Source organism: Pseudomonas marginalis (assembly GCF_008692035.1).
Classification (GTDB): domain Bacteria; phylum Pseudomonadota; class Gammaproteobacteria; order Pseudomonadales; family Pseudomonadaceae; genus Aquipseudomonas; species Aquipseudomonas marginalis.
On sequence record NZ_VTFG01000002.1, the window covers coordinates 2054296 to 2111755 of the forward strand.

A 57460-nucleotide genomic window follows, 5' to 3' on the forward strand; every position below is an offset into this window, starting at 1 on the left:
GTCGAGCAGTTCGAAAAAAGCCTGATCGCCGCCGAACTGACCCGCCCCCACAGCTCCATGCGCAGCCTCGCAGAAGCCCTCGGCGTACCGCGCAAGACCCTGCACGACAAACTGCGCAAGCACGGCCTGAACTTCGCCAACCCAAGCACTGACGACGAATGATCCTGCCCACCCACCAAGAGGCCGCCATGAGCCGCGACAGCCGTTACCTGGAATCCATCCTCCACCACGACATCCCCCTGACCCGCGAAATGGGCCTCAAGGTACTCGACTGGCAAGACGGGCAACTGCGACTGCATCTGCCCCTGCACGCCAATATCAACCACAAGAGCACCATGTTCGGCGGCAGCCTCTACTGCGGCGCGGTGCTGGCGGGTTGGGGCTGGATGCACCTGCAACTGCGCGAGGAAGGGATTGAAGACGGGCATATCGTGATTCAGGAAGGGCAGATCAGTTATCCGCTGCCGGTGACGCACGACGCGACCGCCATTTGCGCGGCACCGGAGGAGAAGGTGTGGAAGCGTTTTTTGGCGACCTACAGGCGCTATGGCCGGGCGCGGCTGGCGTTGGACACCTGGATCGTGAATGAGGGCAGTGAAGAGCGGGCCGTTACGTTTACCGGCCAATACGTCTTGCACCGCTAGAAGCCAATACACAAAAAAAATGTGGGAGGGGGCTTGCTCCCTCCCACATTCAGATCGGCTGAGGTATTAAGAGCGGGCCAAGGTCAGCAACCGCTCACGCCACGCCGCCTTCGCCGGCAACGCCAGGAAAAACGGATTCAGCAACGACGCCCGCGCCGGATAGCTGAACGGCTCGCCACTCAACTCCAGCACCTCGCCGCCCGCCCCTTCCAATACACCCTGGGCCGCCGCCGTATCCCACTGCGAAGTCGGCGCCAGCCGCGGGTAGCAATCGGCACTGCCCTCGGCCAACAGGCAGAATTTCAACGAGCTGCCGATATTCGCCAGCTTCAACTCCCCCAACCCTTCGCTCAAACCGTCCAGCAGGCGCTCTTGCTCGGGGCTGGTATGCCGGCGGCTGGCGACCACGGTGAACGCCTCACCCACTGCCGGCGCCTCGCGCACCTGGATCTGCCTGGGCGCTTCGTTCACGTCGGAACGCCACGCCCCCAGGCCGGCACCACCGAAGTAGCAACGGCCACTGGTGGGCATGGACACCACGCCGAACACCACGCGCCCCTGTTCGATCAGGGCAATATTGACGGTGAATTCTTCGCTGCCGGCGATAAATTCCTTGGTGCCATCCAGCGGGTCCACCAGCCACCAGCGCTGCCAGCCGGCACGTACGCTCTGGTCGATGTCAGCGTCTTCTTCGGACAGCACCGGGATGCTCGGGTCCAATGCGGTAAGGCCCGCAAGAATCAGATGGTGGGCGGCCAGGTCGGCCGCCGTGACCGGCGAATCATCGGCCTTGGAGGTCACCGCCACATCGGCGCGCCAGTACGGCAGGATCACTTCACCCGCCTGGCGGGCCAGTTCGATCACAGGGGCGATAAACGGGTGGCCTAAAAACAGTTCGCTCATGGGGTAAACGCTCCACGCTGAATCAACAAATCTCGTACCAGGTACAACGCCGCCAGGGCGCGGCCTTCGCTGAATTGCTCGTTTTGCGCAAGCTGCGACAGCTCGCGCAGGTTGACCCTGTCCACACGCATCGGCTCGGGCTCATCACCTTCCAGGCGTTCTTCATAGAGTTCGGTGGCGAGCACCACCTGGATTTTCTGGCTCATGTAGCCAGGGGATAACGACAGCTCGGTAATGTGTTCCAACTGCCGTGCGCCGTAGCCGGCTTCTTCCTTGAGTTCCCGGTCTGCCGCCGCCAGCACGTCTTCGCCGGGTTCGATCAGGCCCTTGGGCAACGACAGCTCATACTCATCGGTACCGCCGCAGTACTCTTCAACCAGCAACGCATGATCTTCGTCGATCATCGCCACGATCATCACTGCGCCGTAGCCGGCACCGCGGCCCACCAGGCGCTCGTAGGTCCGTTCAACGCCATTGGAAAAGCGCAATTGCACTTCCTCCACGCGGAACAAACGGCTACTGGCGACTATTTCGCGGGCGAGGACGGTGGGTTTCTGGCGCATAAGCGGCTCCTTGGCGTGATCGGGTTACTATACCGTGGCTTTTCCGATTGTCTGTGTCGGATATCTTTACTTACATGAGACCGCACCATGCCCTCTTTGCCCTGGCACGCCATCGACACCGTCCTGCTGGACATGGACGGCACCCTGCTCGACCTGCATTACGACAACCATTTCTGGATGGAACACCTGCCCCAGCGTTACGCCGAACTGCACGGGGTGAGCCGGGCCATGGCCGAGATGGAGTTGCAGCCTCTGTTCGAGCGTAACGCCGGACAGTTGCAATGGTATTGCCTGGATTTCTGGAGTGCGGAGCTGAACATCCCGGTGCGCGAACTCAAGCTGGAAACCGCCCACCTGATCGCCCTGCGCCCGGATGCCGACACCTTCCTGGCGGCGATCAAACGGGCAGGCAAGCGCGTGATCCTGATCACCAACGCCCATCGTGATTCGCTGTCGTTGAAATTGGAGCGCATTGAACTGGCGCCGTATTTCGAGCGACTGATCAGCTCCCACGACTACGGCTTCGCCAAGGAAAACCCGCAGTTCTGGGATGCCTTGCAGGCTGACATCCAGTTCGATCCGGCTCGCAGCCTGTTTATCGATGACACCCTGCCGATCCTGCGCAGTGCCCAGGCATTTGGCGTGGGGCATTTGCTGGCGGTGAAAGAACCGGACAGCAAAAAGGGGCCAAAGGACACGGCTGAATTTGCAGCAGTCGGTGACTACCGCGATCTCATTGTCGGGCTCTGAACCCTGTGGGAGGGAGCAAGCCCCCTCCCACCTTTTCGCCCGTGTATTACTCAGGAATACGCAGTGTCTGCCCTGGGTAAATCTTGTCCGGATGGGACAACAGCGGCTTGTTGGCCTCGAAGATCTTGTTGTACAGGTTGGCGTTACCGTACACCGTCAGGGAGATCGCGCTGAGGGTGTCACCCTTTTTCACCACGACGAAACGGGCGGCGGCAACTGCCGGGCCGGTTACGGTGATCTGGTCATCCACACTGGCCACGCCTTGAATGTTACCCAGCGCCAGCAGAATCTTCTCTTTCTCTTCCTGGGTGGCGACTTCACCGGTCACGGTCACTTTGTCGCCATCCACCGTGGTCTGCACATTCGGATTCCCCAGACCCACCTTCGCTACGTGTTCCTTCAACTGCTCACTCGCGTTGGCATTACCCGGCGTCAACAGGTCGACAATCTTTTCGCCGGCTTCTTTGATAAAGCTGAAAATGCTCATAGTGCGCTCTCCTTGGTAGTTGATTTCCAGATGCCCAAGACTAGACCAGTCCGGCAGACTTGGGTTCCAGCCCGACCAAAGACGCAAACGCGCTAGAATCCCCCCGCCATTGGAATAAGCCCTGGAGCGAAGATGGACATCAAGCAGCTGAAATTCCTCATCGCCCTCGACGAGACCCGTCACTTCGGCCAGGCCGCGGCGCGTTGCCACATCACCCAGCCAACCCTTTCGATGCGCCTGCGCAACCTTGAAGAAGAGCTGGACTTGCCGCTGGTCAATCGCGGCCAGCGCTTCGAAGGGTTCACCGCCCCCGGCGAGCGCGTGCTGGCCTGGGCACGCACGGTGCTGGCGGCCTATGACGGTTTGCAGGCCGAAGCCGCCGCCTGCCGTGGCAACCTGGTGGGTACGTTGCGCCTGGGTGTGGTGCCGTTGTCGAGCTTTGATCCGCTGGCGTTGATGCAACAACTGCACAAGGAGCATCCGAGCCTGCGCTTTGAGCTGTCGGCCCTCAGTTCCGAGCAGATCCTCGAACAGTTGGCGAGCAATCGCCTGGACCTGGGCGTGTCCTACCTCGACCGCCTGGACAACGAGCGCTTCGACTCCCTGGCCCTCGGCGAAACCCGCATGGGCCTGCTCTACGACCAGCGCTATTTCAGTTTTGGCGACAAGCCGCTGAGCTGGGAGGCATTGATCGAACTGCCCCTGGGCATGCTCACCAGTGGCATGCACTTCCGTCAGTCCATCGACCACAACTTCCACAGCCGGGGCCTGCACCCGCAGCCGCTGTTACAAACCGACGCCGTCCATCAGTTGTTACAAGCGGTGCATGGCGGACTCTGCTGCGCCGTCATGCCGTTGGACGGCGGCCTGGACGCCCTCACCGAACATTTGCGCCTGCAACCCATCGAAGACGCCCACACCCTGGCGCGCCTGGGCCTGATCATGCGGCGCAGCGCGCCGCGTTCGGCATTGGCAGAGGCGTGTTTCGCGCTGTTTCAGAAATCGCAAACAGAGTCTTGATCGACGTCATCTATCGGTAGATCAGTACTGGCAATTAGACGCGACGCTTTGTCGCGCCTAGTCTAAACACTGATCAATCCGCCGGTGGTACTGCCCCATGAACGCCAAGCGCCCAGTCTGCGCGGCGCCTGCTCCGGAAACGTCCGCGCCCGTCGCCAGCCAGAGCTACCAGTTTTGCAACCTCGAGCACACTGAAGTCGCCAGCACCGCCTTGGCCGAAGAAGTGGCGTTGGCGATTGCCTATAACGACATCAGCCAGGCCGTCATGCTGGTCACGCCCACGGACCTGGAAGACTTTATTGTCGGGTTCAGCATCGGCAGCGGCATTATCGCCGACGTCAGCGATATTTATGATCTCAAACTCAGCGGTTCGGGTTCGGCCCAATACGCTCAGGTGCAGATCTCCAGCCGTGCGTTCTGGAACCTCAAGCAGCAGCGCCGCCAGCTGGCAGGCACCAGCGGCTGCGGCCTGTGCGGAGTGGAAGCGGTGGAACAGGCCCTGCCGGACCTTCAAGTGCTGCCCGGCGCGCCCTTGCCGCCTGCCGAATGGCTCGACGGCCTGCGCCAGCGCATCAGTGCGTTCCAGCCTTTGGGCCAGTACAGCGGCGCTGTGCATGCGGCCGTGTTCATGGATAACCAGGGCGAATTGCTGATGGGCCGTGAAGACATCGGCCGGCACAACGCCCTCGACAAGTTGATCGGTGCGCTGATCCGCCAACGGGTCCCCACCGACGGAGGGCTGGCGATTGTCACCAGCCGTTGCAGCCTCGAATTGATCCAGAAAGTCCTGCGCGCGGGCATCCAGACCCTGGTCAGCCTGTCGTCGCCCACCGGCCTGGCCCTGCAATGGGCCCGCCGGCATCACCTCAATCTCATCCACCTGCCGCAGAAAAGTGCGCCGCGGGTCTACAGCCCTGCGATGGAGAACCAGCCGTGAGCAATCATCATCAAGCCGACCAAACCCCAACCCCGCGCTACAAGCCTTACAAGGGCCCGGCTGGCGGCTGGGGCGCGCTGATCAGCGTGGCACAGGCGTGGCTGACCAGCGACAACGCGCTGAAAAACCTGCGCATGATGCTCAAGACCAACCAGAACGGCGGCTTCGACTGCCCGGGCTGCGCCTGGGGCGACTCGCCGGAAAGCGGCATGGTCAAGTTCTGCGAGAACGGCGCCAAGGCGGTCAACTGGGAAGCCACCAAGCGCCGCGTTGACGCAGCGTTTTTCGCCAAGCACAGCGTCACCGCGCTGCTGGAGCAAAGCGACTATTGGCTCGAGTACCAGGGCCGCCTGACCGAGCCGATGCGCTACGACGCCGAAACCGACCGCTACACCCCCATCAGTTGGGAAGCGGCCTTCGACCTGGTCGGCAAGCACCTCAACGCCCTGCCCAGCCCGGACATGGCCGAGTTCTACACCTCGGGCCGTGCCAGTAACGAAGCGGCGTACCTGTACCAGCTGTTTGTGCGCGCCTACGGCACCAACAACTTCCCGGATTGCTCGAACATGTGCCACGAGGCCAGCGGCGTGGCCCTGGCCCAGAGCGTGGGGGTCGGCAAAGGCACCGTGACTTTTGATGACTTCGAACATGCCGATGCGATATTCGTCTGGGGCCAGAACCCCGGCACCAACCACCCGCGCATGCTCGAACCGCTGCGTGAAGCGGTCAAACGCGGTGCCCAGGTGGTGTGCATCAACCCCCTCAAGGAGCGCGGCCTGGAGCGCTTCCAGCATCCGCAGCATCCGCTGGAAATGCTCACCAACGGCGACAAGCCGACCAACACCGCGTACTTCCGCCCGGCCCTGGGTGGCGACATGGCCATCCTGCGCGGCATGGCCAAGTTCCTGCTGCTGTGGGAGCGCCAGGCTCAGGCCGAAGGCAAGGAAGCCGTGTTCGATCACGACTTTCTCAATGAACACACGGCCAACGTGCTGGATTACCTGGGCCAGATCGACGACACCTCCTGGGATGAAATCGTCGAACAGTCCGGCCTGACCCTGGTCGAGATCGAGCAAGCGGCGCGCATGTACGCCAAGGGCAAGAACGTGATCATGTGCTGGGCGATGGGTATCACCCAGCACCGCCACTCGGTGCCGACCATCCAGGAAATCGCCAACCTGATGCTGCTGCGCGGCAACATCGGCCGCCCCGGCGCCGGCCTGTGCCCGGTGCGTGGCCACAGCAACGTGCAGGGCGACCGCACCATGGGCATCAACGAACGCCCACCGGTGGCGTTCCTCGACGCCCTGGAGCGGCGCTTCCAGTTCCAGGTGCCGCGCACCAACGGGCACAACGTGGTGGAAGCAATCCACGCCATGCTTGAAGGTCGCTCCAAGGTGTTTATCGGCCTGGGGGGCAACTTCGCCCAAGCCACCCCGGACAGCCCGCGCACCTTCGAAGCACTGCGCAATTGCGACCTGACCGTGCAGATCAGCACCAAGCTCAACCGCAGCCACCTGATGCACGGCAAAGACGCGCTGATCCTGCCGTGCCTGGGCCGCACCGACATCGACATCCAGGCCGAAGGTCCGCAAGCGGTGACGGTGGAAGACTCGTTCAGCATGGTCCATGACTCCAACGGCCAACTGCAGCCGCTGTCGAAGTTGATGAAATCGGAACCGGCCATCCTCGCCGGCATCGCCGCCGCAACCCTGGGCAGCAAACCGGTGGACTGGAACTGGTTGGTGGCCGATTACAGCCGCATCCGCGACCTGATCGCCGACACCATCCCAGGCTTCAAGGACTTCAACGAACGCCTGAAACACCCCGGTGGTTTCTACCTGGGCAACTCTGCCGGTGCTCGGCGCTGGAACACGCCTTCGGGCCGTGCCAACTTCCGCCCGAACATTCTGCCCAAGGACCTGATCCACGAGCGCACCCACGCCACGGGCCACGTGCCGGACCTGATCATGCAATCGATGCGCTCCCACGATCAGTACAACACCACCATTTATGGCCTGGACGACCGCTATCGCGGGGTCAAAGGCCAGCGTGACGTGCTGTTCGTCAACGAAGCCGACATCATCCGCCTGGGCTTCAAGCCGGGGCAGAAAGCCGACATCGTGTCGTTGTGGGAAGACGGCCGCGAGCGTCGTGTGAAGGGCTTCACCTTGCTGGCGTTTGATATTCCGGCGGGGCAGGCTGCGGCTTACTACCCGGAAGTGAACCCGTTGGTGCCGCTGGAAAGCACCGGGGATGGCAGCCATACACCGACGTCGAAGTTCGTGGCGATACGTTTGGAAGCTGCCAGTGACAATGGGCTGATCATGGCGCGTTCGGCCTGACTGATCATTTCGGGCACAAAAAAGGCCGCTTTTGCATAAAAGCGGCCGTTCCGAAGTAGCTAAAGACTCGCAAAAACTACTTAAGTTCCCGAGCTAAAACAGTAACTTAGAGAATTGTGTACAACTCGTGTTACTGGTCGGATTTCTATTGTAACCATGTCAATACAGCCTCAGGATCGCGCCGTCATCCTCTTGAGGTCTCTCTATGAAGTTCTCCTCGATTCTCTTGTTGTCCCTTGGCCTGGTCAGTGGCGCAGCCATGGCCGGTGGCACCACCGAAGCCGGTGTGGGCGGCGCATTGGGCGGGGTTCTAGGCTCGGTTGTCGGCCAGCAGTTGGGCGGCAACACCGGTTCGACCATCGGCGCGGCCCTGGGCGGCGCAGGCGGTAGTGCGGTCGGCGCCGACAAGCGCAGCCGCGGCGAAGCAGCCATTGGCGGCGCACTGGGCGCAGCCGGCGGCAACGTGGTGGGCCGCAGTGTCGGCGGCAGCACCGGGGCACTGATCGGTTCAGCGGCCGGCGGTGGCGCGGGCGGTGCGCTGGGCAACTACATGGGCAACAAGAGCGATGACGATGATCGTCGTAGTCGTGATAGCCGCCGTTATGACCGCGACGACCATCGCGGCCGCGGCCATGCCTACGGGCATCGCAAGAACAAGCATCACTACCGTCACCGCTAAGCGCTAAAGAACACTGCAAAATCAATGTGGGAGGGGGCTTGCCCCTCCCACATTGGGTTCCGTGGTGCCTGCAACGCCGAAGTCAGACAACCAACCGCTGCAACGCCTCGCGCAACATCCCCGGAATCGTCACCGGCTGGTTCGTCCCCCGATCCACGAACACATGCACAAAGCGCCCCGCCGCACAGGCCTCCTCTTCGCCTGCCTTGAATACCGCCAACTCGTACTGCACGGAGCTGTTGCCCAGCTTGCCCACCCGCAGGCCGATGTCCAGGCGGTCGGGAAAGGCAATCGACGCGAAGTAATCGCACGCCGAACTCACCACAAACCCCACCACCTCACCGTCATCAATATCCAACCCACCCTGTTCGATCAGGTAGGTATTCACCGCCGTGTCGAAGAAGCTGTAGTAGGTGACATTGTTCACATGGCCGTACACATCGTTGTCGTGCCAACGCGTGATGATCGGCTGGAAGTGACGGTAATCGGCGCGTTGCGGCATCGAGTCAGGCATGGGCAGGTCTCATGAAAGTAGGGTTACAGGTCACTCAAGTGGGCCTGGGCCCACTCACGCACGTCGGCGTAGGGGTAGTCTTCCAGCGCTGCGAAACCGGGAATGCCCCGCGCCTTCAACTTGGTAAACAACGGCACGCTGATACCCCCCAGGAACCGTGTCAGCCGCTCAGCGCCCGGCAACTGTCCGGTGTGCTCATGATGCCTGTGGATAAAATCACCGCACAGCCCCATGAAGTTTTTATCCACAAGTGGCGGCAGGCTCGGCGGCGCCGGCAAATGCGCGACGTGACCGTGGCACACGGAGCAGTGCCCGCAGCGCTGCGGTGCATTTTCATCACCAAAGTAACGCGCCAGGCGCTGCCCCAGGCAATGTTCGGTGGCGAACAGATCGAGCATGGCGTGAATCCGCGCCACTTCCGTCACCTCGTGCTGCTTGAAGCCTGTGTATAACTCGGCGCTCAACACCTGTGGATCAAACTCGGTATCCAGCAGGCTGTAGACCTCCGTCATCTGCTTGCTTTCCAACTCGATCAGGCCTTGTTCCTGGAAGTAATCCAAGGCCTTCACCACCCGACTGCGTTCGGCATTGTGTTGCTGGTAAAGCGCATCGAAATCCACGGTCGCCCAGGTTTTCGCACGCTTGCACACCTGGATGATCGCCGCGACAAACTGCTGGCGCTCGCCGGAAAAACGCGTAAGCAGAGCCTCGGGCTCGACCAGGTACTTGAAGCGGTATTCGGCATAAAACGCATAGCGCGGCGCGATCACGCCCTTGAGCTCCAATTGCACCAACAGTGTCTTCAGTGGCAGTTCGCGGATGTTGCTGTGGTCCGACAGCGACCTCAGCAGGAACTCCCACTGCCCTTCACTGCGCGCGGCCTGCAACTCTTCCAGCACCCGCCGAATACCGTCCTGCTCCGGCGTATCGCCATACACGAAGTTTTCCAGCACATTGAGGCTGTCGCGGTTGGCCAGCACCAGGCAGTCCGAGGGCTGCCCATCACGCCCCGCACGGCCGATTTCCTGGCTGTAGTTCTCGATGGATTTGGGCAGGTCAAAATGCACCACATTGCGGATATCGCTCTTGTCGATGCCCATGCCAAACGCGATGGTAGCGACGATGCAATTGGAGCGCCCGCCCATGAAGCGCTGCTGGATGCCCTCACGCCTGTCGTGGGGCAAGCCGGCGTGATACGCCTCGGCCTGGATACCGTTGCGGTTCAGATGCTCGGCAATCTGCTCGGCGGTTTTCTGCAAGGTGACGTAGACGATGCTGGGCTGGCTGGCCCGCTCGCTCATCCACTGCACCAGGCGACGACGCTTGTCCGCACCGGCGACCGGCTCCACCAACAGGTTGAGGTTGGGCCGGTAGAAGCCCGTGGTGACCACGTCGTCCGGCGCAATGGCGAACTTGGCCTGCATGTCGGCAATCACCTTGGGCGTGGCCGTAGCCGTCAGCAGCAGCGCTTGTGGGATCTTGAACTGGCGCTGGTAGTCCGGCAGCTTCAAATAATCCGGGCGGAAGTTGTGGCCCCACTCGGAAATACAGTGCGCCTCATCCACCACCAGCAGCGAGATCTGCACACTTTGCAGGAAGTGGCGAAAACGCTCGTTCTTCAAGCGCTCCACGGAAATCATCAGGATTTTCAGCTCGCCCGACCGCGCGCGTGCCATCACGTCATTGGCGTCCTCGCGGCTTTGCGCCGAATCGATACTGCCCGCCGAAATACCGTGGCGTTGCAGGAAGCCCAACTGGTCCTGCATCAACGCCAACAACGGCGACACCACCAGCGTCAGGTGTGGCAGCAACACCGCCGACAGTTGGTAACACAGGGACTTGCCCGATCCCGTAGGAAAAATGGCCGCAGCCGAACGACCTGCCAGTACGGCGCTGACCGTTTCTTCCTGGCCCGGACGAAACTGTGGATAACCAAAGACCTGCTGGAGGGTGTCGTGCATAGGCTGTCACTCCATTGACCGCTGAAGGTGGCTTAAAAACGTAGCCCAGCACGTTCAGCGAATCGAGAAAGGTCGCATGGAAAAAAGAGACAGGATGATACACAGGGTGGGGGACGGCCTAGGGCCGAATCGGGAATAAACTGAGGAGGTTGCAGGAAAGACACAGATCCAAATGTGGGAGGGGGCTTGCCCCCGATGGCAATGGATCAGTTACCAATAACTGACTGACCCACTGCTATCGGGAGCAAACCCCCTCCCACATTTTCAGACCTGCGCTACAGCTGAATCAGCGGTTCTGCACCCGCTCAATCGCCGTGTCATACACCGGGTTGGCCTTCTGCTCCTTGGCCAACTGGTAGTGACGCAATGCATCCGGGAACTGCCCCGCCGCTTCGTAGATCCGCGCAATGTTGTAATAGGCACCTGCACGCACGGTGGCAGCATTGGCACCAGTGGCGAGGGCGATAGCCTTGCGATTGGCCCAGATCGACTCGGCAGTGTTGCCGGCTTTCTGATACGCCAGGCCGAGGTTGCCGTAGGCCTTGCCGAAGCCATTGTCCAGCTCGATAGCCTGGCGGAACAGGTCGATGGCCTGGTCCAGCTTGCCGGCCTGGTAGGCCGCTTCACCCTGCAGGTTCAGACGCTTCGCATCTGTTTGTACGGAAGAACTGACGGTGACGGCGGTGACCGCCACGCTGTCATCCAGCAGCGGTTTGACTTCGTTCAGCACATTCGCCGCATTCACGGTCACGCCACTGAAAGTGTTGATGTCCTGGAAGTCGCCGCTGCCGGTCATGCGGAACACCGTCCACAGGTTGCCGCTGCGGTTCTTGGGCACGTAGTAGGTACGCACCAGCGATTGGCCCATGTACACGAACACCTTGGCTTCGCTGTCGGATAACTGGCGCGAGCCTGGGTTGCCGCCATTGCTGTAGTCATGCACGGCATAAACGTAGCTTTCGCCGTAGTGTTTTTTCTGCAGGGTGATGGTTTCCGGGCCGTAGCTGTCGGTGTCATCCACATCCAACTCGGCATCGGTACCCTTCTGGTTCTCGAAGTAGATGTTATTGCCGGGGAAAATCATGTGGGAGTCGAGGTCACTCGGCGTCTTGCCCCACGTCAGCACCACACGCAGGCCATCGAGGTTTTCCATCACCGGGCTGATGGCGTAGGTCATGCCCGCGCAGGGGCACTTCACCACCAGGTTGGAGTAGCCAGGCTTCTTGATGATCAGCAGGTTGCTCCCATCATCGGCGGCCTCACTGGTCAGCGTCACTTGGCCCTGGGCGTTGGTGCGGCCCACCACGTTCTGTGCGCCGTTACGTTGCAGCAGCACTTCGGCATCGGCGATTTTCTGGTCCTTGACCACCGCACTGAGCACTTCGATCGGCAACTGCCCGGCCTGGACCGAAAAAGCCACCGCACACAATGACATCGCCGAAGCAACACGAAGCAAACCCATGCCTAACTCCCTTTAAGTCGCGGGCGGAAATCGCCCTGCAAGATTTTGCGGTGAAACATACGCTGAATTCCGGGTGTCGGCGGACTTTTTATACAAAATGTGACGTGGTTTTTATCCCGCCTGCCCATTGAAGCATTGCGCTACAATCAAACCTTGCTACCCAGGAGTACGCTGCGATGAGCGAACTGACGTTTGAGCAAAAACAGGATCATTACCACAAGATCCGCCGTTCCAATTACCTGGCCAGCCTGCGCCTGGAAGGGTTCGACACCCAGCCGACCGACGTCGACAAACCCCTGCCGACCCGCGAAGCCGTCCTTGCCAAGTACCGCAACACCCCACGCTGATGCTCGACAAATACGGGGTGGGCCAGGATCCGTACTGCTATCCCGGTAGCAGCGTCCTGCGCAACCGCCTCGATTTGCTCGACGAAGCCCGTCTGCACCAGGCCGAGCGGGAATTATCCGAAATCGCCGTAGGCAGCCTCCCGCTCTTCCCCCCGCCCTACGACCTCGACCGCCTGCAACACATCCACCGCACGCTGTTTGGTGACATCTACGAGTGGGCCGGTGAGTTGCGCAGCGTGAACATCCAGAAAGGCGACACCCTGTTCTGCACCCCGGAGCGCATCCCCCCGGAAGCCGCGAAGATCATCCGGCAGATGGAAGAAGCAAACTGGTTTGTCGGTGCCAGCCAAACCGAGTTGATAAGCAGGATTGCCGAAGCCTATGGCGACCTCAACGTCATCCACCCCTTCCGCGAGGGCAATGGCCGGGCGCAGCGGATTTTGTTCGAACAGATCATCGTCAACGCGGGGTTTTCAGTGAACTGGTGGCTGGTGAAACACGCGGCATGGATACCGGCGAATATCGATGCGGTGGCGTGTGATTATCGGGGGTTGGTGGCGATTTTTGAGCGGTGTGTCAGCAGGCCTGCAGGGCAGTGATCGTTCCTCACGCTCTGCGTGGAAATGATCTTGATCAACGGCGAGGCGATGGACCAGAAAAAACACGGCGTCCTTGAGTTTTTCGCGAGCAATCTCGCTCCTACAAGCACTGCCAAGCCACAAATGCCGGAAACCGTTGTAGGAAACCTCCAAACACCGCGACATCCCCTTCCCAAACTGCTCCAAACACCCGCTTGCCCCTCTACAGAAGTTACCCGTAGCTGAATGAAAATAGCGCGGTCTCAACTTTCTCGGCAGAAACCTGTGAACATCGAAAGGGCTCAACACATCGGCCACTATGGCGTCATCTTCACAGTGAATCGCTTCACTGTTGTGCCTGACAATCGGCATGCTTTGGCCAATCTATGCCTGCTTGAAGCAAAAACGGTGGCGCGGTCAACACTCTCAATGCATGTCTACTCGGACGAGTCTTAGTGACATGGCCCTTTATCTTCAATCCGCTTCCTTTCTCATTATCTATTTGGTGCTGCACTACCAAATCACAGACCCAATGCTCAGAAAGCACTTCGCAGTCACATTTCTTACAACAGGCCTTATTTTGACGGTCCTACTACCCTATGTAGCGGTGATCCTCAGAATGCCCCTCCTACCTGTCTTTGTATTCTTGATAGGCTTGGCGCTCTTCATCACTCGAAACAAATACCGCCTCCAACGCAACCAGCCCCTTCATCCACTCCTGCGTGCCCCCACCATGAACCTCGCCCCCAACTTCCCCGAAGACCCCGTGATGCAGCAACTCCTGCAACTGCTGCACGAAGAAATCGGCCTGCCGAAACACAAGACCATCCGCCTGCAAACTTCACTCAATTTCGACCTGGGCTGTGACGGCAGTGAAGCCAAGCAACTCATGGAAGCGCTGGAGCAGGAGTTCGCCCTCGACCTCGGCGACTACGACACTTATCGTTACTTCAACCCACCGGTCTTTGACGTGTTCCTCAAGCGTCGGGGCAAGGGGCATGGCGACAAGGTGCCGCTGACCATCGGCATGCTCTACCTGGCCATCAAGACCCACAGCTGGGACACCCAGACACTGGAAAACCTGAGCTGAACGAAGATCAGCTCCAGGCACACCGCAACTCAAAGGTGGAGGGGCAATGATTCTGCCTATCGTCGACTAACCCTTCGCGCACAAAAAAGCCGCCCACTAGGGGCGGCTTTTTAACAGCGACCGAGTCTTACAACTTCGGACCCGCAGCCTTGATCGCATCACTCACTTCAAACTTCTTGAAGTTCTCGATGAACAGACCAGCCAGCGCCTTCGCTGCTTCATCGTAAGCCGCCTTGTCTGCCCAGGTGTTACGTGGGTTCAACAGGCCGGTCTCAACGCCCGGTACGGCCAATGGCACATCGAGGTTGATGGTGTCGAGGTGTTCGGTTTCAGCACCGATCAGAGCGCCGCTCTGGATCGCTGCGATCACGCCGCGCGTGGTCGGGATGTTGAAGCGCTTGCCAACGCCGTAGCCGCCGCCGGTCCAGCCGGTGTTGACCAGGTAGACCTTGGAGCCGAAGCCGCGGATGCGCTTGATCAGCAGCTCTGCGTATTCGCCGGCCGGGCGTGGGAAGAACGGCGCGCCAAAGCAGGTGGAGAAGGTCGACTTGATGCCGCTGCCCGAACCCATTTCGGTCGAGCCCACCAGCGCGGTGTAGCCGGACAGGAAGTGGTAGGCCGCTTGTTCTTCGCTGAGGATGGACACGGGCGGCAGTACGCCGGTCAGGTCGCAGGTCAGGAAGATCACCGCGTTTGGCTCGCCGCCCAGGTTCTTCTCGGAACGCTTGGCAACGTGCTCCAGCGGGTAGGCGGCGCGGCTGTTCTGGGTCAGGCTGACATCGGCATAGTCGGCGTGCTTGGCCTCGTCGATCACGACGTTTTCCAGCACGGCGCCGTGCTTGATGGCTTTCCAGATAACCGGCTCGTTCTTCTCGGACAGGTCGATGCACTTGGCATAGCAACCGCCTTCGATGTTGAACACCACGCCTTCGCCCCAGCCGTGTTCGTCGTCACCGATCAGGTAGCGGCTTTCGTCGGCGGACAGGGTGGTCTTGCCGGTACCCGACAGACCGAAGAACAGGGTCACGTCGCCTGCTTCGCCAATGTTGGCGGCGCAGTGCATCGGCAGTACGTCGGAAGCCGGCAGCAGGTAGTTCTGCACCGAGAACATGGCTTTCTTCATTTCACCGGCGTAGCGCATGCCGGCGATCAGCACTTTTTTCTGGGCGAAGTTGAGGATCACACAACCATCGGAGTTGGTGCCGTCACGCTCTGGCACGCACTCGAAGTTGGCCACGTTGAGCACTTGCCACTCGTCACGACCGGCCGGGTTGTACTGGGCCGGGTTGATGAACAGGCAACGACCGAACAGGTTCTGCCAGGCAGTCTGGGTGGTCATTTTCACGGCCAGGTAGTGGTCTTCGGCAGCCCCTACGTGAACGTGGGAAACGAAATGCTCTTGCGCGTTGTTGAACGCCTCGACGCGGGCCCACAGGGCATCGAACTTGTCGGCCGGGAACTTGCGGTTGATCGGGCCCCAGGCGATGGAATCCTGGGTGGAAGGCTCTTCAACGATGAAACGGTCGACTGGCGAACGGCCGGTACGGTGACCGGTTTCCACGACCAGCGCGCCGGTATCGGCAAGCACGCCTTCACCGCGCTGCAGGGCTTCTTTGACCAGATCGTCAACACTCAGATCGGTGTATACGGCGTTATTGGCTTGCGTCATGAGGTTCCCCGTCGGCCTGTGGCCGAGTGCTCCAAACGTTTTGTAGTAGAAAGTTGCGCACTACTACCGCGAAAAAAGTGGGCCGGATTATGCCAGAAAAGCCCAAAAAGAGTAGGGCCCTCCCGTCAGAACGCCTCTAATCCGGCATTTGACAGGTGATTTACCTGTGCTTAAACGTTTTAGTGGCGGGTGTCGGAAGGCGTGTCGATGCCTGCGCCCGCGAACAATTGCGCTACATCGGCAGCGTCGAACAGGTAGCGCTCGTTGCAGAACTGGCAGTCGATCTCGATATTGCCACCGTGTTCCACCACCAGGTTCTGCGCATCTTCCAGGCCCAGGCTGACCAGGGCGTTGCCCGAACGCTCGCGGGAGCAGCTGCAGTGGAAGTGCAGCGTCTGCGCGTCGAACAGGCGCACGGGGTCTTCGTGGTACAGGCGGTGCAGGATGGTTTCGTTGTCCAGACCCAGCAGTTCTTCGGCTTTCAGGGTATCGGCCAAGGCAATGCAGTGCCGCCAGCTTTCAGCGCGATCTTCGTCGTCCTTGATACGGTCGGCCGGCAGTTGTTGCAGCAACATGCCACGGGCGCGCTTGCCGTCGGCGTTAAGCCAGAACTTGGTGCCCACTTGCTGGGACATCACGAAATAGTTGGTGAAGCATTCCGACAGCGTCTTGCCGTCGAGGTCGACGATGCCCTGGTAACGCTGGCCTGAGGTCGGGTCGACGGTGAGCGCCAGGACGCCGTTGGGCATCAGCTCGGCGAGGCTGGCGTCCGGGGCAATCTGGTCGGCTTCATAACGGGCCAGGCCTCGGATTTCGCGCTCGCTGGAGCACTCGATCATCAACAGCGGAATCGGCCCTTCGGAACGGGCTTGCAGGATCAGCAAACCGTCGAACTTCATGGTACCCACCAGCAACGCAGCAGCGGCCATCAGCTCACCGAGCAGTTGTGCGACCGGCTCCGGATAGGGGTGCTTGGCGAGGACTTCGGCGTAGCTGCGCTCCAACGAAACCATTTCGCCGCGGGCGTCGCTCTCGTCGAAGATGAAGCGTTGGGTGAAGTCGGTATCCGGTAGATCAGTCATAGGTCTGGGTATCTGAATTGATGACAAATTGGTTACAAGGTTTATAAAATTAAACGCTTTAGCACCATCTTGGTGCGGCTTTCTCCTGGAAACAGAGAGCTTATTTAGAGCGAAGAGGGACAGTTTATGAACAATCCGGGTTTGTTCCAAGCCAAGTGGAACCTCCGGCGATGGGCTCTGTGCAATCTACTCGCTATCGGGCTGCTGTGTTTTTGGCTATGGCCCACGGGGCAGATGCTCTGTGTGATTTTCGACGAGTGGCTGTTTCACCTTCTCAACGACCCGCTGGCGAGCAACGCGACATGGCTGCACGTGTGGGCCGTGGCCAGTCTGCGGCCGTTTGATGCGGTGGTCGGGGTGATCCTGCTGATGCTGCTGATTCGCGGCGACTGGGTGTTCAAAGCCGCGCAGGTACGCCAGGCCCTGTTAGGTTTTGTCGGTATTTTGTTGCTCTTGCTGTTTATCCGCATGCTGTTTTCCAAACTCGCGGCGCAGATGGGCTGGCAACACAGCAGCCCGTCGATGGTCATCGCCGGGGCGATCCAGATGAGCGACTATTTCCCGGGGCTGGAGAAGACCTGGGAGCTGAAGGACCGCTCAAGCCAAAGCTTTCCGGGGGATCACGCCTCGGTGTTGCTGATCTGGGCAATGTTCATGAGCGTGTTCGCCAAGCGCATCGGCCAGGTGCTGGTGATCTGGGGCCTGGCGCTGTTGTTCATGATGCCGCGGCTGGTAGCGGGCGCGCATTGGGGGCAGGACGATTACATCGGCGGGGTGCTGCTGGCACTGTTGGCGTTGGGCTGGGGTTGTTACACGCCGTTTGCAGCGAAGGTGTCGGCCGCGTTGTTACACGTGACGACGCCGATCTTCAGGTTACTTGGCAAGCTGCCAGTGATCAGTGGATTGAGCGTCGTGCGCACCTCCCCTTAACGCTGCAAGCCCCCTCCCACATTTGAATGGGCCGCTGCGCAATCAGTCATCATTGCCACTGCCGCGAAACTTGAACAGGTCGCGGCGCTGCTTCTTGCTCGGCTTGCCATCGGTGGTCATCCCCGTGGCGCCCGCCTTGCGCAGGGCCGCCGCATTTTCGCGCCTGGCAATGCTGGCTTCGGTTTCGGTGTACAGCGCCTGCGCTTCGGGGGCGCCACGGCGCACAATGGAAAGTGCCTGAACCACCACGGTCTTTTCGTCAAAACCTATCCGAATCTGCAGCTCATCACCGACACGTGGCTCTTTGCCCGGTTTACAGCGCTCGCCTCGGTGATGCACCTTGCCGCTCTCAATCGCGGCCTTGGCCAAGGCACGTGTCTTGAAGAAACGCGCTGCCCAAAGCCACTTGTCCAGACGGACCTTTTCTTCCTCTTCCTGCTTTTGAGCCACTTGAATTCCTCGCTCTGACAAATGTCGCAACTGTAACGTTGAAACCCTTCGACGCATAAACCTCAAGGCTCACCTAAGATACGCCAGGTAGCACCCTGTTTTCGCGAGGATACGCCGTGACCGACTTTCCCACTTCACTCACCTCGCCTGAACAGCGTTGCGCAGGCTGCCAGCAAAGCGAACCCCTGGGTTTCGAGTTTGCTTTCGCCTACCAGCCTATCGTAGACCTTCGGGACCATTCGATTTTTGCCCACGAAGCCTTGGTGCGCGGTACACAGGGCGAAGGGGCGATGTCGGTACTGGAGAAGGTCAATGACAGCAACCGCTACCGCTTCGACCAGCGCTGCCGCACCCAGGCGATCGCCGGTGCTGCGGCCCTTGGGATGCAAACCCACCTTTCCATCAACTTCATGCCCAACGCCGTGTACCGTCCGGAGTTGTGCATCCGCAGCACCCTAGAGGCAGCTCGCGCGCACAACTTCCCGCTGAACCAACTGATTTTCGAAACACTGGAAAGCGAGCATGTAGATAACTATCGCCATTTGACGAATATTCTGCGTGAATACCGCGAGTTCGGCTTCAAGACCGCCATCGACGACTTCGGCGCGGGCTATTCGGGGCTGAATCTGCTGGCCGATTTCCAACCTGACTTGATCAAACTCGACATGGCGCTGATCCGCGATGTCGACCAGGATCGTGTCCGCCAGGTGATCGTCCAGGGGATTGTCACAATCTGTGAGCAGTTGAACGTTACTGTCATCGCCGAAGGCATCGAAAGTGCCGGCGAGCGCGACTTTCTGTCTGACTGCGGAATATTTCTGATGCAAGGCTACTGGTTCGCCAGGCCTGCATTCAAAGCCCTGGCCGAGGTTTCTCCTCAGGCGTGGGCGAATTGACCGGTTACCCATATTGAAGACATTTGACCATTTGACCGTTGTAGGTCTGCGTGAGTGGGTGGCACTTCCCGACTTGGGAGTGGCAGGCCTGCGTGCCAAGATCGACACCGGTGCCAGCACCTCCAGCCTGCATGCCACCGACATCGAGCCTTTTGAGCGCGACGGTGAGAAGTGGGTGCGCTTTACCGCGCACCTGGGCAGCGTTGTGCAACTGCGTCACCGCCGCTGCGAAGCGCCCCTGGTGACCATGAAAACCATCAAGAGCTCCAATGGCCATGCGCAGGTGCGCTACGTGATCAGCACCACCCTGGCACTGGGTGATCGGGTATGGCGGGTGGAGTTCACCCTGGCCTGCCGCAAAGCCATGCGTTACCGCCTGTTGCTGGGTTCCAAGGCGCTGATTGACGGCCACCTGGTGGTCAATCCCGGCGTCAAGTACGTTCAAGACAAGCCGGTGTTCCCGGTCTCTACTATTTCTGCCCCAGGTGCTGCATGAAGATTGCTGTGCTGTCGCGAAACCCGCGTCTGTATTCCACCCGCCGCCTGGTCGAGGCCGGCACCGAACGTGGCCACGAAATGGTGGTGATCGACACGCTGCGTGCCTATATGAACATTGCCAGCCACAAGCCGCAGATCCATTACCGCGGTAAACCGCTGGAGGGGTTTGATGCGGTGATCCCGCGGATTGGCGCCTCGGTGACGTTCTATGGCTGCGCCGTGTTGCGCCAGTTCGAAATGATGGGGGTCTTCCCCCTCAATGAATCCGTGGCCATTGCACGCTCGCGGGACAAATTACGCTCGTTGCAACTGCTCTCGCGGCGGGGCATCGGCCTGCCGGTCACCGGCTTTGCCCACTCCCCCGACGACATTCCCGACCTGATCGAAATGGTCAACGGCGCGCCGCTGGTGATCAAGGTGCTGGAAGGCACCCAGGGCATCGGTGTGGTGCTGTGTGAAACCGCGACTGCAGCGGAATCCGTGATCGAGGCATTCATGGGCCTCAAGCAGAACATCATGGTCCAGGAGTACATCAAGGAAGCCGGCGGTGCGGATATTCGCTGCTTCGTGGTGGGCGACAAGGTGATCGCAGCCATGAAGCGCCAGGCCAAGCCCGGAGAGTTCCGCTCCAACCTGCACCGTGGCGGCAGCGCCAGCCTGATCAAGATCACCCCGGAAGAACGCATGACCGCGCTGCGGGCGGCCAAGGTCATGGGGTTGGCAGTGGCGGGTGTGGATATCCTGCGCTCCAACCATGGGCCACTGGTGATGGAGGTGAACTCGTCGCCGGGCCTGGAAGGGATAGAGACCACCACTGGGAAGGATGTGGCGGGGATCATCATCCAACATCTGGAGAAGAATGGTGGACCGAATATGACCAGGACCAAGGGCAAGGGTTAGAGACGGGAGCTGTCAGCTTCAAGCTATAAGCTGCAAGAAAGGGCAAAAGCTGTGCGCCTTTCTCTTGCGGCTTCAAGCTTGAAACTTGCAGCTGTTTCTAGACCGCATCCCTTGGCAGCATAAGCCCAAGCGGCAAGCGTACCCGCGCCTCAAGGCCACCGCCGTCGCGGTTACGCAACTCGACATTGCCGCCGTGCATCGACGCAATCCGCCGCACGATCGCCAGCCCCAAGCCGGTCCCTTTGCCACCCCGGGCACGGTCGCCACGGGTGAAGGGGTTGAAGATACCCTCCAGCTCGTCCGGATCGATGCCCGCCCCCCGGTCCATCACACTCAGCACCACGTACGGCGCAGCACTGTCGCCAGACACATACGCAGCCACTTCAACATCCGAACCGGCGTGGTGCAAAGCGTTGCCGATCAGGTTGTTCAGCAGGCGCTTCATCGACACCCGACGCAACGCAAACGGCTGGATCGGCTCAAGGCGCATGCGCACTTGCTCGCCATTCTGGTTGTAGGGCGCGACAACCTCACGCACCAGGTCCGTGAGATCGACTTCCTCCACCACCTCGTCACGACCATCGCGAATAAACGCCAGGAACTGGTCGAGAATCGCGTCCATGTCTTCGATGTCGCGAACCATGTCGTCGGTGAGGTCGCTATGGTTGCCCATCAGCTCCAGGGACAGGCGCAATCGCGTCAAAGGCGTGCGCAAGTCATGGGACACCCCCGCCAGCATCAGCTCGCGCTCGCGCCCGGCCTGTTCGACATCCTCCGCCATCTGGTTGAAGGCGCCATACACCTCGGTCATTTCACTGGGCGTATCGCTGACCGGCAGGCGCACGCTGCGCCCCTGGCCCAATTGGCGGGCGGCAAACACCAGGCGTTTAAGCGGTTGGTTGAGCTGGCGAACGAAAATCCACGCCGACGCGGTGGAAAGCAAGCCGATGGCCAGGAACCAGCCCAACACGTTCCAGATCTTCTGCCCCCGCAAAGGGTGCGGATACAGCGGAACCTTGATCCAGGCATCGCCAAGGCTCGGCGCCCTTACCCACAGCGCAGGTGAAACATGCATGCGCAAGCGCACCTCGGTGTCCTCGCCCAGTTCGGCCTGCATCTGGCGCTGGTAGATCTCGCTGTAGGGCCAATGCTGCTCACCCTCGGGTACACCAGCCCCGTCAACGCGGGTCAACGTCGAGGCCTTGGCGACCTTTTCGCGGTTCTCAGGGTCTACGGCCCAGTAACCACGCAGCGTCAGGGCGACACCGTGGCTGTACTGCCGGTCCACCAGCACGTCTTCGTTCATCAGCAGATAAACCAGTGTCAGCGCCTTGGAAAACAGCACGACGATCAGCACCAGCCAAAGGGTGCGGGAGAAGAAACTTTGCGGGAACCACAGAGGGGTTTTCATAGAAGACAGCTGGACACCTTGCTGGAACGAGCGGCGCTCGCAGAATTGCAGACGCCGGGCATCCCGTCGACCCTCATGGAGTCAAGCGCCAGGATGCCCGCCCTGCAAATCATCGGTCACTTGGTTGCGGTGCCATCCGGCACAAACACATAGCCCACACCCCATACCGTCTGGATATACCGAGGTTTGGACGGGTCCGGCTCGATCATCCGGCGCAGACGGGAAATCTGCACGTCGATGGAGCGCTCCAGGGCGTCCCATTCGCGACCGCGTGCCAGGTTCATCAGTTTGTCGCGGGTCAGCGGCTGACGCGCGTTCATCACCAGGGCCTTGAGCACGGCGAATTCACCGGTGGTGAGCATGTGCACTTCGTCGCCACGCTTGAGCTCGCGGGTTGCCAGCGACAGTTCGTAGTCGCCAAAGGTAACACTTTCGTCTTCGCTGCCCGGCGCGCCCGGTACCGGCGGTGCCTGACGACGCAACACGGCTTTGACCCGCGCCATCAACTCGTCTGGGTTGAAGGGTTTGGCCAGGTAGTCATCAGCGCCCAGCTCGAGGCCCTTGATGCGGCTCAGCTCATCGCCCTTGGCGGTCAGCATGATGATTGGAATCTGGTTGTTAGCGCCACGCAGGCGCTTGCAGGCGGTGAGGCCGTCTTCGCCGGGCAGCATCAGGTCGAGTACGACCAGGTTGAATACTTCACGCCCCAGGAGACGGTCCATCTGCTCGGTGTTCGGCACCGCGCGGGCACGGTAGCCCTTGGAGTTGAAGAAACGCTCCAGCAGGCTGCTAAGCCCCGGATCATCATCAACGATGAGAATTTTTTCGCCTTCAGCAGTTTGTGCAGTGCTGCTCATTGGATGCTCCTCTTATCTCGGCGCGCATTATGGCGTAGCTGCCGTTATACGCACCGTGTGCATTGTTAGCAGATTTTTCCTCTACTGCCAGCGAACCCTCGCCTTCCAACCACTGGCGCAGTACCCCCCAAGGGCAGAACGCTGGTTATAATGCGGCGCCTTCGTGCAGGGCAACGTCAGATCGTTGCCGTTTACTGCCGGGCTTTTTTTCCCCGCTTGTCGTGATTTTTTCGATTTCGAGGGTCAATAGGCTGCCTCTTGACCCAGGTAGCGGCGCCGGTCGGGCCGCTCAACCAGCCGCGCAAGGCCTTGTTTTCCGGGCCTGCGGGCTGCTTTTCAGAATTTCAGGTGGTTTTATGGACAGCATCAACAGCCGCATCGCCGAAGAACTCGGCGTACGCCCACAACAGGTCGAAGCGGCCGTCGCTCTACTGGATGAAGGCTCCACGGTGCCCTTCATCGCCCGTTACCGGAAAGAAGTGACCGGCAGCCTCGACGACATCCAGCTGCGGCACCTTGAAGAACGCCTGCGCTACCTGCGAGAACTCGACGAACGGCGTATCAGCATCCTCGCCAGCATCGAGGAACAGGGCAAGCTGACGCCTCAGCTGGAACGCGATATCAAGCTCGCCGACACCAAGACCCGCCTCGAAGACCTTTACCTGCCGTACAAACAGAAGCGCCGCACCAAGGGCCAGATTGCCCTGGAAGCCGGCCTGGGCGAACTGGCCGACGGCCTGTTCAACGACCCGTCGCTGACCCCGGAGACCGAAGCCGCGCGCTTCATCAACACCGAAAAAGGCGTTGCCGACGTCAAGGCCGCCCTCGAAGGCGCCAAGTACATCCTGATGGAGCGCTTCGCCGAAGACGCCAACCTGCTGGAAAAACTGCGCAACTACCTGAAACAGGAAGCCACCCTCAGCGCCCGCGTCATCGCCGGCAAAGAGGAAGAAGGCGCCAAGTTCCGCGACTACTTCGAACACGACGAACCGCTGAAAAGCATGCCGTCCCACCGTGCGCTGGCGATTTTCCGTGGCCGCAACGAAGGCATTCTCAGCTCTGCGCTGAAAGTCGGCGACGAACTGCCGGGCACCATGCACCCGTGTGAAGGCATGATCGGCCAACAATTCGGCATCCAGAATCAGAATCGTCCTGCGGACAAGTGGCTCGGTGAAGTCGTGCGCTGGACCTGGAAGGTCAAGCTCTACACCCACCTGGAAACCGACCTGCTCGGCGAGTTGCGCGACGGCGCCGAAACCGAGGCGATCAACGTCTTCGCCCACAACCTGCACGACCTGCTGCTGGCCGCCCCGGCCGGTCCACGTGCCACCCTGGGCCTCGACCCGGGCCTGCGTACCGGCTGCAAGGTCGCCGTGGTCGATGCCACCGGCAAGCTGCTGGACCACGCCACCGTGTACCCACACGTTCCGCACAACAAGTGGGACCAGACCCTCGCCATCCTGGCCGCCCTGTGCGCCAAGCATGCGGTGGACCTGATCGCCATCGGCAACGGCACTGCCAGCCGTGAAACCGACAAGCTGGCCGCCGAACTGATCAAAAAATACCCAGCCATGAAGATGACCAAGGTGATGGTCTCCGAAGCCGGTGCTTCGGTGTACTCGGCATCGGAACTGGCCTCCAAGGAATTCCCGGACCTCGACGTGTCGATCCGTGGCGCGGTGTCCATCGCCCGTCGCCTGCAGGATCCGCTGGCAGAGCTGGTGAAAATCGATCCTAAATCCATCGGTGTCGGCCAGTACCAGCACGACGTGTCACAGCTGAAACTGGCACGCGGCCTGGATGCGGTGGTGGAAGACTGCGTAAACGCCGTGGGCGTGGACGTGAACACCGCCTCCGTGGCGCTGCTGGCGCGTATCTCCGGCCTCAATGCCACCCTGGCGCAGAACATCGTCACTCACCGCGACGAAAACGGTGCGTTCAAAACCCGCGCCGCGCTGAAAAAAGTCGCCCGCCTGGGTGAAAAAACCTTCGAGCAAGCCGCCGGCTTCCTGCGCGTGATGAACGGCGACAACCCGCTGGATTCGTCAGCCGTTCACCCGGAAGCCTATCCGTTGGTGCAACGTATCGCCGCCGAGACCGACCGCGATATCCGCTCGCTGATCGGCGACGCCGCATTCCTCAAGCGCCTGGATCCAAAGAAGTACACCGACGAAACCTTCGGCGTTCCGACCATCACCGACATCCTGCAAGAGCTGGAAAAACCTGGCCGCGACCCGCGTCCCGAGTTCAAGACCGCCGAGTTCCAGGACGGCGTCGAAGACCTCAAGGACCTGCAACTGGGCATGATCCTCGAAGGCGTGGTCACCAACGTGACCAACTTCGGCGCGTTTGTGGACATCGGCGTGCATCAGGACGGTTTGGTGCACATCTCTGCGCTTTCGGAGAAGTTCATCAAGGATCCGCGCGAAGCGGTGAAAGCCGGTGATGTGGTCAAGGTCAAGGTCATGGAAGTCGACATCCCGCGCAAACGCGTTGGCCTGTCGATGCGCATGGGCGACACCCCCGGCGAAAAAATCGACGGCGCCCGTGGTGCACGTCCTGGCTCGGCACCGCGCCAGTCGCAGAACCGCTCTGAAAACAGTCAACCGCGCAAGGAAACCGCCACCGCAGCGCCAAGCAACAACGCCATGGCCTCGCTGTTCGCCAACGCCAAGCAGTTGAAGAAACGCTGATGGAAATCCCCGCCGGTTTGACCCAGAGCGCGTTCAGCGAACTGATCGGCTGCCGCCTGCAACGCCTCGAAGAAGGCGTTGCCGAGGTGGCCCTGACCCTGGAGCCGCACCTGCGCAACCGCGCGGGCAAGCTCCATGGCGGGGCGATTTTCAGTCTGGTGGACATCACCATGGGGCTGGCCTGCTCCAGCGCCCATGGGTTTGACCAGCAGAGCGCGACCATCGAATGCAAGATCAACTACATCCGCGCCGTGGAAGACGGCGATGTGCTGTGCACCAGCCACGTGATTCACGCCGGCCGGCGCACGCTGGTGGTCGAGGCCGATGTGTATCAGGACGAAAGACTTGTCGCAAAAGCACAGGGCACGTTCGCTGTCCTATAGCTCCCCGCCCCCGATTTGAGTTAATTTCGGCGCTGCGATAACAGCGTCGGAATTTTCTTGCTGCGCTATAGCCCAATTCATGGAGTGAAGTAGGCTTTTTTAACGCGGGTCAAATCGACTCAAAACCAGGCGATCACGCCAGTTTTAACTTCACCCTTGTAGACCGTCCTGCCCACCCCCATATTGGGGCGACTGACGCGTGAAGGAATCCAACTTGAGCGAACTTCTCAACCGCCGCCTGGCCCTGCTCGGCAAGCGCGAACACCTCTCCCTGCTAGAGCAGTGCTTGCACGGCATCGAGCGTGAATGCCTACGTGTCACCGGTGAGGGTCGCCTGGCGCAAACGCCGCACCCCGAAGCCCTGGGCGCCGCGTTGACCCATGAACAGATCACCACCGACTACTCGGAATCGCTGCTGGAGTTCATCACTCCGGCCCTGCCCAACCCGGCCGATACCTTGAGCAGCCTGGACAAGATCCACCGCTTTGCCTACACCAAGCTCGGCAGCGAATACCTGTGGAGCCCCTCGATGCCGTGCCCGTTGCCGGCCGAGGAAGACATTCCGATTGCCTACTACGGCACCTCCAATATCGGACAGCTCAAGTACGTGTACCGCAAGGGCCTGGCCCTGCGTTACGGCAAGACCATGCAGTGCATCGCGGGCATCCACTACAACTTTTCCCTGCCGGAACAGCTGTGGCCGCTGCTCAAGGAGACTGAAGGCTTCGTCGGCACCGACCGCGACTATCAGTCCACGGCCTATATCGCGCTGATCCGCAACTTCCGCCGCTACAGCTGGCTGCTGATGTACCTGTTCGGCGCATCGCCGGCCCTGGATGCGGGTTTCCTGCGTGGTCGCTCGCACCAATTGGAAGTGCTCGACGCCGACACCCTGTACCTGCCGTACGCCACCAGCCTGCGCATGAGCGACCTGGGTTACCAGAGCAACGCCCAGGCCGGCCTGACGCCGTGCTACAACGACCTGGCCAGCTACACCGACAGCCTGCGCGAAGCGGTGGCAACGCCCTACGCGCCCTATGTCGAAGTCGGCACCCACAAGGACGGTGAGTGGGTACAGCTCAACACCAACATCCTGCAGATCGAAAACGAGTACTACTCCAACATCCGTCCCAAGCGCGTGACCTACACCGGCGAGCGGCCGATCCAGGCGCTGATGGCCCGTGGCATCCAGTACATCGAAGTGCGCTGCCTGGACATCAACCCGTTCCTGCCGATGGGCATCGACCTGCCGGAGTCGCGTTTCCTCGACGCATTCCTGCTGTACTGCGCGCTGAACGACAGCCCGCTGTTCGCCGACAACGAGTGCGGCAACGCCACGTCCAACTTCCTCAGCGTGGTCAAGGAAGGCCGGCGCCCGGGCCTGCAATTGCAGCGCAAGGGCCAGGCCGTGGACATGAAGGAATGGGCCACCGAGCTGCTGGAGAAGATTGCCCCGCTGGCTGCGCTGCTGGATGAAAGCCACGGCATCACCGAACACAGCCAGGCGCTGGACGCCCAACTGGCCAAGGTCAAGGACCCGTCCCTGACCCCTTCGGCGCAGGTACTGGCGGCGATGGCCGAGCGCAAAGAGAGTTTCGCGCAGTTCTCCCTGCATCAGAGCGAGGTGCACGCCGAGTACTTCCGCCGCGAGCCGTTGCCGGCTGAAGAGCAGGCACGCTTTGAAGAGCTGGCGCGCACGTCGCTGGCGCAGCAGGCGGAACTGGAGCAGAACGAAGTGGGCGACTTTGATGTGTTTGTCGGCTCGTACCAGGCGAGCATTCTGGCCATCAGCAACTAACTGAAGCCGAACCCGGCTCAAAATGTGAGAGGGGGCTTGCCCCCTCCCACATTTGCCCTCATCAAGCTCAAGATTCGCTTCAACCTTTCGCCCATAAGCTAATTCGAAAATGTTATTTATTTTCGGATTCTTAGATCATTTAGTCTCCTCACACGCCGATCCTCGGCCGCCTGATTGAGGAGCTTCCCCTTGAAACTGTTAACCCCTCTGCGCCTCCTGGCCGCGTTGTCCCTGGCCGGTGCCAGCCTGTTTGCCCAGGCGGCGGATGTAACCATCGCTTACCAGACCACCGTAGACCCGGCCAAAGTCGCCCAGGCCGACGGCGCGTACGAAAAAGCCACTAACGCCAAGATCGACTGGCGCAAATTCGACAATGGTGCCGACATCATCGCCGCCATCGCCTCCGGCGACGTGCAGATCGGCTACCTCGGTTCCAGCCCACTGACCGCTGCGATCACCCGCAAGGTGCCGGTGGAAACCTTCCTGGTTGCCACCCAGATCGGCGGTGCCGAAGCCCTGGTGGCGCGCAATGGTTCCGGGATCAACAGTCCCCAGGACCTGATCGGCAAGAAAGTCGCCGTACCCTTCGTTTCCACCGGCCACTACAGCCTGTTGGCCGCGCTGAAGCACTGGAACATCGACCCATCGAAAGTGACCATCCTCAACCTCGCACCGCCGGCGATCATCGCGGCCTGGAAGCGCGGTGACATCGACGCTACCTACGTATGGGACCCGGCCCTGGGCGTGGCCAAGGAAAACGGCAAGGTGCTGATCACCTCCGGCGAGCTGGCCAAGTTCGGCGCGCCGACCTTCGATGCCTGGATCGTGCGCAAGGACTTCGCGCAGAAGCACCCGGAAATCGTCACCGCCTTCGCCAAAGTCACCCTGGATGCCTACGCCGCCTACCGCAAAGACCCACAAGCCTGGCTCGCCGACACAGGCAACGTCGACAAACTGGTGAAACTCTCCGGCGCCAAGGCCAGCGACATCCCGCTGCTGCTGCAAGGCAACGTCTACCCGCTGGCCGCTGACCAGGTGACCCTGCTGGGCGCACCGACCACCAAGGCCGTGACCGATACCGCTGCGTTCCTCAAGGAACAAGGCAAGGTCGACGCCGTGCTGCCGGACTATGCCCCTTACGTCAGCGCCAAGTTCATCACTAACTGATTCAAGGAGTTCATCGCGATGGCCTTGCTACAACTGGAGCGCATCAGCGCACAGTACCCAGGCGCCACAGAACCGGTACTGTCCGACATTTCACTCGACCTGGGGCCCCAGCAATTGCTGGTGGCCCTCGGCCCGTCCGGCAGTGGCAAGACTTCGCTGTTGAACCTGATTGCCGGCTTTGTCGAACCGTCCGCCGGGCGCATCACCCTCGATGGCATGCCGGTCAAAGGCCCCAGTGCCGAACGCGGCGTGGTGTTCCAGGACGACGCCCTGCTGCCCTGGCAGGACGTGCTGGCCAACGTCGGTTTCGGCCTGGAACTGGCCGGCGTGCCCAAGGCGCAGCGTGAAGTACGCGCCCGGGAAATGCTCGCCCTGGTTGACCTTGCCGGCTTCGACAGCCGCCGTATCTGGCAGCTTTCTGGCGGCCAGAAACAGCGTGTCGGCCTGGCGCGAGCGCTGGCCGCCGACCCGCGCGTGCTGCTGATGGACGAACCCTTCGGCGCCCTCGATGCCTTCACCCGTGAGCAGATGCAGGAACTGTTGCTGCAAGTCTGGCGGCGCACGGCCAAGCCGGTGTTCCTGATTACCCATGACATCGAAGAAGCGGTGTTCCTCGCCACCGACCTGATCCTGCTGGCGCCCAACCCGGGCCAGATCGTCGAACGCCTGCACCTGGACTTCGGCCAGCGCTATGCGGCCGGTGAGTCGGCGCGGGCGATCAAGTCCGACCCGCGCTTTATCGAAACCCGCGAACACGTGCTGGGCAAAGTGTTCTCGCAACGGCAGGTGTACGCATGAGCAGCTACGAACTCTCCGCCACCGCTGCCAAGCCGGTGGCGCACGCGGTCATTCCTGTGCGTCGCAGCCTGAGTACACGCTGGATCAGCCTGTTGACCCTGGTGGCCTTGCTGGCCCTCTGGTGGGCCGTCACCGCCACCGGCCTGATCGAACCGTTGTTCCTGCCACCGCCCTCGGCCGTGCTGCAAAAAGGCTGGCTGCTGGCGACCACGGGCTATATGGATTCCACCTTGTGGCAGCACCTGGGCGCGAGCCTCAGCCGGATCGGCCTGGGCCTGGGCTTCGCGGTGCTGACCGCCGTGCCGGTAGGCATTGCCATCGGCGCCAACCGCATCGCCCGCGGCATTCTCGACCCGCTGATCGAGTTTTACCGGCCGATTCCGCCCCTGGCTTACCTGCCGTTGATCGTGATCTGGTGCGGTATCGGCGAGCTGTCCAAGGTGCTGCTGATTTACCTGGCGATCTTCGCGCCGATTGCCATCGCCACCGCGACCGGCGTACGCACCGTCGACCCGGCCAAGCTGCGGGCGGCGCAGTCGTTGGGCGCCACCCGTGCGCAGCTGATTCGCCATGTGATCTTGCCGAGCGCCCTGCCCGACATCCTCACCGGGGTGCGCATCGGCCTGGGTGTGGGCTGGTCGACCCTGGTCGCCGCCGAACTGATCGCGGCCACCAGCGGCCTGGGTTTCATGGTGCAGTCGGCGGCGCAGTTCCTGGTGACCGATGTGGTGGTGCTGGGGATCCTGGTGATCGCCCTGATCGCCTTCGCCATGGAAATGGGCCTGCGCGCCCTGCAGCGTAAGTTAGTGCCTTGGCATGGCCAGGCACATTGAGTGAGAACAGCATGAGCAGCCTGACCGTTACCCCCTTGAGCACCGCCCTGGGCGCCCAGATCAGTGGCGTCGATATTACCCGGCCGCTGAGCGCCGAACACCGCGATGCCATCGAACAGGCGTTGCTCAGCCATTCGGTGCTGTTCTTCCGTGGCCAGCCGATCACCCCGCAGCAACAGGCGCGGTTCGCGGCGAACTTCGGTGACCTGCACATCCATCCGATCTACCCCAACGTGCCGGAACAGCCCGAAGTGCTGATCCTCGACACCGCCGTCACCGACGTGCGCGACAACGCCGTATGGCACACCGATGTGACCTTCCTGCCCACCCCGGCCCTCGGCGCGGTGCTGAGTGCCAAGCTGCTGCCGGCGTACGGCGGCGATACGCTGTGGGCCAGTGGCATCGCGGCGTACGAGGCGCTGTCCGAGCCGTTGAAGCGGTTGCTCGATGGGCTGACGGCTACCCACGACTTCACCAAATCCTTTCCGCTGGAACGCTTTGGCAACAGCGCCGAAGACCTGGCGCGCTGGGAAGAAACCCGCAGGAAAAACCCACCGCTGTCGCACCCGGTCGTGCGCACGCATCCGGTGAGCGGGCGTAAGTCGCTGTTTGTCAGTGATGGGTTTACCACCAGGATCAATGAACTGGAACCGGCGGAAAGCGAGGCGATCCTCAAGCTGCTGTTCGCCCACGCGACACGCCCGGAATTCACCCTCCGCTGGCGCTGGCAGGAGAACGACGTGGCGTTCTGGGATAACCGCGTGACGCAGCATTACGCGGTGGATGACTACCGGCCGCAACGGCGGGTGATGCATCGAGCGACGATTCTTGGGGATGTGCCGTTCTAAGCCACACTGCAAATCAAATGTGGGAGGGGGCTTGCCCCCGATAGCTCTGGGTCAGTCAACTAATCAAGTGACTGACACACCGCCATCGGGGGCAAGCCCCCTCCCACATTGACCCAGTGGTGTCAGGTTATTCAGCGCTGGATGGCTTTTCCCACAAGTTAATTCCGCCTTCCTGCGCAAACCGATCGATCTCCGCCAGTTCTTCCGCGCTGAAGCTCAAGTTCTTCAACGCGCCGACGTTCTCGATGATCTGCTCCGGCCGGCTGGCGCCGATCAGCGCGCTGGTCACCCGTGGATCGCGCAGGGTCCAGGCCAGCGCCAATTGCGCCAGGCTTTGGCCACGGCGCTGGGCGATTTCATTCAACGCACGCACGTGGGCGATGTTGGTTTCAGACAGGTGCTTGGCCTGCAACGAACCACCACCCGGACGGTTGACCCGTGCGTCGGCCGGCACGCCATTGAGGTACTTGTCGGTGAGCAAACCCTGGGCCAGCGGCGTGAAGGCAATCACCCCGGCGCCGAGTTCTTCGGTGGTGTCCAGCAGGTCTTTTTCCACCCAGCGGTTAAGCAGGTTGTAGGCCGGTTGGTGGATCAGCAGCGGGACTTTCCACTCTTTGAGCAGCGCGGCGATTTCGCGGGTTTTCACCCCGGAGTAAGACGAGATACCGATGTACAACGCCTTGCCCTGTTGCACGGCGGTGGCGAGGGCGCTGGCGGTTTCTTCCAGGGGCGTGTCGGCATCAAAACGGTGGGAGTAGAAAATATCCACGTAGTCGACGCCCAGGCGTTGCAGGCTCTGGTCCAGGCTGGCCAGCACGTATTTGCGCGAGCCGCCGCCCTGGCCGTAGGGGCCAGGCCACATGTCCCAGCCGGCCTTGCTGGAGATGATCAATTCGTCGCGGTAGTGCTTGAAGTCTTCGCGCAGCAAACGACCGAAGTTGATCTCGGCGCTGCCGTAGGGTGGGCCGTAGTTGTTGGCCAGGTCGAAGTGGTTGATGCCCAGGTCGAACGCGGTGCGCAGCAGGGCGCGCTGGGTGTCGATCGGCGTGCTGTCGCCAAAGTTGTGCCACAGCCCCAGGGACAGTGCCGGCAGCACCAGTCCACTGCGGCCTACGCGGCGATACGGGATAGATTCATAGCGGTTTTCGGCAGCAATGTAAGTCATCGAATCCTCTCTTGGACGTAGGCAAATAAGGCCTGGGAATAACGATATTCCCAGGCCTTTTAACCAGCTGAATCGCTTAAGTCTGCCCTTCCGTTTTACAGCAATTTCCTACCAGAGTGGAACGACATAGCTGACATAGAAGCGGTTTTCATCCTGCACGGTGGCACCGGTAATGTCCGGACTGGCATGGGCGTTTTTCCACGTGACGCCGAGGCCTTTGAGGGTGCCGGTCGGCACTTGATACGCCACCGCCACGTTTCGCTCCCATTCACTGGTGGTGCCCTGGGCGGTGCGGATGTCATCGCCATGGGCGTAGGCGGCGGAGAAGGTCAGGCCGTTGAGGCCGAGTTTGCCGAAGTCATATTTGTACTGCGCCAGCCAGGTGCGTTCGCCGGCATGCTGGAATTTGTTCAGCTGCATGTTGGTCAGCGCCGGGGTGTCGGCACCCGAGCCTGGGCCTTGGCGCGCGTCACCGCTGTTTAGGCCGGAGTCGAGGTACGGGAAGTCGCTGTCGCCGCTGTTTTTCTGGATGCCCAGGCCGACGGTATGGCCGTCCAGGCTGTAGCTTTCCAGCAGGCTGACGGTGGACTGGTTGATGCGGCCCTTGCTCACGCCATCGCCATACAGGCCCGCTGCGGCAAAGTCCTTGTCGCCGTCGGCGTTGCCGCCCACACCCAGGCTGCGGAACACACGCACGTCGGTATCGATCGCACCGACCGACAAGGCGTCATGGCGCTTGGCACCGAGGAAGAACTGCTGGTAGTAATCCTCAAGGTTGGAGTACCACAGGCTGACAGTGGTGTTCTGTATGCCGGTGTAGTCCGCACCACCGAACAGGAAGCGGTCGCTCTCTTTGGTCCCGCCCGCGGTGATCATGCCCTGGTCGCCGGTTTCGTTGCGGATCTTGGTCTTGAAGATATCGCCGCCGGTGAAGGTGAAGTCGCTGAGGTCCTTGGACACCAGTTGCACACCGGTATTGGTCTGCTGGTACAGGCGCCCGTCGGTGTTGGCGAGTATCGGGTTGTTGCCGTACAGCGTACCGACGCGCAACTCATCCTTGGCAAAGCGCATCTTGAACGTCGGGCTGAGCACGCCGAACTGGTCGGCGGACTTGCCATTGTCCAGTGGGAACATGCTGCCGGGGTAGCGGCCCTGGTGATCCTTGTCGTTGAGGTCGCCGCCGGAGTCGAGCTTCAGGCCGTAGAACGCCTGCAGATCGAGGCCGAAGCCCACCGGCCCCTCGGTGTAGCCGGACTTGAAGTTGAATTCGAAACCCTGGCCCCAATCCCGAATGCTATGGGCCTTGGCATTGCTGCCCACCACGTCGCGCCCCTGCTGGTTGAGATAGCGGTTGAGCAGGGTCACGTCGGCGTGGCTGTCATCGATAAAATCGGCGTGGGCGGACAGCATAAAGCTCGCCATGGCGGCTCCCACCACAGGGCTTAAAAACGTCTTCATGGGTACCGGTCTCCGTCACTGTTCTGAAATGAAAGCGTCAAACGCTTCACACAATTACGCAGTGGCCAGATGACAGTTACGCGTCAAAACAGCGTCTTGACGGATGAAATTAAGTTTAAGAAAGCCCCGTAGAACGGGGCTTTGCGGGGAGTTGAGCGTCAGCGCACCAAGTGCAGGAACTGCAGGTGGCGCTCGTACTGGTCGAGGATGTCGTTGATGATCTGCTCCTTGGTGTAGCCCACCAGGTCGTAGTCCTGGCTGCCCTCGCTCAAGTGCACTTCCGCCCGGTAGTAGCGACGATTGTTGAGCTGCTTGGACCCCATGCCGCCGCGTGCAAATGAGGGCGTGAAATAGCCGCGCATCTGCACCTGGTACACGAACGGATGCTCTTCGCCGTGGCCGATTTCCAGGCTGACGCTGTCGTTGGACGGGTCGGGCTGGGTGACGACGTTGAGGCCTTTTTCGACAAACACCGCCGTCACTTCTTCGATCGCCGGACGCACCGTGGTCTCAAGGAACCGGTACACCTCGTCCCGCGACGGGAAATGCACGGCCTGGCTCAAACGCTGGCGCCAACCGCCGGTGCCCTTGCGGGAGCCCGACACCGGTGCCAGCGAATGCAACTGCGCAATCTGCTTTTGCGACTCGAGGTAGAAGGCCTTGTGCAGCCCCCACATCATCAGCAGCAGGATCAGCGAAAACGGCAACGAGGTCAGCACCACCGCCGATTTCAGCGAATCGATGCTGCCGGCAAACAGCAAGGCACTGGTGACCAGCGCGGTCATCGCACCCCAGAACACCCGCAGCCATTTCGGTCCATCTTCATCGGCGTTGCCGCCTTTGGACGAGAGGGTGGACAGCACTACGGTGCCCGAGTCAGCGGAAGTTACGAAGAACACGAAGCTGATAAACACCGTGACCGCGATGACGGTTTTGCTCCACGGGTAGGTTTCCAGCAGCAGGTAGAGGCTCATCGACGGATCATCGATGGCCGACTGGCCGAGGGCGGTCATGCCGTGGTTGAGCACCTGGTCGATGGCGCTGTTGCCGAAGATCGACATCCACGCCAGGGTGAAGCCCAGCGGGATCAGCAGCACGCCGAACACGAATTCGCGGATGGTCCGGCCACGGGAAATGCGCGCGATAAACAGGCCTACGAATGGCGACCATGCGATCCACCAGGCCCAGTAGAACACCGTCCAGCCGCCCAGCCAGTCGCTCGGTTTGTCGTAGGCGTACACATCGAAACTCTTGGTCGGCAACGCGCCCAGGTAGTCACCGATGTTCTGGATCAGGGTGTTGAGCAAGTGCTGGGTCGGCCCGGCGAACAACACGAACAGCAGCAGCGCGCAGGCCAGCAGCATGTTGATGTCGGACATCACCCGCACGCCCTTGTCGACGCCGGCCACGGCGACCAGGATCGCCGCGCCCATCATCAGGGTGATCAAGCCGACCTGGATCCACTGGGTGTGGGCAACGCCGAACAGGTAGTCGAGGCCGGAATTGAGGTGCAGCACGCCAAAGCCCATGTCGGCCCCCAGGCCGAACACCGTGGCAATGATGCCGAAGCCATCCACCGCATAGCCGATAGGGCCATTGATGCGCTTGCCGATCAGCGGGTACAGCGCCGAGCGCAACGCCAGCGGCAGGTTATGCCGGTAGGCGAAATACGCCAGCGCCATGCCGACAAACGCAAACACGCCCCAGCCGTGCAGGCCCCAGTGCAGGAACAGCACCTGCATGGCCTGGCGCGCGGCGTCGGCATTCATGGCCTCGCCCTGGGGCGGCTGCACCAGGTGCGTCAGCGGCTCGGACACGCAGAAGAAGAACAACGTGATGCTGATCCCGGCGGCGAACAGCATGCCGGCCCAGGACAGGTAACTGAATTCGGGCTCGTCGTGGTCGGCACCGAGTTTTATCTTGCCGTAGCCCGATAGCGCGGTGACCACCACGAAGACCAGATACAGGGTCATCGCCAGCATGTAGTACCAGCCGACCGTGTTGGCCGCCCAGTTTTGCGCCGCCAGCAACCAGGCACCGGCCTGTTGCGGGATAGCGATGACAGTGATGCCGAACAGCAAGATGAAGGTGGCGGCAAAGTAGAAGACCGGCGCATTCATGCGCACCAGGCCGCTGGATGGGGTGGACGATGCACTCATGAACGATGCACCCCGAGGGTGAGGGATGTGGCTGTATAAAACGGACTCAGCAAAGGTAAGCCTCCTGTTGTGAGCGGGCAGCGAACCACCGGGTTTAACTTGAACGAACGTTCAAGTTAAACATGAATCGGCGGTTTGGGGCTAATCGCAGGGCTGAGTGGTATGACGGGTGAGCAAAGGAAATCGTTCAGCGACTGCTGACTGAAATACGGGCTCCATGTGAAATGCCGTCAAAATGTGGGAGGGGGCTTGCCCCCGATGGCGGTGGTTCAGCCAATTCATTTTTGACTGACACTCCGCTATCGGGGGCAAGCCCCCTCCCACAGGGTTTTGTGTGATTTTTAAGACCGGCGCTATTTTTGCGCCCCATCATCATGCTGCAGATTCGCCTGCGTAATATTCGCCCCCGCCGGCACACTGCGGGTCAGCCACACATTGCCGCCAATGGTCGAGCCCTTGCCGATGGTGATGCGCCCGAGGATCGTCGCCCCGGCATAGATCACCACATCATCCTCGACAATCGGGTGGCGCGCATGGCCCTTCTGCAGTTGCCCATCTTCGTCCGCCGGGAAGCGCTTGGCCCCCAAGGTGACGGCCTGATAGATGCGCACCCGCTCGCCGATGATCGCGGTTTCGCCGATCACCACGCCCGTGCCGTGGTCGATGAAGAAACTCGGGCCGATCTGCGCGCCGGGGTGGATATCGATGCCGGTGGCCGAGTGGGCGATTTCCGCACTGATCCGTGCCAGCAGCGGCAAGCCGGCGCGGTACAGGTGGTGGGCCAGGCGATGGTGAATCACCGCGAGGATCCCCGGGTAGCACAGCAGCACTTCATCCACGCTGCGTGCGGCCGGGTCGCCGTGGTAGGCGGCGAGCACGTCGGTGTCCAACAGGCTGCGCAAGGACGGCAAGGCCAGGGCGAAATCCTGGATCAGCCGGATGGCATGGGCGTCGATCTGGCTGTCATCCTCGCCGCCCTGGCGCGCGGCATAGCGTAATTCCAGGCGCGCCTGGGCCAGCAAGGCATTCAGCGCAACGTCGAGGGTATGGCCGACGTAGAAATCTTCACTTTCTTCACGCAAGTCCGCCGGCCCCAGGCGCATCGGAAACAACGCACCGCAGAGGGACTCGAGAATCTGTGCAACGGCTTCACGGGACGGCAATTCGCGGCCGCCATGCTCGCCGCTCAAGCGGCCATTGCGTGTTCGCCACTGGTCACGGGCGCTGCGCAGTTGGCTGACGATGGTCTGTAATTGCCAATGGCTGGAACGCTCACTCACGGTATTCACTCCTGACGTAATGGCCATCACTTTACGGTATCCACCCTGGCCGCCCTTAAGAACCAATGGTGTGATGCTAAGAACCATCAGGCATAAGCGATTGACGGTTGCCCGATGAAAAGTGCCTGCCTATAGTCGCTCCATCCCTTAGCCACCGTGCGTAGCCATGATCAAGCAACAGCTCGACCGTTTTAACCGCCTGGAACTGCTCGGCGGCGCCACCGCCCTGGAAAAACTCGAACGGCTGTCGACCTGGTTGGGACGCGACATCTACGTCAAGCGCGACGACACCACGCCGCTGGCCATGGGCGGCAACAAGCTGCGCAAACTCGAATACCTGGCAGCCGATGCCATCGCCCAGGGCGCCGACACCCTGGTGACCGCCGGCGCGATCCAGTCCAACCACGTACGCCAGACCGCCGCCCTCGCCGCCAGGCTCGGCCTGGGCTGCGTCGCCCTGCTGGAAAACCCCACCGGCACCGAAGACCCCAACTACCTGAGCAACGGCAACCGCCTGCTGCTGGAGCTGTTCGACGCCAAGGTAGAGTTGGTGGAAAACCTCGACAACATCGACGACCAACTCAACGCCCTTGCCGATCGCCTGCGCAGCAACGGCAAGAAGCCATACCTGGTGCCCATCGGCGGCTCCAATGCCCTCGGCGCCCTCGGTTACGTACGCGCCGGCCTGGAGCTGGCCGCACAGATCGAAGACAGCGGTATCGAATTCGCCGCCGTGGTGCTGGCCTCCGGCAGCGCCGGTACCCACAGTGGTCTGGCCCTGGCCTTGAGTGAAGTGCTGCCGCAACTGCCCGTGATCGGCATCACCGTATCGCGCACCGAAGAAGCGCAGTTCCCGAAAGTACAGGGCCTGGCCGAACGCACGGCCGAGTTGCTCGGCGTGGACCTCCCCGACGCGTTCAAGGTGATCCTGTGGGACGAATATTTCGGCCCCCGTTATGGTGAACCGAACGCCGGCACCCTGTCGGCGGTCAAGCTATTGGCGAGCCAGGAAGGCCTGCTGCTGGACCCGGTCTACACTGGCAAGGCCATGGCCGGCTTGCTGGACGGTATCGGCCGCCAGCGCTTCGAAGATGGCCCGATTATTTTCCTGCATACCGGTGGGGCACCGGCGTTGTTTGCCTATGACTCGGTTTTCAACTGAATAAATGCGGGCTAAATGTGGGAGGGGGCCTGCCCCTCCCATATTAGACTCGCCAAATATTCCTAAATAGAATATCAAATAAGATTTATATTATTTTCAAGTCTTAAAACCCGGCTTTATCATCGCGCCGCAGGCGAAGACGCGCTACGCGCTTTAAGGCAGGATACGACTACCGCGTCACCTGCTTCGCTCAACATAAAAAACACAGGGGCTCTTCATGACTATTTCTGTATTGCGTCGCACGTTGCTGGTTGGCACTTTGGGTCTGGCGCTCGGCGCCGGCTGGCTGGGCCAGGCGGTTGCCGGCGAGCAACTGGGCAACATCAAAAAGGCCGGCGAGATCAAAATTGGCCTGGAAGGCACCTACCCGCCGTTCAGCTTCGTCGATGAAAGCGGCAAACTCAGCGGCTTCGAAGTCGAGCTGTCCGAGGCCCTGGCCAAAGAGCTGGGCGTGAAGGTCAAGCTGCAAGCCACGCCATGGGACGGCATCCTCGCTGCCCTGGAATCCAAGCGCCTGGATGCGGTGGTCAACCAAGTCACTATCTCCGAAGAGCGCAAGAAGAAGTACGACTTCTCCACGCCTTACACCGTGTCCGGTATCCAGGCGCTGGTGCTGAAAAAGAACGTCGACAGCATCAAGACCGCCGACGACCTGGCCGGCAAGAAAGTCGGGGTAGGCCTGGGCACCAACTACGAACAATGGCTCAAGGACAACCAACCCAAAGCTATTATCAAGACCTATAACGATGACCCGACCAAGTTCCAGGACCTGCGCATCGGCCGTATCGACGCCATCCTGATCGACCGCCTGGCCGCCCTGGAATACGCCAAGAAAGCCCCGGACACCGCCGCTGCCGGCGACGCCTTCTCCCGCCAGGAAGCCGGTATCGCCCTGCGCAAAGGCGAGCCCGAGCTGCTTGAAGCGGTGAACAAGGCCCTCGACAAGCTGCGCGCCGACGGCACCTTGAAGAAGCTGTCCGAGAAGTACTTCAACGCTGACGTCACTCAATAATGGAAGCAGGTTTCCAACTCGCGCTGGACTCCGCGCCCTTTCTGCTCAAGGGCGCGTACTACACGGTGCTTCTCAGCCTTGGCGGGATGTTTTTCGGCTTGCTGCTGGGCTTCGGCCTGGCCTTGATGCGGTTGTCGCGCTTCAAACTGCTGAGCTGGACAGCCCGCGTCTACGTGTCGTTCTTTCGCGGCACGCCCTTGCTGGTACAGCTGTTTTTGATCTACTACGGCTTGCCGCAAGTGGGCATCGAGCTGGATCCGATCCCGGCCGCCATGATCGGCTTTTCGCTGAACATGGCCGCCTACGCCTGTGAAATCCTGCGGGCCGCCATCGCCTCCATCGAGCGTGGCCAATGGGAAGCCGCCGCCAGTATCGGCATGACCCGTGCGCAGACCCTGCGCCGGGCCATCCTGCCGCAGGCAATGCGCACCGCCCTGCCACCGTTGGGCAACAGCTTTATTTCGCTGGTCAAGGACACCGCGCTGGCCGCCACCATCCAGGTGCCAGAACTGTTCCGCCAGGCTCAACTGGTGTCTGCGCGTACCTTCGAAATTTTCACCATGTATCTGTCCGCCGCCCTGATCTACTGGGTGCTGGCCAGCATCCTGGCGCATTTCCAAAACCGCCTGGAAGACCGGGTCAACCGGCATGACCTGGAGTCTTGAAGCATGATCGTGGTTGAAAAACTGACCAAACAATTCAACGGTCAGGTGGTACTCAACGGCATCGACCTGGAGGTCAAGGAAGGCGAAGTCGTCGCCATCATCGGCCCCAGCGGTTCCGGCAAGACCACCTTCCTGCGCTGCCTGAATTTCCTCGAAGAACCCACCAGCGGCCGGATCAAGGTGGGCGACATCCAGATCGACGGCAGCAAACCGCTCAACCAGCAACAAGGCCTGGTGCGGCGCCTGCGCCAGCACGTGGGTTTTGTGTTCCAGAACTTCAACCTGTTCCCCCACCGCACAGCGCTGGAAAACGTCATCGAAGGGCCGACCGTGGTCAAGAAGATGCCCCGTGAAGCCGCTGTTGCCCTTGGGCGCAAGCTGCTGGCCAGGGTCGGCCTGGCGGGCAAGGAAGACGCCTATCCACGGCGCTTGTCGGGCGGCCAGCAACAGCGCGTGGCGATTGCCCGCGCGCTGGCCATGGAACCGGAGGTGATCCTGTTCGACGAACCCACCTCGGCGCTGGACCCGGAGCTGGTGGGCGAAGTGCTGGCGACCATCCGCAGCCTCGCCGAAGAAAACCGCACCATGGTCATCGTCACCCACGAAATGAGCTTTGCCCGCGATGTGGCCAACCGGGTAATCTTCTTCGACAAGGGCGTGATCGTGGAGCAAGGCGAAGCCAAGGCGTTGTTCGCCAACCCCAAGGAAGAACGCACCCGGCAGTTCCTGAGCAAGTTCCTCGCCCACTGATGTGGCGAGGGAGCTTGCTCCCTCACCACACAATCTGCTCCTACAGAAAACCCTCGCCATCCACGCGTAAACCCGCCGTCTCCCTGATCCAAAAATCCCCCGCCCAGTCAGACCCTTCTGAATCTGCTCCAACCTGCCGTTTAGCCTTTTGCCGCCATTGACGCTCCTTGGTCAACCCTCTTATCTAGCGTCCAGAGGATTGGATCCTATCCCGGCTACTCACTGAATCGTTCCTTTCAGCCCACCTGCGCACCCGCGCCACGGGGCTGGAACGATTGCTGCTGGCTGCATCAAGGAGATTACTTATGACGCGCACTGCAACCCCGGCCCTGCTCACGGCCCCCACCTTGCCCCAGGCTAACCGGCACGGCATCAACGCACTGGCGGCCAGTCAACTGCAGGTGGACATCGCGCCTTACCCCGGCATGGATGAGGGCGACCTGATCGAACTGTTCTGGAACAACTGCTTTGCCGCCTCACGCAGGGTGAGCGCGTGCAAGGTCGGCTCGCCGACCCATCTGCGGGTGCCGGAAAGTTTTGTGCTGGACGGCCTGGCCCAGGTGCATTACCAGGTCATGCAAGTCGGTCGTGCACCTGCCCGCTCGGCCGTGAAAGGTGTGTGTGTAAAGACCCGATACCCCGGCGGCCAGCCCTCCCCCCTGTACAGCGACGAAAACCACAACCTCGCCCCCGTCGGTTTGCCCGAGTCCATCCGTCGCTACGGCGTCAACGGTCGCCAGGTGCGACGGGGCATTCCGCTGACCATCGCGCCTTACCTGAACATGGCCACGGGCGATGCCATCACCCTGCGCTGGGGAGACGTACGCATGGACCTGCCCAGGATCCAGGCCAAAGCCGTCGGGGTGGTCGTGCAGGTGTGGGTGCCTTCGACGGTGATTGTCGAGGCCGGTGACGACAGCCGCCTGGAGGTGACGTACTGCATTCTCGATCGTGTCGGCAACAATTCGCGCTGGGCGCCCACACGTACGTTGCGCATTGCCGCCTGCGCGCCGAGCCAGCCGGCCGGGACCGCGCGGGTCTACCAACCACGGCCCCTCGGCTCACCCTGTGAACCGGGGTGACAGACCTTCTATGCATATTCCCAAAAGTTAGTTTATTTAAATATTTAACACGCTTAGGGTATATGCACCGGACCACCGGACATCTCTGATTTTTCTGTTTTTATTTCATTGAATGCGAGGTCGGTATGGTCAGAATTACCCCGGTGCATAACGCCAGGGCATTACGTGCAGCCAAGGAGCGGCGCTGATGTCTAACTTGGCTCTAACACCCCCCCAGAGTGATCTGGACGTTGCTCCCCTGCTGTTGCCGGCCACCGTGCTGCGCAACGATGCAGAGGCGCTGAAGGCTGCCCATGAGCTGGCCCAGGCCGCGCGCCTGCAAGCCGCCCAGCGTGACCAGCAACGCAAGCTGCCGTGGGCGCAGATCGAACAATTCACCCGCAGTGGGCTGGGCAGTATTTCCATCCCCCGCGAATACGGCGGCCCACAGGTGTCGTTCACCACCCTGGCGGAGGTGTTCGCGATCATCAGCGCGGCAGACCCGGCCCTCGGGCAGATCCCGCAGAACCATTTCGGCATTCTGCAGGTGTTGCAGGGCGCCGCCACCGAGCGTCAGAAAGAGCACCTGTTCCAGAGCGTGCTCGACGGCTGGCGCATCGGCAATGGCGGACCTGAACGCGGCACCAAAAACACCCTGGAGCTCAAGGCGCGCATCACCGCCCAGGGCGATGGTTACGTGATCAGCGGCCAGAAGTTCTACTCCACCGGCGCGCTGTTTGCCCATTGGGTGGCCGTGAAGGCGCTGAACGACGACGGCAAGCAGGTCATGGCGTTTGTACGCCGTGGCACCGCAGGGCTGCGCATCGTGGATGACTGGTCGGGCTTCGGCCAACGCACCACCGCCAGCGGCACCGTGCTGCTGGACCGCGTGCCCGTGGACGCCGAACTGGTCGTAGACAACTGGCGCATCGGCGAAAGCCCGACTATCCAGGGCGCCGTTTCCCAACTGATCCAGGCCGCCATCGACGCCGGCATCGCCCGTGGCGCGCTGGATGACACCATCGCCTTTGTGCGGGAGCGTTCGCGCCCGTGGATCGACGCCAAGGTCGAGCGCGCCAGCGATGACCTCTACGTGATCGCCGATATCGGCAAGCTGAAGATCGAACTGCACGCCGCCGAGGCGCTGTTGCGCAAGGCCGGGCAAGTGCTGGACCAGGTCAGCGCCGCGCCGATCACCGCACAGTCCGCCGCGCGTGCGTCGATTGCCGTGGCCGAAGCGAAGGTGCTCACCACTGAAGTGTCGTTGCTGGTCAGCGAAAAGCTCTTCGAACTGGCCGGCAGCCGCGCCACCCTCGCCGAATTCAACCTCGACCGTCACTGGCGCAACGCCCGGGTGCACACCCTGCACGACCCGGTGCGCTGGAAGTATCACGCCGTCGGCGCCTATCGCTTGAACGGCACGTTGCCGGCTCGCCATTCCTGGATTTAACCGACCAGACCTCTGGAGAAACTCATGACCTTTTCTCACCGTGTCGCGGTTATCACCAGCGACGAACAGGCCCTTATTGTCGCCAGCGACCTGGCCGAAGACTTGCGCCGCGACAGCGCCCAGCGCGACCGCGAACGCCGCCTGCCGCTGCCCGAACTGGACGTGTTCTCGCGCTCCGGCCTGTGGGGCATCAGCGTGCCCAAGGCATTTGGCGGCGCGGGGGTTTCCAACGTGACCCTGGCCAAGGTCATTGCCCTGATCGCCCAGGCGGATGCCTCCCTGGGCCAGATTCCGCAAAACCATTTCTATGCCCTCGAAGTGCTGCGCGTGAATGGCAGCCCTGAACAGCAACAACGCCTGTACGCCGACGTACTCGCCGGCCAGCGTTTCGGCAACGCCCTGGCAGAACTGGGCACCAGGACCGCCCACGACCGTGTTACGTCCATCACCCGCGACGGCGACGGCTTCCGTATCACCGGCCGCAAGTTCTACGCCACCGGCGCGATCTATGCCCAGCGCATCCCCACCTCGGTGGTGGATGAACACGGCATCCAGCAACTGGCCTTTGTCCCCCGTGACAGCGAAGGCCTGACGGTCATTGACGACTGGAGCGGCTTCGGCCAGCGCACCACCGGCAGCGGCTCGGTGGTGTTCGATAACGTGTGGGTCGCCGCCCACGACGTGATCCCGTTCCAGAGCGCTTTCGAACGCCCGACCACGGTCGGCCCGCTGGCGCAGATTCTTCACGCCGCCATCGACACCGGCATCGCCCGCGCCGCCTTTGAAGATGCACTGCACTTTGTGCGTACCAAGACCCGCCCATGGATCGACTCCGGCAACGACAAGGCCACCGAAGACCCGCTGACCCTGAAGAGCTTCGGCCACCTGAGCATTCGCCTGCACGCCGCTGAAGCCTTGCTGGAACGTGCCGGTGTTTACCTCGATCGCGCCCAGGCCGACAGCAATGCAGAGACCGTGGCGGCAGCGTCCATCGCCGTCGCTGAAGTCCGCGCCTTGAGCACCGAGATTTCCCTGGCCGCCGGCAGCACCCTGTTCGAGCTGGCTGGCAGCCAGGCCACCCTCGCCGAGCACGGCCTCGACCGCCACTGGCGCAACGCCCGCGTGCACACCCTGCACGACCCGGTGCGCTGGAAGTACCACGCTGTGGGCAATTACTACCTCAACGCTGAAAACCCGCCACTGCGGGGGACCATTTGATGGCAAAGAAAAAGATCCTGCTCAATGCCTTCAACATGAACTGCATCGGGCATATCAACCACGGTATGTGGACCCATCCACGGGACACGTCCACCCAGTACAAAAGCATCGAGTACTGGACCGACCTCGCGCAAACCCTGGAGCGCGGGCTGTTCGACGGTTTGTTCATCGCCGATATCGTCGGCGTGTATGACGTGTACCAGAACTCCATTGATGTGCCGCTCAAGGAGTCGATCCAGCTGCCGGTCAATGACCCGCTGTTGCTGGTTTCGGCGATGGCCGCCGTGACCAAAAACCTCGGCTTCGGCCTCACCGCCAACCTCACCTATGAGCCGCCGTACCTGTTCGCCCGGCGCATGTCCACGCTCGACCACCTGAGCCGCGGCCGGGTGGGCTGGAACATCGTCACCGGCTACCTCGACAGCGCCGCCAAGGCCATGGGCCTCACCGAACAGGTCGAGCATGACCGGCGCTACGACCAGGCCGATGAATACCTGGAGGTGCTCTACAAACTCTGGGAAGGCAGCTGGGAAGACGACGCGGTGCTCAACGATCCGCAGGCGCGGGTCTATGCGCAGCCGGGCAAGGTGCACAAGGTCGAGCACCATGGCGAGTTCTACCAGGTGGAGGGTTATCACCTGTGCGAGCCGTCGCCGCAGCGTACGCCGGTGCTGTTCCAGGCCGGCAGTTCAGACCGTGGCCTGTTGTTCGCCGGGCGCCATGCCGAGTGCGTATTCATCAGCGGGCAGAACAAGGCCGCGACCAAGGTGCAGGTGGACAAGGTGCGCGCCAGCGCGGTCGAGGCCGGGCGCAACCCGGATGACATCAAGGTGTTCATGGGGCTGAACGTGATCGTCGGCGCCACCGAAGAACTGGCCTGGGCCAAGCATGCCGAGTACCTGAGCTATGCCAGCGCGGAGGCCGGCGTCGCGCACTTTTCGGCGTCCACCGCGATTGATTTTGCCCAGTACGAACTGGACGAGCCGATCCAGTACGTGAAGAGCAACGCGATCCAGTCGGCCACCAAGAATCTGCAGAACAACGACTGGACCCGACGCAAGTTGCTCGAACAGCATGCCCTCGGCGGGCGCTATATCACCCTGGTCGGCTCCCCCGAACAGGTCGCTGACGAGCTGGAATCCTGGATCAGCGAAACCGGGCTGGATGGCTTCAACCTCACGCGCATTGTCACGCCGGAAAGCTATGTGGATTTTATCGACCTGGTAGTGCCGGAGTTGCAGAAGCGGGGGTCGTACAAGACCGAATATGAGAGCGGCACGCTGCGGGAAAAGGTCTTCCACGGCAGTGCTCGCCTACCCGAACAACACACCGGATCTACCTACCGCCACTGAACAAAAAAGGTGGGAGGGGGCAAGCCCCCTCCCACATTGGATCTGCATTGTTTGCCCTAATACCTTATGACTGGAAAGCCACTATGAAAAAGACATTCCTCAATAACCCAGTCAAAGCACTGGCCCTGGCCTTCGGGTTGTTCAGCTCGGCGGTGTTCGCCGCCGATGCACCGTTGAAAATCGGCACCACCGCCGCCTTCGCGATTCCCCTGGAGGCCGCCGTCGCCGAAGCCGGCAAGCAAGGCTTGAAGGTCGAGCTGGTGGAGTTCACCGACTGGATCGCGCCCAACGTCAGCCTGGCCGCCGGCGATATTGACGTGAACTACTTCCAGCACATCCCGTTCCTGGAAAACGCCAAGACCGCCGCCGGTTTTGACCTGGTGCCGTACGCGCCGGGCATCATCAACAACGTCGGGCTGTATTCGAAAAAGTACAAAAGCATCAACGACCTGCCCCAGGGCGCCAGCGTGGCGATTGCCAACGACCCGATCAACAGCGGTCGCGGCCTGCAACTGCTGGCCAAGGCCGGCTTGATCACCCTCAAGCCGGGCGTGGGCTACAAGGCCACCGAAGAAGACATCGTCAGCAACCCGAAGAAGATCAAGATCCTGCAAGTCGAGGCCGTGCAACTGGTGCGCGCCTATGACGACGCGGACCTGGTGCAGGGCTACCCGGCCTACATCCGCCTGTCCAAGACCTTCGATGCCGAGTCGGCGCTGCTGTTCGACGGCCTCGACCACCCGGAATACGTGATCCAGTTCGTGATCCAGCCAAAAAGCAAAACCGACCCGCGCGTGATCAAGTTCGTCGACATCTACCAGCACTCGCCGGTGGTGCGTGCCGCCCTGGATAAATCCCTCGGCAAGCTCTACCAAGTCGGTTGGGAAGATAAAAAATGACCGCCGCCCACGCTCGACTGCGCGACCTGGGCTCACCGCCCAGGGACGCCGAACAGACAGAACTGCATCCGGACCTGAACCGCGCGCACGTGCGCTTTATCAACCTGGGCAAGACCTACGACGGCGGCGTGCATGCCTTGCAAGGCATCGACCTGGCGATCCAGCGCGGTGAAGTGTTCGGCATTATCGGCCGCAGCGGCGCCGGCAAGTCCTCGCTGATCCGCACCATCAACCGCCTGGAACAACCCAGCAGCGGGCGCGTGCTGATCGATCAGGTGGACATCGGCGACTTCGACGAAGACCACCTGGTGGCGCTGCGCCGACGTATCGGCATGATCTTCCAGCACTTCAACCTGATGTCGGCCAAGACCGTGTGGCAGAACGTCGAATTGCCGCTGAAAGTCGCCGGCGTGCCCAAGCCCCAGCGTGAGCAAAAAGTGCGCGAGCTGCTGGAATTGGTCGGCTTGCAGGACAAGCACAAGGCCTACCCGGCGCAGCTGTCCGGTGGGCAGAAACAGCGCGTGGGCATTGCCCGTTCGCTGGTGCACGACCCGCAGATCCTGCTGTGCGACGAAGCCACCTCGGCCCTCGACCCGGAGACCACCCAATCGATCCTCGGCCTGTTGCGCGAGATCAACCGGCGCCTGGGCCTGACCATCGTCTTGATCACCCATGAGATGGCGGTGATCCGCGACATCTGCGACCGCGTGGTGGTGCTGGAACACGGGCGCATCGTCGAGCAAGGCCCGGTGTGGCAAGTGTTCGGCAACCCGCAACATGAGGTCAGCCAGACCCTGCTGGCGCCGCTGCAACATGGGCTGCCGGAAGAACTGCAAAGCCGTTTGCACCCCCAGCCTGAATCGCCGGACGCCGCCGTGGTGCTGCGCTTGCAGTTCACCGGCAGTGCCAGCGATGAACCGGACCTGGCCGCGCTGTTCAGCGCCCTCGGCGGGCGCGTGCGCTTACTGCAGGGCGGTGTCGAACGGATCCAGGGGCATGCCTTGGGGCAACTGCTGCTGGCGGTGAATGGCTCACCCCATAACAGCGAAGAACTGCGCAACCGCGCTGCGAACTGGGCACAACAGGTGGAGGTGCTGGGCTATGTGGTTTGATCGTTTGGTGCAAGGCGCCATCGACACTTTGTTGATGGTCGGCGTGTCGTCGTTGATCGCCTTGCTGGTGGGGATTCCGCTGGCGGTGTTTCTGGTGACCAGTGACAAGGGCGGCATCTACCAGGCGCCGACGCTGAACCGGGTGCTGGGGGCGTTCGTCAATCTGTTCCGCTCGATTCCGTTTTTGATCCTGATGGTGGCGCTGATCCCGTTCACGCGGCTGATCGTCGGCACCACCTATGGCGTGTGGGCGGCGGTCGTACCGCTGACCATCGCCGCCACACCGTTCTTCGCGCGGATCGCCGAAGTGAGTCTGCGCGAGGTCGACCACGGCCTGATCGAAGCCGCCCAGGCCATGGGTTGCCGGCGCTGGCACATCATCTGGCATGTACTGCTGCCCGAGGCGCTGCCGGGGATTGTCGGCGGGTTCACCATCACCCTGGTGACCATGATCAACTCGTCGGCCATGGCCGGGGCGATCGGGGCCGGTGGCTTGGGCGACATTGCCTATCGCTATGGCTACCAGCGCTTTGATACGCAGATCATGCTTACGGTGATTGTGCTGCTGGTGATCCTGGTGGCGGTGATTCAACTCGGCGGCGATCGCCTGGCGCGAGTGCTGAACAAGAGGTGAGGTATAGTCGGGCCATCTCAGTGCCCGGTATTCATCACCATGCCCCTCAAGCCCGACGACCTCGACCAGATCACGTCCACCACCCTCGGCCACTACAACAGCGTGGCCGAGAGCTTCCGTGAAGGCACCCGCGATCACGATGTGAGCCAGAACATCGACGCGCTGCTGCGGCATATCCAGGGCTCGGCGCCCTTTACCGTGCTGGATTTCGGCTGCGGGCCGGGGCGGGACTTGCAGACCTTTACGCGCCTGGGGCATATCGCCGTCGGCCTGGATGGCTCCGAGCGGTTTGCGCAGATGGCGCGCGAAGACAGCGGCTGTGAGGTGTTGCAGCAGGACTTCCTCAAGCTGGATCTGCCCGCCGAACGCTTTGACGGGATCTTTGCCAATGCGGTGCTGTTTCATATCCCCAAGCAGGAATTGCCCCGTGTGCTCAAGCAACTGCATGGGGCGTTGAAGCCCGGCGGTGTGCTGTTCAGTTCCAATCCACGGGGTGAGAACCAGGAAGGCTGGAACGGGCCGCGCTATGGTTCCTATCACGACCTCGAGGCCTGGCAGGCACTGCTCACCGCCGCCGGCTTCGTGGAACTGGAGCATTACTACCGACCCGCCGGGTTGCCTCGACCCCAGCAGCCCTGGTTGGCCAGCGTTTGGCGCAAGGCTTGAGTCAACCCACATTTGGAATGCATGCCCCTGTGGGAGGGGGCTTGCCCCCGATGACGGACTGATGGACACCCCTACTGCACCTGATACACCACCGATGTCCCATCCACCACCGCTGTCACACTCCTTGCCGCAAACCCCTCTCTGGACCCCGTGGAAAAATTCGCCACCAACCGCGTGCCATCGGCAAACGTGGTTTCCTGCACCTGCCGATCCGCCGTCAGCCAGCGAAACCCGGTCATCGCCTGGGTGGCCAGGCGCTCATGCAGCGGTCGGAAAAATCGATCCTGGCGCTGGATCAGCGGCAGCCGCGCCTTGAGCGTCGCAGCACTCAGGTGATAAAGCGGCGGCACGTTGTAGAGCAGTTGGGTCAGCTCATTTTCAGCCCGCACATTGCTCAGCTTGAGGCTGTCGAACAGCCAGTGATGGGTGGTGATCACCGAGCCATGGAACACCGCCTGATACAGCGGCAGGCGCAGCGTCGGGTCGAAGTAGAGGGTGCGAAACGGCTCGTTCAGCGGCACCGACTTGAAGAACACCGCCGGTTGTTCCGGCGGGTACCAGTTGCCCACGTAGTAGGGCGACTGTTTGTCCTGGGTCATGTCGCGATCCCCCCAGCCCAGCACCGGGGTTTGCATGCCATGGGCGAACAGGATGCCCTGGGCGGTGATGGCGTTGCCGTCTTCGGAGCCGGTCGGCAATTGCAGCGTGGTGTTCAGCCAACGGGCTGCATCGATATTGCCTTCGGCGTTTTGCGCCTGGGTCATCGGTGCGTTGGTGCGGTAGCTGTCGAACAGCATGCTGGTGGCGTACGCATCGAGAAACCAGGCGTTGAAGCCGGCCCTGGCCTGCACGGCTTTCACCCGCGCCTCCAGCAGAGGCCGCACGCAGCGCGGGTCGGTGTAGTGGCCGGACTGCTGGAAGCCGGTCTTGAGCGTGCCGTCCTTCAATACGATGGCGCAGTCGCGGTAAGCCTGGCTGCCCAGGTGGGCGGTGGTCCAGTCGGGGTTTTCGGTGGCGGACAACGCGGTTTGGTAGGAATCGTAGGGCGCCATCAGGTAGCCGGCGTCGACACCGGCGCGGATGGTCTCTGGGTGCCAGAGGCCGCCTTCCCAGCCTTCGCCCAGGGTCAGCATCAAGCGTGGCAGCCCGGCGTCGCGCAGCGTCTGTACCACCTGGCTGCCCCAGGTGCCGGGGCTATCGCGCAGGGCGCCGGCAAAGTCCACGGCCAATTCGCGACGCAACTCGCCATAGCGCGCGGCAAGACGGGTCATATCGGGCTCGTCCACCTGCCAACTCTGCCGGGCCTTCCTGTTGATCGCGGCGTTGAGGCCGCGCAACAGCACGCTTTGCTCGTAGCGATTCAAGGCGCGGGGCTGCACCAGCACCGCTGCGGAGTCCTTGTCCAACAGGCCTCTGAGCTCATGAGCGCGCAAGCGCTGGAGCAACAACGGCCAATCACGCACACCCTCCGGCGCCAGCAGGTCATTGCCCCACAGGTAGACATGGCTGGCGCCCAGCAGCTTTTCAGCCTCAGGGGTTTGCCGCAGCTTGTCTGCCAGGGGCTCATAGCGACCCTGCGCGACCAGCCATCGGCGATAGCGCTTGGCCCCGGCCAGGGGATCGCTTTCGCCCAGGTGCAACAGCAGGGTCATGGGAGCAGCAGGCCCGAGCGAAGTGAACTCATGGGCCAGCGACAACGCCTGGCCCCGCCAGCGCAGGCGGTTGTTATAGGGATTGGTCAGCAGCCAGTTGAGGGTAAAGGCGCCGTGATCGACGCCCCACAGCGGCAGGCTGAGGTCCTGGGTGGTGTTGATGTCACCCTGCGCCACCAGGAAAGCGTTCCACATGGCATGGCCGGCCGGCACGTAATGCCCTTCGGCCAACGGCCATATCAACCCTCGGCCCATGGCGCTCGGCGGTTGCAGAAGAATCGGCAGCTCACCGGCTTCCCGCGCCGTGATCGACAGCACCAGGTCGCGCTGCTCAAGGCTGGCAGTCAGGCGATAGGCACCGTCGTCCCATTGCCAACGGACCTGTTGCGCGCTTTGTGCCAGTTGACTGACGGCACGCGCCGCTACGCCGTTGGAGGCCTGCACCTGGGGCTGGCCACTGGGTGTCACACGGATGGCGAGGGTGGCCGGGTCGAGTTCGACTCGCCACAGCGGGTTTTCCAATACGGTGCCGGCAAAGGCCAGGGGCGACAGGAAGCAGCAGATCAGCAAGGTATGACGCAGACGGTTCATGGCAGGCGACCGTTGAGAGGTGGAGGCCGGAGGGTAAAGCACTCAACGGTTGGCCAGGGCAACAAGTGTCGCTTTCGGAAGTTTCCCACGGATCAAATGCCCAGCTGAGATCAATTGTGGGGGCTTGCTCCCGATGGCGGTGGGTCAGCAAAAAATATTTGTCTGCCCCACCGCCATCGGGAGCAAGCCCCCTCCCACACTTTTATCCGTGTTGTTCCTGTTGCTTCTGTTTTGGCTCGCGGATCTTGTACCAGGCCACATAAAGCGCCGGCAGGAACAACAACGTCAGCAAGGTGGCGATGATGATCCCGCCGATCATCGCGTAGGCCATCGGCCCCCAGAACACTTCGCGGGCAATCGGGATCATGCCCAGGCTCGCCGCCGCCGCCGTGAGCAGGATCGGCCGGCGCCGATGCTCGGTGGCTTCCACCACCGCGTCCCACGGCGTGTAGCCGGCCACTTCATATTCGTGGATCTGCGTCACCAGGATTACCGAGTTGCGGATGATGATGCCGATCAGCGCCAGGATGCCGAGGATCGCCACAAAGCCCATGGGCGTGCCCGTGGGGATCAACGCCAGCACCACGCCGATCAGCCCCAGCGGCGCGACACTGGCCACCAGGAACATCTTCTGCACGCTGTGCAGCTGGATCATCAGGAACGTCGCCATCAGGAACAGCATCAACGGCACCACGCTGGCAATCGGGCCTTGGGCCTTGCCGCTTTCTTCCACGGTGCCGCCGGTGGCGACCTTGTAGCCCACCGGCAGGCCGGCGCTGAATTGGTCGATCTCCGGCTTGAGCTGCTTGACCAGGTCGGTCGGCTGCATCTCATCGCGCACCGAGGCCTTGATGGTGATGGTCGGCTTGCGGTCGCGACGCCACACCAGCGGCTGCTCCAGCTCATAGCGCACGGTGGCGAAGGCCAGCAGCGGAATCGAGGTGCCGTTGGGCGTGACGATCTGCAGGTTCTGCAAGGTTTCCGGGGTACCGCGCTCGGCGTCCTCGGCACGGCCGACCACGTTGATCAGGTAGATGTCGTCGTGCACCTGGGTTACCGAAGCACCACTGACCACGCTGTTCATCAGTTGCGCCACGTCTTCGGAGGACAGCCCGAGCTGGCGCGCCTTGTCCTGGGCAATGTCGATGCGCAGCACTTTGCCCGGCTCGTTCCAGTCGTAGATGATCTCGCCCAGGTGGGTGTTTTTATCCAGCAGGGTCGCCAGTTCGATGGCGTGTTTACGCACCTGGTCGGTGTCTTTGCCGGACACGCGATACTGGATCGGACGCCCTACCGGCGGGCCCATTTCCAGCGGCTGCACGAAACTGCCGATGCCCACGAAGTCGTCGCGCAGGCGCTTTTGCAGGCGCGCAATCAGGGCACCGCGCTCTTCCAGGCCTTTGCTGACGATCACCAGTTGCGCGTAGTAGGGGTTTTCCAGTTGCTGGTCGAGGGGCAGGTAGAAACGGATCGCGCCCTGGCCGATATAAGTGCTCCAGCGTGCAATGTCCGGGTCGTCCTTGATGATCGCTTCGAGGCGGTCGACGGCCTTGCGCGTCTCGTTGATCGAGGCGTTTTGCGGCAGGTTGAGGTCGACGAGGATTTCCGGGCGGTCCGACGAAGGGAAGAACTGGTTCTGCACAAACTGCATGGAGAACACCGACGCCACGAACAGGCCCACGGTGATGCCGATGGCCCACCAACGGTTGCGCATGGCCCAGAGCATGCCGCCATTGAACGCGCGGCCGATGCGCCCCGGCTCGGCGCTGTGGGGTTTCACCTTGGCGCTGAGGATATGCACGCCGATCACCGGCGCAAACAGCACCGCCACCACCCACGACACCAGCATCGCCACGGCAATCACCGCGAACAGGGTAAAGGTGTACTCGCCCGCCGAGCTGGCGTTGAGGCCAATCGGCACGAAGCCGGCCACGGTCACCAACGTACCGGTGAGCATCGGGAATGCCGTGGAGGTGTAGGCGTAGGTCGCCGCCTGCTCCTTGGTTTCGCCTTTTTCCAGGCGCGTGATCATCATCTCCACGGTGATCATCGCATCGTCCACCAACAGGCCGAGGGCGATGATCAACGCACCCAGCGACACACGCTGCATGGTGATGCCGCTGTATTCCATGAACACGAATACCAGCGCCAGCACCAGTGGAATCGAGCACGCCACCACCAGCCCGGCGCGCATGCCGAGGCTGATAAAGCTCACCACCAGCACGATGATCACCGCTTCGAACAGCGCGCTGGTAAAGCCGCCGACGGCCTCTTCCACCACTTCGGCCTGGTCGGAGACCTTATGCACACCGACGCCCACCGGCAGGTCGGCGGTCAGTTCGTCCATGCGCGTGTGCAGGGCCTTGCCGAACGACTGGATATTGCCGCCCTTCTGCATGGCGATGGCCAGGCCAATCGCCGGCTTGCCGTTGAAGCGGAACATCGGCCGCGCCGGGTCGACATAGCCACGGCTGATCTCGGCGATATCCGCCAGGCGATAGAAGCGGTCATTGAGGCGCAGGTTGACGTTGGCCAGGTCTTTCTCCGAGGCGAACTGCCCCGAGGTACGCACCGAGATGCGCTCCGGCCCGGCCTCGATCACCCCGGCGGGGGTCACCGCGTTCTGCGATTGCAGGCTTTGCACCACTTGGCGCTGATCGATGCCCAGGGCCGCCAGTTTGCGCGTGGAGAAGTTCAGGTAAATCACTTCGTCCTGCTGGCCGATCATCTCGACCTTGCCCAGCCCCGGCACCGAACGGATCTCGGCGCGCACCTGCTCCACGTAGTCGCGCAACTGGCGCATCGACAGGCCGTCGCCGGTAAAGGCGTACACCGAGCCGAACACATCGCCGAATTCGTCGTTGAACGACGGCCCCTGCAAGCCCTGGGGGAAGGTGCCGCGAATGTCGTCGATCTTCTTGCGGACCTGGTACCAGATCTCCGGAATCGCCTTGGCGCCGGTGGTGTCCTTGAGGAACACGAACACCGTGGATTCACCCGGTCGCGTGTAGCTTTTCACATAGTCGAGGGCGTCGAGTTCCTCGAGCTTTTTCTCGATGCGGTCGGTGACCTGCTTGAGGGTTTCTTCCTGGGTCGCGCCCGGCCAGCGGGTCTGGATCACCATGGTCTTGATGGTGAACGAAGGGTCTTCCTCGCGGCCCAGGTTCATGTAGGAGAACACGCCCATCAGCAGCGCGACGAACATCAGGTACCAGACGAAGGACTGATGCTTGAGGGCCCAGTCGGATAAGTTGAAGCTGCCTTTCATCGCGGGCTGTCCTCGTCGATTTTGACTTTCTGCCCGGGCTTCAGGCTGTTCACGCCGGCGGTAACGATACGCTCGCCGGGTTTGACGCCGCCGTTGAGCAAGGCGCTGTCAGCGTCACGGCTAAGCACCGTGATATCGCGCGGTTGCACGGTCTGGCTTTGGGTATCGAGGATCCAGATGCGGGTCTTGCCGTCGACTTCCTGCAAGGCGCTCAGGGGCAATTCGATGCGTGGGGCGATGGCCGAACTCAAGGTCACGCTGATCGCCGTACCAAGGCGGAACGCGGGCGGCGTTTCGGCCAGGGTCAGGCGCGCGCGACGGGTGCGCGTGGCGCTTTGGGCCTGGGGTTCGATCTCGCGCACGGTGGCGGTGGTGTGGACGCTGGGGTCGAGTTGCCCGGCGACGAGGAATACCACATCCGCCGGCAGGCGCTCGGCGAGGCCGGCGGGCAGGTCGATGACCGCCTCCTTGATGTCCGGGCGCGCCAGGGTCACCACTTGCTGACCGGCGCTGACCACCTGGCCGGCCTCGGCATTCCAGGCGGTGACGATGCCGGCGTGGTCGGTGCGCAGCTCGGCGTAGTTGAGCTGGTCCCTGGCCTGGTTGACCGAAGCCTGAGCCTGGTCGAGGGAGGCCTGGGTGGTCTTCAGGTCGGTCTGGGCCACGTCCAGTTGGGCCTGGGCGCCGACGCCACGGTTGAACAGCTCCTGCTGGCGACGGGCATTGGCCTGGGCGTTGATGAACTGGGCCTGCACCCGTGCCAAATCGCCCTGGGCGGCGCGCAACTGGTTCTGTTGGTCGGTAGGGTCGAGCACCGCGAGCAAGGCGCCCTTGTCCACTTCGGCGCCCACATCCACGGCACGCCGGGCGATGCGACCGGGGACGCGAAAGCCCAGATTGCTTTCATAGCGCGCCTGGATGGTGCCGGCGAAACGGCCGAGGGTTTCCTGGTCCTCGGACTTCACCTCCATGGACAGCACCGGGCGCACGGGCTCGGGCGCCGGTTCTTCCTTGGAGCAGGCCATCAGCAACAGGCTGGCGGCGAGTACAACCGTCAGGCGCTTCATGGCTGGGCTCCTGGCTGGGCAATCTCGACCAGCATGCCGGGGTGCAGCAATTGCCCACCGGCCACCACGACTTTTTCGCCGCCCTTGAGGCCGTCGCCAATAATCACTTTGCCGGTGAGGTAACGCGCCACCGTGACCTTGTGCAGTTGCGCCTTGCCCTCGCCGTCCACCAGCCATACGGCGGGCTCGCTGAGGTCTTTGGTCAACGCCGACCAGGGCAGCTCGATACTCGCCTTGGCCGGGCCATTGGCGGTGGCACTGACCACCGAACCAAGCCGCATGCCTTCGGGTAACGATTGCAGGGCGATCTTCACTTGCACCGTGCCGGTATTGGCGGCCACAGCAGGTGTGACTTCACGCACTTTACCCACGGCCTTGATGCTCGGGTTATCCAGCAGGCTGACGGTGATCGGCGCATCCGGTGGCGGCTCAACCAGCAGTGACTCATAGACGTTGAACACCGCATCGCGCTCGCCATCGCTGGCCAGGCTGAAAATCGGCACGGTGGCCTGCACCACCTGACCGACTTCGGCCTGGCGCGCGGTGATCACCCCCGGCGCATCCGCGATCAGCGCGGTATAGCCGAGTTGTTCACGGGCGTTGGCCAACTGTGCCTGCGCGGCGGCCAGGGCACTTTGGCTGCTGCGCAGCGCGGCCTGGGCGGAATCGTATTCGCTGCGGCTGGTGTAGCCCTTGGGCAGGAGCTTTTCCTGGCGCACAAACGCGGCGGCGGTTTGCTTGACCCGCGCCTGCTCGGCCACGACCTGGGCCTGGGCGGAGTCGACGTTGGTCTGTAGATCCTTGGGGTCGAGCCTGGCCAGCACCTGCCTGGCTTTAACGCGATCGCCCACATCCACCATGCGCTGGATGATCTTGCCGCCGACCCGGAAGGACAAATCGGTTTGCACGCGGGCCTGGATATCTCCGGTCAGCGTGACGGCCGCGGCGAAATCGGCGGGTTGTACGGTTTGAACAAAAACCCGCGAATGGGCCTTGGGCTCAGCTTTTTCCTGGCCACACGCGCTCAGCAACACCACTAAACCCAGACCGACGATACAGATGGAAATACGACCGCCCATGCAGACTCCTTGTGCGCGATGCGATGTGCCAGTGTGTATGCGACTGTGAGCTTAGTTCAGGGTTCCTTATCTGCATGGGGAAGGCGTATTGAGGTGAGTTCATCGGCCTCATCGGGGGCAAGTCCTCTCGCACATGTGACGTGTGAATACATTCAAATGTGGGAGGGAGCTTGCTCCCGATAGCGGCATAACAGTCAGCGCAGAACTAGCCCTGCCACTTCCCGCCTTCAACGATCACGCTCTCAGGCTTGGTGTCATCGCTCAGCT

The 57460-nt window shown here is 61.7% G+C and carries 53 protein-coding genes (2 of these 53 running past the window's edge); 33 read left to right on the forward strand and 20 right to left on the reverse strand.

What is annotated here, in order from left to right:
- Together FX984_RS29635 and FX984_RS29640 are read left to right on the forward strand one after the other, a co-directional pair.
- Nucleotides 1-162, forward strand: partial view of a sigma-54-dependent transcriptional regulator gene (locus FX984_RS29635; RefSeq protein ID WP_146476793.1) — the 3' portion only. 1215 nt of this gene lie to the left of the window's left edge; only the last 162 of its 1377 coding nucleotides appear in the window; its start codon lies off the left edge, out of view; its stop codon occupies nt 160-162.
- Between the two features lie 26 nt (nt 163-188).
- A complete protein-coding gene (locus FX984_RS29640) occupies nt 189-644 on the forward strand; it encodes a YiiD C-terminal domain-containing protein (RefSeq protein WP_027605132.1) in 456 nt (151 codons plus the stop codon).
- A gap of 66 nt (nt 645-710) precedes the next feature.
- On the opposite strand, the gene cysQ is transcribed toward FX984_RS29640, so the two are convergent.
- A complete protein-coding gene (gene cysQ, locus FX984_RS29645; protein ID WP_090401079.1) occupies nt 711-1547 on the reverse strand; it encodes a 3'(2'),5'-bisphosphate nucleotidase CysQ in 837 nt (278 codons plus the stop codon).
- Complete coding sequence (gene nudE / locus FX984_RS29650; protein ID WP_027605134.1) at nt 1544-2110, reverse strand: ADP compounds hydrolase NudE; 567 nt, start codon at nt 2108-2110, stop codon at nt 1544-1546. Before nudE ends, cysQ begins: the two co-directional genes overlap by 4 nt.
- 87 nt (nt 2111-2197) lie before the next feature.
- On the opposite strand from nudE, the gene yrfG reads away from it, so the two are divergent.
- Entirely contained in the window at nt 2198-2860 is a 663-nt protein-coding gene (gene yrfG / locus FX984_RS29655; protein ID WP_108573695.1) for a GMP/IMP nucleotidase, read from the forward strand.
- A 46-nt stretch (nt 2861-2906) separates the two neighbouring features.
- Here the strand turns inward: yrfG and lysM are convergent, their stop codons facing one another.
- Complete coding sequence (gene lysM, locus FX984_RS29660; protein ID WP_027605136.1) at nt 2907-3347, reverse strand: peptidoglycan-binding protein LysM; 441 nt, start codon at nt 3345-3347, stop codon at nt 2907-2909.
- A gap of 132 nt (nt 3348-3479) precedes the next feature.
- On the opposite strand from lysM, the gene FX984_RS29665 reads away from it, so the two are divergent.
- The 4 genes from FX984_RS29665 (at nt 3480) to FX984_RS29680 (ending at nt 8328) form a co-directional block, all read left to right on the forward strand.
- Nucleotides 3480-4367, forward strand: a complete 888-nt coding sequence (locus FX984_RS29665; RefSeq protein WP_027605137.1) for a LysR family transcriptional regulator — start codon at nt 3480-3482, stop codon at nt 4365-4367.
- A gap of 97 nt (nt 4368-4464) precedes the next feature.
- Entirely contained in the window at nt 4465-5304 is an 840-nt protein-coding gene (gene fdhD, locus FX984_RS29670) for a formate dehydrogenase accessory sulfurtransferase FdhD (RefSeq protein WP_108573696.1), read from the forward strand.
- The gene (locus FX984_RS29675; protein ID WP_027605139.1) at nt 5301-7649 is read left to right on the forward strand and encodes an FdhF/YdeP family oxidoreductase; all 2349 of its coding nucleotides are present in this window, start codon (nt 5301-5303) and stop codon (nt 7647-7649) included. The genes fdhD and FX984_RS29675 overlap by 4 nt, the downstream gene beginning before the upstream one ends.
- Before the next feature lie 205 nt (nt 7650-7854).
- Nucleotides 7855-8328, forward strand: coding sequence for a glycine zipper domain-containing protein (locus FX984_RS29680; RefSeq protein ID WP_027605140.1), 474 nt, complete (start codon nt 7855-7857; stop codon nt 8326-8328).
- Nucleotides 8329-8410: 82 nt separating this feature from the next.
- On the opposite strand, the gene FX984_RS29685 is transcribed toward FX984_RS29680, so the two are convergent.
- The 3 genes from FX984_RS29685 to FX984_RS29695 form a co-directional block, all read right to left on the reverse strand.
- Nucleotides 8411-8842, reverse strand: a complete 432-nt coding sequence (locus FX984_RS29685; RefSeq protein ID WP_146476792.1) for an acyl-CoA thioesterase — start codon at nt 8840-8842, stop codon at nt 8411-8413.
- A 23-nt stretch (nt 8843-8865) separates the two neighbouring features.
- The gene (locus FX984_RS29690) at nt 8866-10803 is read right to left on the reverse strand and encodes a RecQ family ATP-dependent DNA helicase (protein WP_027605142.1); all 1938 of its coding nucleotides are present in this window, start codon (nt 10801-10803) and stop codon (nt 8866-8868) included.
- Between the two features lie 286 nt (nt 10804-11089).
- Nucleotides 11090-12265, reverse strand: a complete 1176-nt coding sequence (locus tag FX984_RS29695) for a tetratricopeptide repeat protein (protein ID WP_027605143.1) — start codon at nt 12263-12265, stop codon at nt 11090-11092.
- A gap of 176 nt (nt 12266-12441) precedes the next feature.
- On the opposite strand from FX984_RS29695, the gene FX984_RS29700 reads away from it, so the two are divergent.
- The 3 genes from FX984_RS29700 to FX984_RS29710 all read left to right on the forward strand — a co-directional run bounded on the left by FX984_RS29700 (nt 12442) and on the right by FX984_RS29710 (nt 14280).
- The gene (locus tag FX984_RS29700; RefSeq protein ID WP_124402736.1) at nt 12442-12612 is read left to right on the forward strand and encodes a YhfG family protein; all 171 of its coding nucleotides are present in this window, start codon (nt 12442-12444) and stop codon (nt 12610-12612) included.
- Complete coding sequence (locus tag FX984_RS29705; RefSeq protein ID WP_092358671.1) at nt 12612-13211, forward strand: putative adenosine monophosphate-protein transferase Fic; 600 nt, start codon at nt 12612-12614, stop codon at nt 13209-13211. The genes FX984_RS29700 and FX984_RS29705 overlap by 1 nt, the downstream gene beginning before the upstream one ends.
- 712 nt (nt 13212-13923) lie before the next feature.
- Complete coding sequence (locus FX984_RS29710) at nt 13924-14280, forward strand: DUF1493 family protein (protein ID WP_027605145.1); 357 nt, start codon at nt 13924-13926, stop codon at nt 14278-14280.
- A 127-nt stretch (nt 14281-14407) separates the two neighbouring features.
- On the opposite strand, the gene FX984_RS29715 is transcribed toward FX984_RS29710, so the two are convergent.
- A complete protein-coding gene (locus FX984_RS29715) occupies nt 14408-15949 on the reverse strand; it encodes a phosphoenolpyruvate carboxykinase (RefSeq protein ID WP_027605146.1) in 1542 nt (513 codons plus the stop codon).
- Between the two features lie 179 nt (nt 15950-16128).
- Nucleotides 16129-17031 carry an Hsp33 family molecular chaperone HslO gene (gene hslO / locus FX984_RS29720; RefSeq protein WP_027605147.1) on the reverse strand — a complete coding sequence of 301 codons (903 nt, stop codon included), beginning with the start codon at nt 17029-17031 and terminating at the stop codon, nt 16129-16131.
- 126 nt (nt 17032-17157) lie between these two features.
- Between hslO and FX984_RS29725 the strand changes: the two genes are divergently transcribed.
- Nucleotides 17158-17961 carry a phosphatase PAP2 family protein gene (locus FX984_RS29725; RefSeq protein ID WP_027605148.1) on the forward strand — a complete coding sequence of 268 codons (804 nt, stop codon included), beginning with the start codon at nt 17158-17160 and terminating at the stop codon, nt 17959-17961.
- Nucleotides 17962-18003: 42 nt separating this feature from the next.
- On the opposite strand, the gene FX984_RS29730 is transcribed toward FX984_RS29725, so the two are convergent.
- A complete protein-coding gene (locus tag FX984_RS29730) occupies nt 18004-18411 on the reverse strand; it encodes an RNA-binding S4 domain-containing protein (RefSeq protein WP_027605149.1) in 408 nt (135 codons plus the stop codon).
- Between the two features lie 116 nt (nt 18412-18527).
- Here FX984_RS29730 and rimA point away from each other — a divergent pair, with 116 nt between their 5' ends.
- From rimA to rimK, 3 genes are read left to right on the forward strand one after another with little or no spacing between them, the layout of a single operon-like run.
- Entirely contained in the window at nt 18528-19307 is a 780-nt protein-coding gene (gene rimA, locus FX984_RS29735) for a S6 modification regulatory phosphodiesterase RimA (RefSeq protein ID WP_027605150.1), read from the forward strand.
- Nucleotides 19308-19320: 13 nt separating this feature from the next.
- Complete coding sequence (gene rimB, locus FX984_RS29740; RefSeq protein ID WP_017526050.1) at nt 19321-19803, forward strand: retropepsin-like aspartic endopeptidase RimB; 483 nt, start codon at nt 19321-19323, stop codon at nt 19801-19803.
- Nucleotides 19800-20705 carry a 30S ribosomal protein S6--L-glutamate ligase gene (gene rimK / locus FX984_RS29745; protein ID WP_003171022.1) on the forward strand — a complete coding sequence of 302 codons (906 nt, stop codon included), beginning with the start codon at nt 19800-19802 and terminating at the stop codon, nt 20703-20705. The genes rimB and rimK overlap by 4 nt, the downstream gene beginning before the upstream one ends.
- Before the next feature lie 97 nt (nt 20706-20802).
- Here the strand turns inward: rimK and FX984_RS29750 are convergent, their stop codons facing one another.
- Together FX984_RS29750 and ompR are read right to left on the reverse strand one after the other, a co-directional pair.
- Nucleotides 20803-22116, reverse strand: a complete 1314-nt coding sequence (locus FX984_RS29750; RefSeq protein ID WP_027605151.1) for an ATP-binding protein — start codon at nt 22114-22116, stop codon at nt 20803-20805.
- A 116-nt stretch (nt 22117-22232) separates the two neighbouring features.
- Nucleotides 22233-22973: an osmolarity response regulator transcription factor OmpR gene (ompR, locus tag FX984_RS29755; protein WP_015373500.1), complete on the reverse strand. Its 741-nt coding sequence runs from the start codon at nt 22971-22973 to the stop codon at nt 22233-22235.
- Between the two features lie 356 nt (nt 22974-23329).
- Here ompR and FX984_RS29760 point away from each other — a divergent pair, with 356 nt between their 5' ends.
- The 7 genes from FX984_RS29760 (at nt 23330) to tauD (ending at nt 31493) form a co-directional block, all read left to right on the forward strand.
- A complete protein-coding gene (locus tag FX984_RS29760) occupies nt 23330-25666 on the forward strand; it encodes a Tex family protein (protein ID WP_027605152.1) in 2337 nt (778 codons plus the stop codon).
- Complete coding sequence (locus tag FX984_RS29765) at nt 25666-26049, forward strand: PaaI family thioesterase (protein ID WP_051429334.1); 384 nt, start codon at nt 25666-25668, stop codon at nt 26047-26049. Before FX984_RS29760 ends, FX984_RS29765 begins: the two co-directional genes overlap by 1 nt.
- A gap of 214 nt (nt 26050-26263) precedes the next feature.
- Nucleotides 26264-27847, forward strand: a complete 1584-nt coding sequence (gene gshA, locus FX984_RS29770) for a glutamate--cysteine ligase (RefSeq protein WP_027605153.1) — start codon at nt 26264-26266, stop codon at nt 27845-27847.
- A 189-nt stretch (nt 27848-28036) separates the two neighbouring features.
- On the forward strand, nt 28037-29014 hold the full coding sequence (gene tauA, locus FX984_RS29775) for a taurine ABC transporter substrate-binding protein (protein ID WP_027605154.1): 978 nt from the start codon (nt 28037-28039) through the stop codon (nt 29012-29014).
- Nucleotides 29015-29032: 18 nt separating this feature from the next.
- A complete protein-coding gene (tauB, locus tag FX984_RS29780) occupies nt 29033-29812 on the forward strand; it encodes a taurine ABC transporter ATP-binding subunit (protein ID WP_146476791.1) in 780 nt (259 codons plus the stop codon).
- Nucleotides 29809-30645, forward strand: coding sequence for a taurine ABC transporter permease TauC (tauC, locus tag FX984_RS29785; protein ID WP_146476790.1), 837 nt, complete (start codon nt 29809-29811; stop codon nt 30643-30645). The genes tauB and tauC overlap by 4 nt, the downstream gene beginning before the upstream one ends.
- A gap of 11 nt (nt 30646-30656) precedes the next feature.
- Nucleotides 30657-31493, forward strand: coding sequence for a taurine dioxygenase (gene tauD, locus FX984_RS29790; protein WP_146476789.1), 837 nt, complete (start codon nt 30657-30659; stop codon nt 31491-31493).
- A 127-nt stretch (nt 31494-31620) separates the two neighbouring features.
- Here the strand turns inward: tauD and mgrA are convergent, their stop codons facing one another.
- The 4 genes from mgrA to epsC all read right to left on the reverse strand — a co-directional run bounded on the left by mgrA (nt 31621) and on the right by epsC (nt 37555).
- Nucleotides 31621-32658, reverse strand: a complete 1038-nt coding sequence (mgrA, locus tag FX984_RS29795; protein WP_027607827.1) for an L-glyceraldehyde 3-phosphate reductase — start codon at nt 32656-32658, stop codon at nt 31621-31623.
- Nucleotides 32659-32766: 108 nt separating this feature from the next.
- Nucleotides 32767-34116, reverse strand: a complete 1350-nt coding sequence (locus tag FX984_RS29800; protein ID WP_043293797.1) for an OprD family outer membrane porin — start codon at nt 34114-34116, stop codon at nt 32767-32769.
- Nucleotides 34117-34274: 158 nt separating this feature from the next.
- Entirely contained in the window at nt 34275-36236 is a 1962-nt protein-coding gene (gene betT, locus FX984_RS29805) for a choline transporter BetT (RefSeq protein WP_162844283.1), read from the reverse strand.
- A 392-nt stretch (nt 36237-36628) separates the two neighbouring features.
- Nucleotides 36629-37555, reverse strand: coding sequence for a serine O-acetyltransferase EpsC (gene epsC, locus FX984_RS29810; protein ID WP_027607830.1), 927 nt, complete (start codon nt 37553-37555; stop codon nt 36629-36631).
- A 166-nt stretch (nt 37556-37721) separates the two neighbouring features.
- Here epsC and FX984_RS29815 point away from each other — a divergent pair, with 166 nt between their 5' ends.
- The 12 genes from FX984_RS29815 (at nt 37722) to FX984_RS29870 (ending at nt 49536) form a co-directional block, all read left to right on the forward strand.
- Nucleotides 37722-38717: a D-cysteine desulfhydrase gene (locus tag FX984_RS29815; protein WP_146476788.1), complete on the forward strand. Its 996-nt coding sequence runs from the start codon at nt 37722-37724 to the stop codon at nt 38715-38717.
- A 217-nt stretch (nt 38718-38934) separates the two neighbouring features.
- Nucleotides 38935-39729: a cystine ABC transporter substrate-binding protein gene (gene tcyJ / locus FX984_RS29820; protein WP_146476787.1), complete on the forward strand. Its 795-nt coding sequence runs from the start codon at nt 38935-38937 to the stop codon at nt 39727-39729.
- Complete coding sequence (gene tcyL, locus FX984_RS29825; RefSeq protein WP_027607833.1) at nt 39729-40394, forward strand: cystine ABC transporter permease; 666 nt, start codon at nt 39729-39731, stop codon at nt 40392-40394. The genes tcyJ and tcyL overlap by 1 nt, the downstream gene beginning before the upstream one ends.
- A 3-nt stretch (nt 40395-40397) precedes the next feature.
- Nucleotides 40398-41144, forward strand: coding sequence for an L-cystine ABC transporter ATP-binding protein TcyN (tcyN, locus tag FX984_RS29830; RefSeq protein ID WP_027607834.1), 747 nt, complete (start codon nt 40398-40400; stop codon nt 41142-41144).
- 305 nt (nt 41145-41449) lie between these two features.
- On the forward strand, nt 41450-42226 hold the full coding sequence (locus tag FX984_RS29835; RefSeq protein ID WP_027607835.1) for a hypothetical protein: 777 nt from the start codon (nt 41450-41452) through the stop codon (nt 42224-42226).
- Between the two features lie 187 nt (nt 42227-42413).
- Entirely contained in the window at nt 42414-43655 is a 1242-nt protein-coding gene (locus tag FX984_RS29840; RefSeq protein WP_027607836.1) for an SfnB family sulfur acquisition oxidoreductase, read from the forward strand.
- 24 nt (nt 43656-43679) lie between these two features.
- Nucleotides 43680-44873 (forward strand): SfnB family sulfur acquisition oxidoreductase, encoded by a 1194-nt coding sequence (locus FX984_RS29845; protein WP_092358662.1) that lies wholly within the window; start codon nt 43680-43682, stop codon nt 44871-44873.
- Nucleotides 44873-46225: an LLM class flavin-dependent oxidoreductase gene (locus tag FX984_RS29850; RefSeq protein WP_146476786.1), complete on the forward strand. Its 1353-nt coding sequence runs from the start codon at nt 44873-44875 to the stop codon at nt 46223-46225. Before FX984_RS29845 ends, FX984_RS29850 begins: the two co-directional genes overlap by 1 nt.
- Before the next feature lie 83 nt (nt 46226-46308).
- Nucleotides 46309-47124: a MetQ/NlpA family ABC transporter substrate-binding protein gene (locus FX984_RS29855; RefSeq protein ID WP_027607839.1), complete on the forward strand. Its 816-nt coding sequence runs from the start codon at nt 46309-46311 to the stop codon at nt 47122-47124.
- Entirely contained in the window at nt 47121-48236 is a 1116-nt protein-coding gene (locus tag FX984_RS29860; protein WP_092358658.1) for a methionine ABC transporter ATP-binding protein, read from the forward strand. Before FX984_RS29855 ends, FX984_RS29860 begins: the two co-directional genes overlap by 4 nt.
- On the forward strand, nt 48226-48870 hold the full coding sequence (locus tag FX984_RS29865) for a methionine ABC transporter permease (protein WP_027607841.1): 645 nt from the start codon (nt 48226-48228) through the stop codon (nt 48868-48870). Before FX984_RS29860 ends, FX984_RS29865 begins: the two co-directional genes overlap by 11 nt.
- Nucleotides 48871-48909: 39 nt before the next feature.
- Entirely contained in the window at nt 48910-49536 is a 627-nt protein-coding gene (locus tag FX984_RS29870) for a class I SAM-dependent methyltransferase (protein WP_027607842.1), read from the forward strand.
- Nucleotides 49537-49607: 71 nt separating this feature from the next.
- Here the strand turns inward: FX984_RS29870 and FX984_RS29875 are convergent, their stop codons facing one another.
- The 5 genes from FX984_RS29875 to FX984_RS29895 form a co-directional block, all read right to left on the reverse strand.
- Nucleotides 49608-51779: a glycoside hydrolase gene (locus FX984_RS29875; protein ID WP_146476785.1), complete on the reverse strand. Its 2172-nt coding sequence runs from the start codon at nt 51777-51779 to the stop codon at nt 49608-49610.
- A gap of 202 nt (nt 51780-51981) precedes the next feature.
- The gene (locus tag FX984_RS29880) at nt 51982-55047 is read right to left on the reverse strand and encodes an efflux RND transporter permease subunit (RefSeq protein WP_146476784.1); all 3066 of its coding nucleotides are present in this window, start codon (nt 55045-55047) and stop codon (nt 51982-51984) included.
- Nucleotides 55044-56114: an efflux RND transporter periplasmic adaptor subunit gene (locus FX984_RS29885; protein ID WP_027607845.1), complete on the reverse strand. Its 1071-nt coding sequence runs from the start codon at nt 56112-56114 to the stop codon at nt 55044-55046. Before FX984_RS29885 ends, FX984_RS29880 begins: the two co-directional genes overlap by 4 nt.
- A complete protein-coding gene (locus tag FX984_RS29890) occupies nt 56111-57193 on the reverse strand; it encodes an efflux RND transporter periplasmic adaptor subunit (RefSeq protein ID WP_027607846.1) in 1083 nt (360 codons plus the stop codon). The genes FX984_RS29885 and FX984_RS29890 overlap by 4 nt, the downstream gene beginning before the upstream one ends.
- 205 nt (nt 57194-57398) lie before the next feature.
- Nucleotides 57399-57460, reverse strand: the 3' end of a protein-coding gene (locus FX984_RS29895; protein WP_098480614.1) for a transporter substrate-binding domain-containing protein. The gene runs 790 nt beyond the window's last position; 62 of the gene's 852 nt are visible here — the last part of the coding sequence; its start codon lies off the right edge, out of view; it ends in the stop codon at nt 57399-57401.

What these genes read in the sequence shown, in the direction of transcription:
- FX984_RS29800 (WP_043293797.1), bottom strand. Translation starts at nt 34,116, where the DNA reads ATGAAGACGTTTTTAAGCCCTGTGGTGGGAGCCGCCATGGCGAGCTTT.
- FX984_RS29665 (WP_027605137.1), top strand. Translation starts at nt 3,480, where the DNA reads ATGGACATCAAGCAGCTGAAATTCCTCATCGCCCTCGACGAGACCCGT.
- FX984_RS29845 (WP_092358662.1), top strand. Translation starts at nt 43,680, where the DNA reads ATGACCTTTTCTCACCGTGTCGCGGTTATCACCAGCGACGAACAGGCC.
- FX984_RS29765 (WP_051429334.1), top strand. Translation starts at nt 25,666, where the DNA reads ATGGAAATCCCCGCCGGTTTGACCCAGAGCGCGTTCAGCGAACTGATC.
- rimK (WP_003171022.1), top strand. Translation starts at nt 19,800, where the DNA reads ATGAAGATTGCTGTGCTGTCGCGAAACCCGCGTCTGTATTCCACCCGC.
- FX984_RS29880 (WP_146476784.1), bottom strand. Translation starts at nt 55,047, where the DNA reads ATGAAAGGCAGCTTCAACTTATCCGACTGGGCCCTCAAGCATCAGTCC.
- tcyL (WP_027607833.1), top strand. Translation starts at nt 39,729, where the DNA reads ATGGAAGCAGGTTTCCAACTCGCGCTGGACTCCGCGCCCTTTCTGCTC.
- tauB (WP_146476791.1), top strand. Translation starts at nt 29,033, where the DNA reads ATGGCCTTGCTACAACTGGAGCGCATCAGCGCACAGTACCCAGGCGCC.
- betT (WP_162844283.1), bottom strand. Translation starts at nt 36,236, where the DNA reads ATGAATGCGCCGGTCTTCTACTTTGCCGCCACCTTCATCTTGCTGTTC.
- FX984_RS29890 (WP_027607846.1), bottom strand. Translation starts at nt 57,193, where the DNA reads ATGGGCGGTCGTATTTCCATCTGTATCGTCGGTCTGGGTTTAGTGGTG.
- FX984_RS29725 (WP_027605148.1), top strand. Translation starts at nt 17,158, where the DNA reads ATGAACAATCCGGGTTTGTTCCAAGCCAAGTGGAACCTCCGGCGATGG.
- tauD (WP_146476789.1), top strand. Translation starts at nt 30,657, where the DNA reads ATGAGCAGCCTGACCGTTACCCCCTTGAGCACCGCCCTGGGCGCCCAG.
- FX984_RS29705 (WP_092358671.1), top strand. Translation starts at nt 12,612, where the DNA reads ATGCTCGACAAATACGGGGTGGGCCAGGATCCGTACTGCTATCCCGGT.
- FX984_RS29870 (WP_027607842.1), top strand. Translation starts at nt 48,910, where the DNA reads ATGCCCCTCAAGCCCGACGACCTCGACCAGATCACGTCCACCACCCTC.
- FX984_RS29885 (WP_027607845.1), bottom strand. Translation starts at nt 56,114, where the DNA reads ATGAAGCGCCTGACGGTTGTACTCGCCGCCAGCCTGTTGCTGATGGCC.
- fdhD (WP_108573696.1), top strand. Translation starts at nt 4,465, where the DNA reads ATGAACGCCAAGCGCCCAGTCTGCGCGGCGCCTGCTCCGGAAACGTCC.
- FX984_RS29695 (WP_027605143.1), bottom strand. Translation starts at nt 12,265, where the DNA reads ATGGGTTTGCTTCGTGTTGCTTCGGCGATGTCATTGTGTGCGGTGGCT.
- FX984_RS29855 (WP_027607839.1), top strand. Translation starts at nt 46,309, where the DNA reads ATGAAAAAGACATTCCTCAATAACCCAGTCAAAGCACTGGCCCTGGCC.
- tcyN (WP_027607834.1), top strand. Translation starts at nt 40,398, where the DNA reads ATGATCGTGGTTGAAAAACTGACCAAACAATTCAACGGTCAGGTGGTA.
- FX984_RS29865 (WP_027607841.1), top strand. Translation starts at nt 48,226, where the DNA reads ATGTGGTTTGATCGTTTGGTGCAAGGCGCCATCGACACTTTGTTGATG.
- hslO (WP_027605147.1), bottom strand. Translation starts at nt 17,031, where the DNA reads ATGACTGATCTACCGGATACCGACTTCACCCAACGCTTCATCTTCGAC.
- FX984_RS29815 (WP_146476788.1), top strand. Translation starts at nt 37,722, where the DNA reads ATGATCAAGCAACAGCTCGACCGTTTTAACCGCCTGGAACTGCTCGGC.
- FX984_RS29680 (WP_027605140.1), top strand. Translation starts at nt 7,855, where the DNA reads ATGAAGTTCTCCTCGATTCTCTTGTTGTCCCTTGGCCTGGTCAGTGGC.
- yrfG (WP_108573695.1), top strand. Translation starts at nt 2,198, where the DNA reads ATGCCCTCTTTGCCCTGGCACGCCATCGACACCGTCCTGCTGGACATG.
- FX984_RS29850 (WP_146476786.1), top strand. Translation starts at nt 44,873, where the DNA reads ATGGCAAAGAAAAAGATCCTGCTCAATGCCTTCAACATGAACTGCATC.
- FX984_RS29840 (WP_027607836.1), top strand. Translation starts at nt 42,414, where the DNA reads ATGTCTAACTTGGCTCTAACACCCCCCCAGAGTGATCTGGACGTTGCT.
- ompR (WP_015373500.1), bottom strand. Translation starts at nt 22,973, where the DNA reads ATGAGCAGCACTGCACAAACTGCTGAAGGCGAAAAAATTCTCATCGTT.
- tauC (WP_146476790.1), top strand. Translation starts at nt 29,809, where the DNA reads ATGAGCAGCTACGAACTCTCCGCCACCGCTGCCAAGCCGGTGGCGCAC.
- FX984_RS29760 (WP_027605152.1), top strand. Translation starts at nt 23,330, where the DNA reads ATGGACAGCATCAACAGCCGCATCGCCGAAGAACTCGGCGTACGCCCA.
- tcyJ (WP_146476787.1), top strand. Translation starts at nt 38,935, where the DNA reads ATGACTATTTCTGTATTGCGTCGCACGTTGCTGGTTGGCACTTTGGGT.
- FX984_RS29640 (WP_027605132.1), top strand. Translation starts at nt 189, where the DNA reads ATGAGCCGCGACAGCCGTTACCTGGAATCCATCCTCCACCACGACATC.
- FX984_RS29685 (WP_146476792.1), bottom strand. Translation starts at nt 8,842, where the DNA reads ATGCCTGACTCGATGCCGCAACGCGCCGATTACCGTCACTTCCAGCCG.
- FX984_RS29750 (WP_027605151.1), bottom strand. Translation starts at nt 22,116, where the DNA reads ATGAAAACCCCTCTGTGGTTCCCGCAAAGTTTCTTCTCCCGCACCCTT.
- FX984_RS29690 (WP_027605142.1), bottom strand. Translation starts at nt 10,803, where the DNA reads ATGCACGACACCCTCCAGCAGGTCTTTGGTTATCCACAGTTTCGTCCG.
- FX984_RS29710 (WP_027605145.1), top strand. Translation starts at nt 13,924, where the DNA reads ATGAACCTCGCCCCCAACTTCCCCGAAGACCCCGTGATGCAGCAACTC.
- FX984_RS29835 (WP_027607835.1), top strand. Translation starts at nt 41,450, where the DNA reads ATGACGCGCACTGCAACCCCGGCCCTGCTCACGGCCCCCACCTTGCCC.
- FX984_RS29700 (WP_124402736.1), top strand. Translation starts at nt 12,442, where the DNA reads ATGAGCGAACTGACGTTTGAGCAAAAACAGGATCATTACCACAAGATC.
- cysQ (WP_090401079.1), bottom strand. Translation starts at nt 1,547, where the DNA reads ATGAGCGAACTGTTTTTAGGCCACCCGTTTATCGCCCCTGTGATCGAA.
- lysM (WP_027605136.1), bottom strand. Translation starts at nt 3,347, where the DNA reads ATGAGCATTTTCAGCTTTATCAAAGAAGCCGGCGAAAAGATTGTCGAC.
- FX984_RS29860 (WP_092358658.1), top strand. Translation starts at nt 47,121, where the DNA reads ATGACCGCCGCCCACGCTCGACTGCGCGACCTGGGCTCACCGCCCAGG.
- FX984_RS29715 (WP_027605146.1), bottom strand. Translation starts at nt 15,949, where the DNA reads ATGACGCAAGCCAATAACGCCGTATACACCGATCTGAGTGTTGACGAT.
- nudE (WP_027605134.1), bottom strand. Translation starts at nt 2,110, where the DNA reads ATGCGCCAGAAACCCACCGTCCTCGCCCGCGAAATAGTCGCCAGTAGC.
- FX984_RS29875 (WP_146476785.1), bottom strand. Translation starts at nt 51,779, where the DNA reads ATGAACCGTCTGCGTCATACCTTGCTGATCTGCTGCTTCCTGTCGCCC.
- mgrA (WP_027607827.1), bottom strand. Translation starts at nt 32,658, where the DNA reads ATGACTTACATTGCTGCCGAAAACCGCTATGAATCTATCCCGTATCGC.